Genomic DNA, 43865 nt, shown 5'->3' with positions numbered 1-43865 from the left:
GAGCTGACGAATACTAATCGGTCGAGGACTTATCCACAACACATCCTTTTAGCAAAATGCCTTGCGTATCCAGTTTTGAAGGGACAAACGACCAAACCATCCACAGGCGGATGGTTTTTTTGTTGATAAGTCAGTACGCATTAAGAGGATGAATGTGTGCTGACTTTTTTGTTGATGGCGAAAAAAACAATACTGAGTCAATAGATGACTGTTTTTGATCGAAAAATGAATGAATTTGAATGATTTTGGTTGTTTATGAAAGGTTAGTGTTGTATAATCAAAATCGAGAACGGGATAGATAGCAGTGGACATGGAAAGGAGGCACCATGTTAACTCCTGAACGTCATCAATTAATCTTGTCTTTGCTGAAGGAAAAAGAGGTTGTCAGGATTCAAGAACTCGTTGATACAACTGGTGCATCGGAATCGACTATCCGGCGTGATCTAAGTGAGTTGGAAGAGCAGCGCCTCTTAAAACGCATTCACGGTGGGGCAACAGCATTACAGAATAAAATAGAAGAACCGACCATACTTGAAAAAGCAGTCAAAAACGAGCAGCAAAAAATAGCCATTGCCAAATATGCTGCCAGCTTGGTGAAAGAACGTGACTCCATTTTCCTGGATGCCGGTACGACTACCAATCAAATGCTGCCTTATTTGCCCGGGAATATCATCGTTGTGACCAGCAGTCCTGACATCGGATTGCAGTTGATCAAAAGAAACATCAAGACCATCTTGCTTGGTGGTGAATTGAAAGCGGCTACATTGTCAGTGGTCGGCAGGGAAGCCATCAAATCGATCGGTCAATATCGTTTTGATAAATGCTTTTTGGGGATAAACGGGATTGATAAGCATCATGGTTTGACAACTCCCGATCCGGACGAGGCCTATGTAAAACAGCTGGCCCTGCAGTTCTCGGATGAACGCTATGTCTTGTGCGACTCCGAAAAGTTTTCTGGCGTGACATTTGCCAAAGTAGCTGATCTGCGAGGAATAACAGTGATCACCGATGACGGTTTGTACGAGGAAGACCAGCAAGAGTACAGCAAGCTAACAAATCTAAAAGTGGTGAAATTATGATTTACACAGTAACCCTGAATCCCTCGATCGATTACCATGTGAGTCTTTCTGCGCTGGATAAAGGAACGATCAATATCGCGCAAAAAGAGTGGAAAACGGCAGGGGGAAAAGGCATTAACGTATCCAAGGTCTTGCGCATTTTAGGAACGGATAGTACTGCACTCGGCTTTATCGGCGGGTTTACAGGCACCTTTATCCAGCAGGAATTAGAGCAGGAAGGGATCTTGCATCAATTGATTCGCGTGGAGCAGGACTCTCGCATCAATATCAAAATAAAAGCGGAGGACGAGACAGACATTACCGGACTATCTCCAGAGATTCCCGAATCTGCCTTGCAGCAATTACTCGATCAGCTTGATCAACTGCAAGGAGGAGATTACCTGGTCCTTGCGGGAAGTGTTCCGAAAAGTGTGCCGGCTGATATTTACCAGAACATCATGGAACGGCTTCGAAACAAGGGGATCCATTTGTTTTTGGACGCGAAGGGAGCGGCACTGGCAAGTGGTTTGCAGGAAAAACCTTTTCTGATCAAGCCGAATCACCATGAATTGGGTGAGCTGTTTGGTACCACGATTGAGACGATGAAGGACGCTGCGAAATATGGCCGACTTGCGTTGGAAAGCGGAGCGCAAAACGTCATTGTCTCCATGGCGGATCAAGGCGCAGTGTTTGTCAGTGAACAAGGAACTTTCGCCGCCCGTATTCCGAGCAGCAAAGCAGTCAACTCCATTGGGGCAGGTGACTCGATGGTAGCCGGCTTCTTATATGCGCATACAAAAGGCTGGAAGGCCGAGGAAGCTTTTCGTTTTGCGGTAGCGGCGGGAAGTACAACCGCATTGTCCGAAGGTTTTTGCACACAAGAAAAGATCGCTGCGTTTTTACCAAACGTTACGATAACTTCAATGGCTTAGAAGGGGGTCATTTTCATGGGAAATCAGATTCGAATCGTTGATTTGCTCAAGCTTGATACGATCCTTCTTCCTTTATCCGCTGCGACAAAGGAAGAAGCTCTGGATCGTTTGATCGAGAAATTGCATGAAGCAGGCCGTTTGCAGGATAAAGAGGAAATGAAAAAGGCGATCTGGGCACGGGAAAACCAAGGCTCCACAGGAATTGGCGAAGGGATTGCCATTCCACACGCGAAGACAGCTGCCGTCAAGATCCCCAGCATCGCATTTGGCCTATCGCATGAAGGGGTAGACTTCAACTCTCTGGATGAGCAAAAAGCACATCTGTTCTTCATGATCGCCGCGACGGAGGATGCCGACCAGGCACACTTGGAAACACTGGCGCAGCTGTCGCAAATGCTGATGGACGAGTCTTTTCGCCAAGAACTGCTGAAGGCCGAGACAAAAGAACAGGTGCTGGATATCGTTCAACGCAAAGAGCTGGAGATTCATGGTGGAAATGAAAGCGCTTCAAGTGAACCTGCACCAGCAGCCTCAACCGTCAAAGTAGTGGCGGTGACCGCATGCCCAACCGGTATTGCGCATACGTACATGGCAGCGGATGCGTTGAAGAAGAAAGCGGAAGAGCTCGGGATCACGATCAAGGTCGAGACCAATGGCTCCGGCGGTGTAAAAAACAAGCTGACGGCTGAGGACATTGCGGAAGCTACCGCTGTGATTGTAGCTGCAGACAAACAGGTGGAGATGGAGAGATTTGCAGGTAAAGTGGTGATCGAAGTGCCTGTCGCGCAAGGCATTCGCAACGCTCAAAGCTTGCTTGAACGTGCGGCGAAACAAGAAGGCAGCGTCTATGGCGCAGGAGGACAAAGCTACCAGGACAAAATTCAGGCTGCGAAAGCGGAGAACAAAAGCAAGCAAAATCCGATTTACAAGCATCTGATGAACGGCGTATCCAACATGCTACCGTTTGTTGTGGGTGGCGGGATCATTATCGCGCTCAGCTTTATGTTTGGCATCAAAGCATCCGATCCGAACGATCCGTCCTTCCACCCATTGGCAAAAGCGTTGATGGATATTGGTGGCGGAAATGCATTTGCACTCATGATTCCTGTATTGGCAGGCTTTATTGCGAAAAGTATTGCGGACCGTCCGGGTTTTGCGCCAGGGATGGTGGGCGGTATGCTGGCGGCATCGTCCGGGGCCGGATTTTTAGGCGGGCTGATTGCCGGATTCTTGGCTGGCTATATCGTGGTTGGCTTGAAAAAGCTTTTTGCAGGTTTGCCTGAGACGTTGGAAGGGATCAAACCGATGCTGCTCTACCCGCTGTTCGGGATCTTGTTTACCGGCTTTATCATGATTTATGTGGTATCCGATCCGGTCGCAGCAGCGAATGCAGCACTGAGTGACTGGCTAAAAAACATGGGCCAGGGCAATGCGATCATTCTGGGAATTGTGTTGGGAGCGATGATGGCGTTTGACATGGGCGGTCCTGTAAACAAAGCAGCCTTTACGTTTGGGATCGCGATGATTGCAGACGGTAACTACGGTCCACATGCGGCGATTATGGCGGCGGGTATGACGCCTCCATTAGGCTTGGCACTGGCCACGACTTTGTTTAAGAAGAAGTTTACCGAGGAAGAGCGTCAAGCCGGGAAGACGGCTTATGTGCTGGGCGCATCGTTTATTACCGAGGGTGCCATTCCTTTTGCAGCAGCCGATCCGACACGGGTGATTCCGTCCATTATGGTGGGTTCTGCGGTGGCTGGCGGTTTGTCGATGGCCTTCGGAGTTACCTTGCCCGCGCCTCACGGGGGACTGTTCGTATTGCCGGTGGTAGGGAATGTCGGCATGTATATTGTGTCCATTCTCATCGGTACCGCGGTGACGGCGTTGATGATTAAAGTGTTGAAAAAAGATATAGCGAATTAAAGGTTTATGTACGAAGCCGCCAGCGATGGAAGATCGTTGGCGGTTTTTTTGTCTTGCTAGGAAAAATGTTACAGGTAAAAATAAATTTGGCTTTTCTGTAATGGATCCTCTCAAACCAAGGTATAAGAAGTGAATGAAAAAAAGGGAGAAGGAGGAACAAGCATGGAAGAAGATCAGGAGTGGATCAGCCTCGTGTTGCAAGGGGATACGCAGGCATATACGCACATCATCAACAAATACAAAAACAAAGTATACGCCCTTCTGTTGCGGATGGTGAACCGGCCGGAGGATGCTAAGGATTTGACGCAAGAATGTTTTATCAGGGCCTACAACTATTTCAAAGCTACAGCCCGACACACGCCTTTTCCACCTGGCTTTGCCGGATCGCGATTAATCTGTGCATAGACGCGCAGCGGAAGCAAAAACGGATGATTGAAAACCTCCAAGAGAGTGTGGATGACGGTGTACGTTTTGAAGAACGGAGCCCGGAAACGATTTATTTGAGAAAGGAAAGTGAAAGGGAGCTGCACCATCTGATCGATGAGTTGCCCGAGTCGTATCGCCTGGTCTTGCTGCTGAGATACGTCCATGACCTCAGCTGTCAGGAGATTGGGGAAATGCTGAATTTGCCGACGAATACCGTGCAGGTGCGTCTGTATCGTGCACGGGTAAAGCTGCGGGAATGCTATCAGGCTACTATGGAAAGGGGGGCGGTCCGATGAGATGCCACGATTGTCAAAAACAACTGCTGGCGTATCTGGATGGCGAAGTCACATCTGCGCAAAAAATGGAACTGGAAACACATTTGTTAACATGTGCTCGTTGTGCGGAAGCGTTAGCGTTGCTCGAGGAGGAAACCGTGATGCTGAAGAAGGTGTTGAATGCCCCCGCACTCGCTGAGGATTTTGCTGACCAATTGGTGAAGCAACTAACCCCCTATCAACCTGCGGCACAATCACCATTGGCACAAGCTGAGGCCGGTATGCCGCCAGCTGCACACTCATTCCCTCAGACAGGACGAAGATTGCCCAAAAGCCGGCAGCGTATGCGCACGATCGCCCTATCGCTTGTGCTCGGATTGTGCTTTTCCATGGCACTGGGCATGTATCTGTCTCCAACATTTGCTGCCTATATTTCATCCTTCATTAGCCGCATCGGCGGAGAGGAAGGCTTGAAAAAGGCAGCCGAGCAGGGATATTCTACACCGATCAATAAGGCTGTCACGTCCAACGGGGTAACGTTTCGGATAAAGGACATCATTGCCGATACCAATCGTTTGGTGGTGTCCTATACACTGGAGGATTCGCATGGCAAGATCTTGCCTAATTTGTTCATCCCTTATTGGGAAGACAATAAGGTCAACATCATGGATAAAAACGGAAACATAATCGATGAAGGAGTCAGTTTTCAGCAAGGAGCTGGCTATGCAGACTTCATGTTCACGCTGCAAAATCCGCCGGATGATGTGATCGTCCACTTTGATATTCGCAAATACGGGTCCAAAGAAGGCAGTCCCGTCAACTGGAAGATGGATATTCCCGTGAACTTGACGAAGAGTCTGGCGGCAAGCAAGACAGAGCAAATGGAAAAGAGCTATAAATCCCCGGCAGGCTATGACTTTGTACTGAACAAAGTGACGTATTCACCGAGCGCGGTCCGCTTGGATATTACGTCAGAACGGACGAAAAAAGAAATGGAAAGAATCCGTTCGATGGCGTCCACACTGCAAATGAAAGAACAAGACATCGGACTTCTCGGGGAAATGCAATTCTCTTTCCGGATCGTGGATCAAAAAGGGCGTACCGTCGCCGATTCCCAGAGAGGGCCAATCGATCAAAATCGCTTGATCTATTTTAATCCGGTAAAGTCTACCGAAGAAGGGAAAGGGCTTTATTTAGCGGCGTATGTACCCGGGCCCGAATCAGAAAAATTGACCTTCATCCTGGATTCGGTGAAGGTAAGGGATCGAGCAAACTTTTTCATGGAATTGGATCCAAAGCAGCTTGAAAAAGGGCCGATTACCAAGGAGTATCCGGAGTTGGGCAGAAGTTATACGCTGAAAGGAATGAAAAAAGGGACGGATCCGGAAACCAATGAGCCCGCATGGGAGATTGAACTGGAAGGGATCACGCCAGAGGACGACGACGATTTTCCCCATTATTGGAACCTCTATGATGCAAAGGGGAACCATTACGAGGTGAAGTCTGATTATTCACGTTCGGAATTGGGGGGGAAAATAGGTGAAAAGCATCACCTAAAGCAGGTTCTCATCATCAAGGATCTGACTGAGGTGAATGGTCCACTGAAGCTTGATCTGCAAACGTATTGGAAAGAAATCGACAACCTCGGCTGGGAGGTACCGATTCCTCAGGCAAAAGAATAAAAGAGAATTGACACTCCACCCCGGATGCGAAATGATCGAAGGGAGGAGGGGAAAGCATGGGAACCTTGTATGCGATAGGAGAAGTATTGATCGATTTTATTCCGCTGCAAAAAGGGGCGGCGTTGAAAGATGTGTTCTCGTTTGAACGGGCGCCCGGGGGTGCTCCCGCCAATGTAGCGGCAACCGTCGCCAAGCTTGGGGGGCAGGCTTCGATGATCACGAAGCTGGGCCAGGACGCTTTCGGTGACTTTCTGCTAGAACAGCTGCAGCAGGCCGGGGTCGCGACGGATCAGATCAAAAGAACCGCAGAAGCGAAGACAGGCCTTGCCTTTGTATCCTTAAAGGAAGACGGGGAGAGAGATTTCTCCTTCTACCGGCAGCCTTCTGCTGATTTGCTGCTGACGGAAGAAGAGATTGAGGCGCATTGGTTTTCCCAGGGCGACATCCTCCACTTTTGCTCCGTCGATTTGGTGGAAAGCCCGATGAAGCATGCGCATCGCAAGGCGATCCAATTGGCAAAAGCCGGCGGTGCGATCATCAGCTTCGACCCGAATGTGCGCTTGCCGCTGTGGGAGCGTCCGCTCGATTGCAAGAAGGCGATTCTCGAATTTTTGCCGATGGCTCATCTCGTCAAGGTGTCGGACGAAGAACTGCCTTTTCTCACGGGTGTAACCGATGCTGAAGAAGCGATTCATACGTTGTTTACAGGCGATGTGAAAGCGGTGCTCTATACAAAGGGAGGAGCGGGAGCGGACCTTTTTGTGAAAGGTAAGGCCTTTTCCTCGCCGGGATACCAGGTAGGCGTGCAGGATACGACGGGGGCGGGGGATGCGTTTATCGGGGCGGTGCTTTACCAGCTGCTCGAGAGACAGGCCGATCAGCAAACGCTGGCAGAGACCCTGATTCAGGAGCATGCGCAAATTCTTTCGTTTGCGAATGCATGCGGCGCGATCACCACGACGGGTAAGGGAGCGATGAGCGCTTTGCCTGGCAAGGCTGAGGTGATCCGGTTGATGACAACGGAATAAAAGCATACAAGCCACTGTCTTCACGAAGTGGCTTGTTCTTGTTAACCGGTTTACCGTTGGAAGAATTCCACCCATTCTCCGTCCGGACCATAAATGAAGAAGTAGCGATACCCGTTTGGCAGGGTGACGATCTCTTTGTCCACGAACAGGGCACCGAGCTTGCTGACGCGTTCATATTCTTCCTCGAGGTTATCGACATGCACAGCGAAATGATGGACTTTCCCCTCGGAAGGCAGATTGTCGTTATACCCATGGATGATCTCCAGCTCGGTTTCATCGGAATTGCCAAATCCAAGAAAAGCTAACTGAAATACGCCATTGGTGTGGGTGATTTTCCCTTTCAGCTCGAAGCCCACCATTGTCTGGTAAAAGGCGATGCTCTTTTCAAAATCCTTCACAACCATTCCTACATGATCGATCCGCTTCTTTGCCATTTCCCTGCCAACCCCATTTCGTATTTGGATAATGATACTATAATAAAATCACTCCCTTCCAAGTTGTCAAGATTGCTGTATCAAGGGGAGGGCCTCGCGAAGCGTATGCTTTATGTTTCAGTAAAAAAGGTTGACAGCGGTGGCTGGAAGGTGTTTAATTCCTAGTAAACAGGTATGTTTTATGGAGAGTCGCACGAAAAAAAGTGCAAAAATTAACACGATTTTTTTCGTGCAAACTAGTAAGATATAGCTAAAGGTAAAGGCAGAAAGGCGGAATGAAGGAAAATGGCAGAAATTCGTATTCGCAAAACCGATGAACGTATTTCCGGACAGGAAAACGTAAAAGAATTTTTAGAGAAATATGGTGTATTGTATGAGCATTGGGATGCCAACAAGCTTCCGGAAGAGCTGAAAGATAAGTTTATCCTCTCCGATGAGGAAAAAAATACGATCCTGGCAACCTATGATGCCGAAATCCGTGATCTGGCAGAACGCCGCGGCTACCGTACCTGGGACATCGTAGCTCTGTCCGAAAGCACGCCAAATATCGAAGAACTGTTGAAAAAATTCGAGCAGGTGCACACACATACCGAAGATGAAGTGCGTGCGATCACCGCTGGTAACGGCATCTTCATCATTAAAGGCGATGATGAGGTGGGTTATTTCGACGTCGAGCTGGAAGCGGGAGATGTGATCTCGGTTCCCGAGAACAATCCACACTTCTTCACGCTGATGGAAAACAAGAAAGTGGTAGCGGTTCGTCTGTTCATTGAGACAGAAGGATGGATCGCGCATCCGTACGAAGATCCTGCCTTTCAAAAATAAGTAGGTTGAAAAGTGAAGGCTCCCTTGTAGGTCGCTACAAGGGAGCCTTTCTTATCCACGAAGAAAGCCCTAAGAGAGCACTTGCTCAATCCGTTCCAGGGCCCAATCCAGCTCTTCTTTTGTAATCACGAGCGGTGGCGCGAGGCGGATGGTGGTATCATGTGTCTCCTTGCACAGAAGCCCGAGCTCTTTCAGGCGCTCACAATAAGGGCGAGCTTGCTCGGTCAGCTCGATGCCGATAAACAAACCGCGGCCGCGAATCTCACGGATGCTCGGATGAGTTAGCTGCTGAAGACGCTCTTTCAAATAAGCCCCCAATTCAAACGAACGTTTGACCAAATCCTCTTCTTCGATGACATTGAGTGCTGCGGTCGCTACTGCGCATGCCAGCGGATTGCCGCCAAAGGTGGAACCATGGGACCCCGGCTCAAACACACCGAGAACTTCCTTATTTGCGGCTACTGCAGAGATCGGTAAGACGCCGCCGCCCAATGCTTTTCCCATGATGTACACATCAGGCGTGACATCCTCCCATTCGCAGGCGAACATTTTCCCGGTGCGCCCAAAGCCGGTCTGAATCTCATCGGCGATCAACAGCACATTGTGCTGGCTGCACAGCTCCCGCGCTTCACGCAGGAAGCCTTCGGAAGGGATGATGATGCCTGCTTCCCCCTGGATCGGTTCGACAAGGAAGGCAGCGGTATGAGGCGTGATGGCTTGGCGCAGCGCTTCGATGTCTCCGTACGGAATGGCGGTAAAACCTGGCGTGAACGGGCCAAAGCCGCGGCGGTACTCCTCGCTCGTCGAGAAGGAGGTAACGGTGATCGTGCGTCCGTGAAAATTGCCTTCACATACGATGATATCCGCCATGTTTTCCGGCACCTTTTTGACATCATAGGCCCAGCGGCGTGCAGCCTTGATGGCGGTCTCTACCGCCTCTGCGCCGGTGTTCATCGGCAAGATCATTTCTTTACCGGTCACCTGCGCGAGCTTCTCATAAAAACGGCCCAGCTGATCATTGTGAAAGGCGCGGGAGGTAAGGGTCACTTTGCCGGCCTGTTCGATTAACGCTCGGATGATCGCGGGATGGCGATGGCCTTGATTCAATGCCGAGTAGGCGCTGAGCATATCCATATAACGATTGCCTTCGGGGTCTTCCACCCATACGCCCTCCGCTTTGGAGATCACGATCGGGAGCGGAAGGTAATTGGTGGCACCGTATTTTTCGGTCTGTTCAATGATGGAATGCGTATGTGCAGTCATAGAAACCTCCTGGATGAGTATTCGAAAAAAGAAGATGCAAGGAGCGTGCCAGCAAGAGGGGAACGCATGGATCGGATGGTCGGCCGTGCTAGCAAAAAGTAAGCGCAAAAACTTTTGGCGATTGCGCAAAAGAATTATGCTATAATGCAAAAAAACTTGCCTGAGGGTGTTGAAAGCAAATGGACCGCGGAGCAGCACAGCCAGACGTACTGATGAATCATGTATTTTCGTTTTTAGTCGATCATGTATCCATAGGCATTCATGTCGTTGACCGGACCGGAAAAACGGTCATTTACAACCGGAAAATGTCCGAGATCGAATCGATGCCGATCGAAGAAGTGTTGCACAAAAATATGACCCAACTGTTTGCCTTTTCACAGGAGCAGGAAAGCACGCTGCTGCTGGCGCTCTCCGAAGGAAAAACGACGACGGATGTGAAGCAAAGCTATTTTAATAAGCATGGCAAGCAGATCACCACAGTGAACTCCACTTATCCACTGTATGACAATGGGGAGATCATCGGTGCGATTGAGATCGCCACGGACGTGACCCAGCTGGAAAAAGTAAAAAGCGAGAATGCCAAAACCAAAGAGCCGAAACGCCATACTTTTCAAGATATCGTAGGGGAAAGCCCAGCGATCAAAGAGACGATCGAGATTGCCCGGCGTGCGGCCCGTACGAGCTCATCCATTCTCATCATCGGAGAAACGGGTACGGGAAAAGAAATGTTTGCGCAAAGCATCCATTACGAAAGCGAGCGTGCCGCCAAGCCCTTTCTCTCGCAAAACTGTGCGGCGCTGCCCGAGCATTTGGTGGAAGGCATTTTATTCGGTACGAAGCGCGGGGCATTTACGGGAGCAGTCGATCGTCCGGGATTGTTTGAATTGGCCGATGGAGGAACGCTTTTTTTGGATGAGTTGGACTCGTTAAGCCTGACCCTGCAAGCCAAGCTCCTGCGTGTGATCCAGGAGAAGACGGTGCGTCGGATTGGGGACACCAAGGACCAGCGATTTGATGTACGCTTGCTGGCGACGATCAGCATGGACCCGATTGAAGCGATTGCCAGCTATCTGCTGCGCAAGGATTTGTACTACCGATTGGGCGTGGTGAATTTGTTTATCCCGCCGCTGCGTGAACGTGCAGAGGATATTCCGGTACTGCTCCAGCATTTCATCGGGGTGTACAACCAGCTGTTTGGCATGAAAGTGACTGGGATGGAGGAATCGCTTCTCCAGCAGCTGCTTGGCTACGAATGGCCGGGGAATGTAAGGGAGCTGCAGCATGTCGTCGAGGGAGCCATGAATTTGATCGTACATGAGACGTTGATATCAGCGAAGCACATCCCTGCGCATGTGAAGCGGCATGCCCAGCGGGTGGGCGGCAGGGAGCAGCGCGACATCCCGGACCGAGCAGCTCAGCCCACATCCGTGCTGGCGGAAATCAGGAGCTCGTATCAGCAGCATGAACGCGAACAGATGGAGGAGGTCCTGCGCAAGACGGGATACCATATCACCAGGGCTGCAGAGCTGCTTGGCATGAGCAGGCAGAGTCTGCAGTACCGGATGAAAAAGTACGGCATTGAAAAGAAAAAATGACCCCGCGATGAGGGCAGAGTCATTCAAGCTTGATAACCCATCCTGGAGTCGGCAAAAATAAGCAGAGCGCTTTGTTGCTCATCATAGGACACGTCTCCGTCTTTGGAGTAATACCACCATTTGTGGACAGGCAGATCGTCATGCGTCTCCACCACAAACAGATTGAGCTCCATGCGGTTTTCCAAAATGTCCGCAATGATTTGTTGATCGGTGAGGTGGATGGTGAACAGCCAGCCTCCGGAGCGTTCTTCTATCGTAAACGGCACGGGAGTTTTGGTGGTTTCCAAAAAGGGTCTGCTGCCGACCATATGCTTGATGAGCAGATCGAGGCGTGTAGGCATGGGAGTTCCTCCTTCGTATGTTCCTTGACAAAAGTAACTATAGCACAGTATGATACTTACGAAAAGTAAGTTTAAATAAGGCACCTACCTTACGCACCTAATGGAGGCGGAGTCATGATACAAGTATATCCAGCAGAATCGCGGTTTACAGCTGATCACGGTTGGCTGAAAAGCAATTTTAGTTTTTCGTTCGGCGAGTTTTATGATCCGCAAAATGTCAGCTTTGGTCCGCTCCGTGTGTTTAATGATGATGTTGTCCAACCGTTGAAAGGGTTTGGCGCTCATCCTCACCGCGACATGGAGATTGTTTCTGTCGTCTTGAAGGGCGAGATCAAGCATGAGGACAGCACCGGCAATTCGGAAATCTTGCGGCCCGGAGAAGTGCAGCGGATGACAGCAGGAACAGGCATCATACACTCGGAGTACAATTCCTCTGCCACGGAGGAGCTTAATTTTCTCCAGCTGTGGTTCATGCCGGCCGAGCGGGGGCTTGCACCATCGTATGAGCAAAAGAAGTACGATCAAGAGGCCATGAAGAATCAGCTGCTGACCGTGATTTCCGGTGCCCCGCAATCCGATCGCGAGGTGTTTATCCACCAGGATCTGACGCTGTATCTGTCTGACCTCGATGCGGGGAAATCGATTACCTTTACGCAAAAAGAGGATCGCAGAATCTACCTGTTTGTCATCGAGGGGGAGGTTGCCCTGAATCAGGAGACTTCTCTCAAGAAGCGGGATGCTGCGAGGATCACCGATGTGACAGAGCTGACGATTGCGACAACTGTTGGCGCTTCAATCATGTTAATCGATTTGCCGTAATAAGCTTTTGAGGTGGTTGGGTATGGACCTGATCGCCTCTTTCTTTTTTCAGAGGGAGGAGGAAAAACGGAAAAACGTACCGAAGTTCCAAGGGAGATAGAGAATCATTAGGTTTACCGGAGAGGAGCTAGCCGAGTTGAGCAAATATTGGAACCCTTTTGTAAATGAGCTTGATCCATATGTACCGGGAGAACAGCCCAAGGACAAACGCTATATCAAACTAAATACAAATGAAAATCCGTTTCCGCCATCGCCGCTGGTCCTGCAAGCGATCCAGCAGGCTGCCAACGGAGACCTGCGCTTATACCCGGATCCGAATGCCGACGAGCTGCGCGCGAAGATCGCAGAAGTCCATCAGGTCAAAGCGGGGCAGGTGTTCGTCGGGAATGGCTCGGATGAGATTCTCGGATTTGCCTTCCAAGCTTTTTTTGATCCGGCGAAGCCGATCCTCTTCCCGGATATCACCTATAGCTTTTATAAAGTGTACGCCAAAATGTTTCGCGTCCCGTATCAGTTGGTGCCGCTGCAGGACGATTTCCAGATGTCGATCGAGCCGTTTTCGCAAGACAATGGCGGGATCATCTTCCCGAATCCGAACGCGCCGACAGGAAAAGCGCTAGCGGCGGATGATATCAAACAATTGCTCGACATGCATCCGGACCGCATCGTCATCATTGATGAAGCCTATATCGATTTCGGCGGAGAGTCCATGATCCCGTATGTGCAGGAATACCCCAATCTGCTGGTGATCCAGACGCTGTCCAAATCCCGGTCGCTGGCTGGTCTGCGCGTCGGGTTTGCGATCGGCAGCGAGGAATTGATCGAGGGCTTGCAGCGGGTGAAAAATTGCTTCAATTCCTACACGCTTGATCGGTTAGCGCTTGTCGGGGCGGTTGCTGCGTTTACCGATGAAGCCTATTTCGAGCAGACGAGAAATGCGATCATACAGACCCGCACCCGTGTGACGGAAGCGCTGCAGACAATCGGCTTCGGAGTCGTCGAATCCAGCGCCAATTTCATCTTCATCACACATCCGGAGCATCCGGCGAGCAGCCTGTTCGCCCAGCTGAAGGAGGCCGGCGTACTGGTACGCTACTTTAACCAGCCGCGGATTGATAACTATCTGCGGGTCACCATCGGCCTGGATGAAGAGATGGACCAGTTTTTGCGGATTGTCCGCGACATATGTGAAAACGCCAGAAAGGGTGAAACTGATGATATCTGATTACCTGCAGCGTAAAGTGGAGCAAGGCTCCTGGATTCGCAAGCTGTTTGAAGAAGGGATCAAATTGAAGAAGCAGTATGGCGAAGACGAGGTGTTTGACTTCTCGCTCGGCAATCCGATTGTCGATCCGCCGCAGGAGCTGCATGATATTTTGATCGATATCTTGCAGAGTCCGGCACCAGGGCTGCACCGTTATATCGAGAATCAAGGGCTGCCGGAAACGCGCCAAAAAGTGGCGGAGTTTTTAACCGGGCGTTTTGGCAAAACGTTCTCTGCATCCACAGTGGTCATGACCGTCGGAGCAGGCGGCGGGATGAATGTAGTGATGAAAAGCATCCTGAATCCGGGAGACGAGGTCATTCTCTTGACGCCGTATTTCGTGGAGTACGATTACTATGTGGAGAATCACGGGGGCAAGGCTGTCCATTGCGAGCTGGACGAGGTCTTCCAGATCGATGCGGAAAAGGTGGAGGCTTGTCTTACTCCGAAGACGAAAGCGATCATCCTCAACTCGCCGCATAATCCGACGGGAACCGTGCTGACGCAAGCGAGCGTGGATGCATTGGGTGCGCTTCTGGCGAAAAAAGAAGCGGAATACGGGCATGCGATATATCTGTGCTACGATGATCCATACGGACAGCTCGTGTATGATGTCGTGCCGCCAAATCCGTGCAAATCCTACAGGCACACGATTGTCGTCAGCTCTTTCAGTAAAGACTTAGGGATCGCAGGCGAGCGGCTTGGCTATATCGGCGTGCCGGCAGACATGGAGCTGGCCGATACGCTGACCAAAGCGTTCGTGTTTTCCAATCGCATTTTGGGCTTTGTCAATGCGCCGTCGTTTATGCAGCGTGCCATCGCCCGCATGGAGTCACTGACGGTAGAGCCGACCGAGTACCGCAAGCGCCGGGATGCGATGGCAGAGATTTTGCGGGAAGCGGGCTTCTCCTTTGTCTCGCCGGATGGAGGTATCTTCATCTTCCCAAAAACACCGATCGAAGACGATGTGGAGTTTTGCCAGATCGCGGCAGAGAAACACCGCATCCTCATCGTGCCGGGCAGCGGATTTGGCAGAAAGGGTTACTTCCGCTTGTCCTACAGCGTGCCATTTGAACAAATTGAGCGTTCACGCGATCGATTCAAGGCATTGTACGAATCGTTCACCAAATAGATAAAAGGGAAAGCCCCTCGGGATGCACCCGGTCGTATCGACCAACGTGCACTGAGGGGCTTTTCGATTTAATAAGGGTCTGCCTCGTGACCCATCCGTTCTGCTTTATTGACGGCCTTGTCGGCAGCTGAAGCGGCGTTCGCCTGAGCGAGTCCTTCAGCGACTCTGCGGCCGTAGTCAGGATCGGCCTTGGTGAAATGATCGATCATGCGATCCTGAATATCTTTGCGGCATACCTTCAAGGCATTGACCAGATTGGAAATGAGTTCTTCCCGTTCCCACTCCTCGAAGCTGCGGTAAGTTTCGCCAGCTTGGGCAAAATCGTTGGTGCGGTCGATTTTTTGTCGCACCAGCTTTGCATTGTAGGCAGGTTGATGTTCTTTTCCGGATTCGGCAGCCTCCTTCAATCCGCCGAGGGAGGACGGCTCGTAGTTCACATGCGGATTTTGCCCGGGAGCCTGATCCACAAAGTAAGTCATTTGTCCATCTCGCTGGTTGGTCGCCACGTGCTTTTTCGGCGCATTGATCGGGAGTTGCAGATAGTTGGTCCCTACCCGATAGCGCTGTGTGTCGGAATAGGAGAACGTCCGGCCCTGCAACAGCTTGTCATCGGAGAAATCAAGGCCGTCGACCAGGACGCCGGTGCCAAAAGCAGCCTGCTCCACTTCCGCAAAGTAATTGTCCGGGTTTTTGTTCAGCACCATTTTTCCGACTGGGAGAAACGGAAACTTGTCCGTAGGCCACAGCTTGGTTGGATCAAGCGGGTCAAAGTCAAGCTCGGGATGCTCATCGTCGCTCATGATCTGCACACAGAATTCCCACTCCGGATAATCGCCGCGCTCGATCGCTTCGTAGAGGTCCTGGGTAGCATGACTATAGTTGACTTTCTGAATCTCATCCGCCTCAGATTGCTTCAGGTTTTTGATCCCTTGCTTGAGCGGTTCGAAATGGTATTTGACCAAAACCGCTTGTCCTTCCTGATTCACCCACTTGTATGTATTGACGCCGGAGCCTTGCATTTGCCGATAGTTGGCGGGAATCCCCCATGGGGAAAAGACAAAGGTGACCATATGGGTGGCCTCGGGAGAAAGGGACAGGAAGTCAAACATGCGCTCCGGATCATTCAGGTTGGTGACAGGGTCAGGGCGGAAGGAGTGCACCATGTCTGGAAATTTGAGCGGGTCGCGAATGAAAAAGATCTTCAGATTGTTGCCGACCAGATCCCAGTTGCCATCCTCCGTATAAAACTTCACGGCAAAACCTCGGGGGTCACGCAAGGTTTCCGGTGAGTGGCCGCCATGGACAACGGTGGAGAAGCGGACAAAGACAGGGGTTCGTTTTCCGGGCTCTTGAAACAGCTTGGCACGGGTATATTTCGCGATAGGCTCATCCCCTACCTTGCCGTAGGCTTCGAAATAGCCATGGGCGCCTGCACCCCGCGCATGGACGACACGCTCCGGGATGCGTTCACGGTCGAAGTGAGTGATCTTCTCCAGGAAGTGGTAATTCTCCAGCGTTGTCGGCCCCCGGTTGCCGACCGTCCGTACATTTTGGTTATCCGAGATGGGATGGCCCTGCCGGTTGGTCAGTGTGGTTTCCGTTTCCCCATCGCCCATGCGTCGATCATGGGAACTGCCGGCGCCAGTCACTGCCGTTCCGGTGGAATCTTGCCGATTGTTTTCCGTCATGAGTCAGGACACTCCTCGCTTTTAAGTATGAACAGTGGATATTATTAGCAAAATATGGTCGAGATATTTAATACTTGCATAAACAAGTATTTTGCAGTACGATCTTTTTACATAGGAGTGAGGAGAGGAGGAGTGTTATGGACTTTGATGTGAACGAGTATATAAAAAGGTCTCTTGGGCGGAAGTTGGGGGTTTCATCCCGGCTGTTTGGCAACCGCATGAATCGGCATTTCAAGGAAAATGGCTTAAATGTGACCCCGGAGCAATGGCGGATCTTTGTGAATCTACGCAAGGATGAGGGGAAAACCCAGAATATGATTGCCTGTGCCACCGATAAAGACGAACCCTCCGTTTCCAGGCTCATCGACAATATGATCAAGCGCAATCTGGTGAAGCGTGTGCCCCATCCGACTGACCGCCGTACGAATCTGATCTATTTGACCGAGGAAGGCGCGCAAATGCAGGAAGACCTGATCAACCTCGCGCTGAAAACGGCAGCGGAAGCAACCGAAGGTGTAAATGAGCAGGACTTGGAAACATGCCTGCGTGTCCTTGACAAAATTATAGAAAATTTGAAGTAACTTTTTTGCAAGAATACTTGTTTAGACAATAATTTTTTACAAAAATGAGTGAGAGAGAAAAGAGGGTGGAGCATTTGACACAACAAGCGGCTGTACAAGATACGGGAACAGGCGAGAAGCTGATTCGCGTACTGTTTTTTACGCTGATCTTATCGGTCATGAATGCCTCGATGTTTAACGTCGTGCTGCCGACGATCAGCAAAGAGTTTCAGATTACGTCCTCGCAGGTAAGCTGGATCGTGACCGGTTATATGATCGTCTATGCCATCGGTTCGGTGACGTATGGGAAGCTGGCGGATAAGTACCGGATCAAAGATTTGATTACCTTTGGTCTGATCGTATTTGCACTAGGTTCACTAGTGGGGGTATTTGCCACGCATTATTGGATGGTGATTCTGGGACGGGTCCTGCAGTCCGCGGGAGCCTCGGTGATTCCGGCCACTGCAATGATCATCCCGGTGCGATACTTTCCGCCTGAGAAGCGGGGGCGGGCACTTGGTACTACGGCTAGCGGTTTGGCGTTGGGCACGGCGATCGGGCCCATCGTATCCGGACTGGTGTCGAGCGTGACCAGCTGGCGGGTGCTCTTTTTGATGTCGATCCTGGCTTTGATTACCTTGCCTTTTTATCGCAAATATCTGGACGATGAAAGAGGGACCACGGCCAAGACAGATATATTTGGCGGCTTGCTGCTCGCGGGTATGGTTGCGTCTTTATTGCTCGCCATTACGTATGAGACTTGGCTGCTCTTCCTGCTAGGCATCGCATTTTTTGTCCTGTTGGTGATACGGCTTCGGAAGGCTGACTCTCCTTTTATTCAGCCTGCCTTATTTAAAAACAAGAAATATACGTTTGGCGTAGGAACCGCATTTTTGGCCACTGGGCTTGCTTTTGGCATCCCGTTTCTGACACCGCAGCTGCTGGCGAATGTGAATCATTTGTCTCCAGCGATGATCGGGCTGATCATGTTTCCGGGCGCGATTTCCTCAGCCTTGCTGGGGCGAAAGGGAGGAAGGCTCGCAGACGAAAAAGGGAACCTGTTTCTCTTCTATCTGGCCACAGCATTTCAGTTTATCGCCTACAGCCTATTATCGGTAACTGCCGGTCTGTCCCCATATCTGATCCTGTTTGTCCTGATTTCCGGCAATCTGGGGCAAACGTTCATGCAGATTGCGATGTCGAATACGATCTCCCGTACATTACCAAAGGACCAGGTCGGTGTCGGGATGGGGCTCTTCTCGATGCTGAACTTCATCTCGGGGGCAACCGCTACTACGCTGATCGGCAAAACACTCGATGTGGGTTCGTCCGCACCGTTTAACCCATTGTTGATCAATCAAGGAGCGATTGTTTACAGCAATATCTTTTTAACCTTGGCTGCGCTGGTCATTCTGGTAATCATTTTGTACCGTAGTCAACAAAGACCAGTAAAATAGTTGCAGGGAATTTGCTCTATGTAAAAAAACAACATTTAGGTAGCCCAGTTCGTTCATCGATGCTGGGTTATCTTTTTTTCTGGATAAAAAACATTTTTCTGGAAAACCATCCCTATTTCGGCTGTAATAATAACTGTTGATTGATACATAAAGAAAACAATTGGGGGGTAAAAACTTGGAGACATTTGTAAATTGGCTGAATGGAATCATTTGGAGTCAGGCACTTATCATTCTCTGTTTAGCAACAGGTCTTTTTTATTCGTTTGCAACCCGGTTCCTTCAGCTAAGACACATCAAGGACATGGTGAAGTTAATGTTTGAAGGCAAAAGCTCCGAGGCAGGGGTATCCTCTTTCCAAGCTTTGTCGCTGGCTTTGTCCGGAAGGGTAGGGACAGGAAACATTGCCGGTGTGGCAACGGCCATTGCTTATGGCGGTCCGGGTTCTGTCTTTTGGATGTGGCTGATTGCCTTTTTGGGAGCGGGTTCGGCGTTTGTGGAAGCGGCGCTGGGGCAGGTCTATAAACGCAAGCAAGATGGACAGTTCCGCGGTGGTCCTGCGTTTTACATCGAGAAGGGCCTGGGGCAAAAATGGTATGCGGTCCTGTTTGCGATTGTAACCGTTCTCGCAACCGGCGCGCTATTACCGGGCGTGCAGGCGAACAGCATTGCAGAGGGGATGAAAGGCGCATTCGGCATAAGTCCGGCCATTACGGGGATTGGACTGGTAATCATCCTGGCAGCGATCATCTTTGGCGGAGTGAAGCGGATCGCCAATGTTGCGCAGGTCGTGGTACCGTTTATGGCGCTGGGGTATATTCTGGTGGCTCTTTTGATCGTGATCATCAACATCGCTGATCTGCCAGCGATCCTTGCGCTCATCTTCCGCAGTGCGTTTGGCGCAGACGCTGCTTTTGGCGGGATTATCGGTGCGGCGATTTCCTGGGGGGTTAAACGCGGCATCTATTCCAACGAAGCGGGGCAAGGAACCGCTCCGCACGCAGCTGCGGCAGCAGAAGTATCCCATCCCGCGAAGCAAGGCTTGGTACAGGCCTTTTCGATCTATGTAGATACATTGTTTGTTTGTTCGGCGACTGCTTTCATGATCTTGATGACCGGCATGTACAACGTTCATCCGGAGGGGGCAGCACCGATTGTTACCAATATCGATGCCGACAAGCCGGGACCTGTATACACACAGATGGCAGTGGAATCCGTACTTCCTGGCTTTGGCGCGCCTTTTGTTGCAGTAGCGCTTCTTTTCTTCGCTTTTACGACGATCATGGCGTACTACTACATGGCAGAGACGAATCTGGCGTACCTGAATGGAAAGGTCAAGCGCGTCTGGTCGGAGTATGCGTTGAAAATTGTCATCATGGGCATGGTCTATTACGGCAGCGTGAAGACAGCTGAGCTGGCATGGACACTGGGCGATATCGGCGTCGGCAGCATGGCATGGTTAAATATTATCGCCATCCTGCTGTTAACCAAGCCGGCTTTGCGAGTATTGAAGGACTATGAAGCACAAAAGAAAGCAGGATTGGATCCCGTCTTCGATCCGGTCAAACTCGGCATCAAGGGTGCGGATTTCTGGGAGAAGGAATACGTCCATCCAGATGCGGCGGTAGCGGGGAAAAAGCAGAAGACAGTGTAAGCAGCTCGAGGAAACAAATCATCATACCCCGAGCAGGTATATGCGACCCTGAAGAGACAAATGAAAAAAGCAATATCTAATGTGATTAAAGCGTGATAGTAGAAGACTCCTGTTGATGAATGATGACAGGGGTCTTTTTTGCTATCGGAACCGGACAGCCCCCCTCCCCAGCAAGTGTGGCAAGTATGCAGCCCCGACTTCCCTTCCCCCACTACCAAGTATGCATAATCATTTTTTAGTCATCGCATACAGTTCAGCCAAAAAATTGATTTACAATGAAAAAATTGGAAGTTAGAATTACTTTTATGATTAAATGGCTAGATATGGCTATTGACATGTGATCCAGAAAAAAATCTTGGAATTTCGCTTGACTTATAGGGTAGGGGGGTATAGTATTAAGGCAAGGAGAAAAACGCAACTCACTTTTACATAGAGGAGATTGAACAAGATGAGCACGCAAGCGATGCCGGCAGTGCAACCGGTGCAAGGAATGTCACGAGGACTTATGATTTTTACCTTTTTGCTCGGAATCTTTATGGGGGCGTTGGATCACGGTATCGTCGGTCCGGCCTTGAGTTCCATCTTTTCCGCTTACCAGATCGATGCTTCCTGGGGAGTGTGGAGCTTCACGATCTACACATTGACGTTTGCCGTTAGCATTCCGATTCTCGGGAAGCTGTCTGACCGGATCGGCAGAAAGCAAACCTTCATGTTGGGCATCAGCTTGTTTGCGATCGGTTCCCTGCTCGCCGCTTTTGCCCCGAACTTCGCAGTGTTCCTTCTCGGGAGAGCGATTCAGGCGATAGGGTCTGGGGGTATCTTCCCGATCACGGCAGCACAGATCGCGGCGACGACGCCACCACAAGAGCGCGGCAAGGCGATGGGACTGATTGGCGTGGCTTTTGGGATCGGCACCATTGCAGGGCCGGCAGTCGGCGGGTTGATTCTCTCGGTGCTTGACTGGCAGTGGATCTTCCTGATTAACATCCCGATTTCCGTATTGATCCTGCTCATGGTCGCTGGTCTGAAGCAGCAGCAGCCTGTCGTGAAAAAACCGATCGATTATCCAGGGATTCTCGTTCTAAGCTTAATGATTTTGGCGCTGATGTACGGCATCTCCAGCAGCAATGTGGTCTTTATCGCGATTGGCCTGATCCTGCTTCCTGTTCTGCTTCTCATTGAACGCAAGCAAGCAGATCCAGTGATGAACACGCAATACTTTACGAAAAAAAGCGCGTTGACGTTCTTGCTGGCCTCTCTCATTTCCGGTTTTGTGATGGCGACTTCGATTAACTTCTTGCCTGTGTTTACTGAGTCGGTACTGCATATGGCGAAGGGCAGCTCAGGCTTGCTTGCCACTCCGTTTGCGGTCGCTTCGGTGATTGCGTCTTTGATCGGCGGGAATCTGGTCGATAAAATCGGCGCGAAAAAGGTACTGGTGCTTGGATTTATCATCTCGATTCTCGGCGCTGTATCTCTCGGTTTCGTAGTAGAATCACTTGTCAGCTTTATCGTAACCATCGTAGTGATGGGCTTTGGGGTAGGGATCATTATCGGCGCACCGCTGAACGTACTGATTCTGCAAGTGGTAGATCCGAAAGACACCGGAGCCGCGGTTGGCTATCTCAGCTTGTTCCGTTCCTTGGGTTCGACGCTAGGTGCAACGGTAGCGGGCAAACTAATCGGGCTCGCGGCAGGCTTCACCTATCTGTTCTCGGTAAGTGCGATTGTGGCTCTGATCAGCATCATCATGATCCTTGCTTTTGCAAGTAAAAAACAGATGGCGTAAACCATTTAGATAGAAGGGATGGATAGCATATGGAAAAGCAGACAACGCTTCAAATCAGCGGAATGACCTGTGCGGCCTGTGCACTTCGCATCGAAAAAGGCCTGAAAAAAGTAGAAGGCGTATCCGAAGCATCCGTAAACTTTGCCTTGGAGCAAGCTTCTGTAACGTTTGATGCAGAGAAAGTGGATGCAACCAATCTGGAAGAGAAGATTCGTTCCCTCGGGTACGACACCGTCAAAGAAACGGTCGACTTTCAAATCAGCGGGATGACCTGCGCGGCTTGTGCCAACAAGATTGAAAAAGGCTTGAATAAGCTGCCGGGCGTCACCAAGGCAACCGTGAACTTTGCACTGGAAACCGCCCATGTCGAATACTCACCGGCAAATGTGACGGTTGCAGACATGGTGCAAAAAGTAGAGAAACTGGGCTACCAAGCGATACCAAAGCAGGAGGAAGGCGAGCAAGTCGATCATCGCCAAAAAGAAATCGCCAAGCAAAAACGCAAATTGATCATTTCAGCCATTCTCTCGTTGCCGCTGCTCTGGGCGATGGTCAGCCACTTCTCGTTTACGTCCTTTATTTGGCTGCCGGAGATTTTCATGAATCCGTGGTTCCAGCTGGCCTTGGCAACACCCGTGCAATTTATCATCGGCAAGCAATTTTACGTAGGAGCTTATAAAGCACTTCGCAACAAGAGCGCAAACATGGACGTGTTGGTTGCGCTGGGAACATCGGCTGCCTATTTTTACAGCCTGTATCTCACCGTTCAATCGCTGGAGATGAGCAGTCATCACCAGGTTGAAATGTATTATGAAACCAGCGCGGTATTGATCACGCTGATCCTGCTTGGAAAACTGTTCGAAGCATTGGCCAAAGGCCGTTCCTCGGAAGCGATCAAATCGCTGATGGGGCTGCAGGCAAAAACGGCGCTCGTCATCCGTGACGGGCAAGAATTAAGTATTCCTGTAGAAGCAGTCGTCGTGGGCGATATCCTCATCGTCAAGCCAGGCGAAAAGGTGCCGGTGGATGGCGAAGTCGTGGAAGGAAACTCATCGGTCGATGAATCGATGCTGACAGGCGAAAGCATTCCGATGGAGAAGCGTGTCGGTGATCATGTGATTGGGGCGACCATCAATAAAAATGGTGTATTGAAAGTAAAAGCGACAAAAGTCGGAAAAGAAACAGCGCTCGCGCAAATTATTAAAGTAGTGGAAGAAGCGCAAGGCTCCAAAGCGCCGATTCAACGGATTGCTGATGTGATTTCCGGTATTTTTGTACCGATCGTGGTGGGGATCGCGGTTGTTACTTTCTTCGTCTGGTATTTGGCGGTAGAACCAGGTCAATTCGCCAGTGCGTTGGAAAAAGCGATTGCCGTACTGGTCATTGCGTGCCCTTGTGCCTTGGGGCTGGCTACGCCGACCTCGATCATGGCAGGCTCCGGACGTTCGGCGGAGTTGGGTATTTTGTTCAAGGGCGGCGAACATCTGGAGGCCACTCACCGGATCGACGCGATCATCCTCGATAAGACCGGGACGGTAACAAAAGGGAAGCCAGAACTAACCGATGTGATCGTGGAAGCAAAATTGGACGAATCTCAATTCCTGGCGATGGTTGGAGGAGCGGAGAAAAATTCGGAGCATCCATTGGCTGAAGCGATCGTCAACGGTATCAAAGAAAAAGGGATCGAGCTGCCGGCGACAGAGGAGTTTGAAGCGATTCCCGGATTCGGGATCCGGGCAGTTGTGGACGGCAAAGAGCTTTTGGTTGGCACAAGAAAGCTGATGGCCAAATACGAGGTAGATGCCAACGCGGCGTTCGGAGAGATGAGCTTGCTGGAGGAAGCAGGAAAAACAGCGATGCTCGTGGCCATTGAGCGCAAATATGCAGGTATGGTTGCTGTAGCGGATACGATCAAGGAAACATCGAAAGAAGCGGTGGCTCGTCTCAAGGCATTGGGCATTGAAGTCATCATGATCACCGGAGACAATGAACGTACGGCAAAAGCGATCGCAGCACAAGTGGGCATCGACCATGTGCTGGCGGAGGTGCTGCCGGAAGGAAAAGCAGCTGAAGTGAAAAAGCTGCAGGAAGCAGGCAAAAAAGTAGCGATGGTCGGGGACGGCATCAATGATGCCCCGGCACTGGCGACCGCCGATATCGGGATGGCGATCGGCACCGGTACCGACGTGGCGATGGAGGCGGCGGATGTCACCTTGATGCGCGGAGAGCTGACCAGCATTCCGGATGCCATCTTCATGAGCAAGAAAACGATGGCGAATATTAAGCAAAATCTGTTCTGGGCCTTGGCGTACAACGTCATCGGCATTCCAATCGCAGCTGCCGGGTTCCTGGCTCCTTGGCTGGCAGGGGCAGCGATGGCGTTAAGCTCGGTATCGGTCGTGTTGAACGCATTGCGGCTGCAAAAAGTGAAAACACCGCATTAAGATAGCCTCAAAAAAGCACGGGGGAAGCAGCCCTGTGCTTTTTTGATTTTCATGTTGTTACACATAAATCCATGTATTTACTATTTGCTATGAATGCGTTATCATTTAATTGTGGAACGATGTACCACAATGCGGAACAAAGGTAAAGGAAACCTCATATACTGATGAACGATGGGAGATGAAATGATGGAGATCAGATACTCGACGCATCCTGATCACGCAAAAACGTTTACGACGGAAGAAATTCGCAAGCACTATCTAATCGAAGAGTTATTCGTCCCAGGAGAAATCAAGCTGGTCTATTCCATGGAAGACCGGACCATCATGGGCGGGATCACGCCGGTGGGAGAGACTGTTTCTCTGCCGGGCTATGACGAAATCAAGGCGGATTATTTCCTGCAGCGCAGAGAAGTGGGCATTTTCAACGTAGGCGGCAGTGGCAAGATTACCGTTGATGGCGAGTCGTTTACGATGGAAAACAAGGACTGCCTGTATGTAGGACTCGGCAAAAAAGAGCTCCTTTTCACCAGCGACAATCCAGAAACTCCGGCCAAATTTTATCTGTTCTCCGCTCCTGCTCATAAGGAATACCCCACTCAGCACGTAGCTTTTAAAGAGATCGAAGGCAACCGCTTGGGTTCACTCGAAAGTGCAAATGACAGAGTAATCCGAAGAATGATTCATCAAGACGGCATTCAAAGCTGCCAAGTCGTGATGGGGATGACCCAATTGCAAACAGGCAGCGTATGGAACTCCATGCCGACCCATACGCATGACCGCCGGATGGAAGTGTACCTGTATATTGATCTGGACGAAAACGCGAGAATGTTCCACTTCATGGGCGAGCCGCATGAAACCAGGCACATTGTCATGAAAAATGAACAAGCTGTGATTTCCCCGCCATGGTCCATCCACTGCGGTTGCGCCACCAGCAACTATACGTTTATCTGGGCGATGGCCGGCGAAAACAAAACCTACACGGACATGGATCAGGTGACCATGGATCAATTGAGGTAACCTCTTGCAAAGGAATGAAAGCGCTATGATCAAATGGCGGACGCTGCTGCAGATCCAAGAGACGGGAATAGTCGCTGTGGTGCGGGCTGATTCTCCTGAGGAAGCCGTACTGATTTCGCGAGCGTGTATCAGCGGCGGGATCAAAATTATTGAAGTAACGTTTACGACGCCAGATGCGGATGCGGTGATCAAGCAGCTAGTGGCTGAATACAAGGGCCAAAGCGATGTCGTGATCGGGGCAGGGACCGTATTGGACGAGATCACAGCGAGAATCGCGATATTGGCAGGGGCTGCGTTCGTTGTGAGCCCGGCGTTCGATCAGCAAGTCGCCAAGCTGTGCAATCTCTACACGATTCCGTTTATGCCTGGATGCCTGACCATCGGCGAGATCAAAGAAGCGCTGATGTATGGTGTGGACGTAATCAAGTTGTTCCCGGGAAGCTCGGTCGGTCCCGATTTTGTCAAAGCCGTCAAGGCTCCGCTGCCACAGGTGAACATCATGCCTACGGGCGGGGTAAGTCTGGACAATATCCATGAATGGTTGAATAACGGTTGCATGGCGGTGGGGGTCGGCGGGAATTTGGTGACGGCGGCGAAAAAGGATCAAGACTACAGCAAGATTGTCAGTCTAGCCAGTGAGTATGTGGAAAAAGTCAAGGAAGCCAGAGGAATCCGCTAAAAGGCTTCATTCGCCTTTCAAAGCGGGAGACAGTTGACCGCTCCTATCCACGCAGATGACAGTCACAAAGCAGATATTGGCAAGCACTGCAAGATGGACAGATCCTGCAGCTGCATCGTTGCCAGATCCGTTTGGCATGGCAGGAGCGGAAAAACGTTCAGCGCCAGATCTTATATCTGACCTACTAAATTTTAAAGGAAAAAGTGTCGATTTTCAATGACAGGCCAGGTTTCCACGGGAAAGCAGCAAGGGATGAGAGAGGCCTTTGCCGTCTAGTATCAAAATAGAAAGCGCTTACGCAGCGCGTTGGATAGAGAGAAATATCGATTATTCTTTCCCGAGTTCACGTTCACACAGACCAATTGGAGAGGCAGGGTGTATAGACATGAAGATTATGAAGACGATGGAACGGATTCCAGGTGGACTGATGCTGGTGCCGCTGTTTCTGGGGGCGCTAATTCATACATTGTTTCCTGATGCCGGCAAATATTTCGGTTCCTTTACCAATGGATTGATGACGGGTACTGTGCCGATTTTGGCCGTATGGTTTTTCTGTATGGGAGCTGGCATCAATATCAAAGCGACGGGTACGATTTTGCGAAAATCGGGCACGCTGGTGGTCACCAAGATTGCAGTGGCATGGGGAGTTGCGATCGTGGCGGCTGCCTTCATCCCGGAGGGCGGCATCCAGACAGGCTTCTTCGCCGGATTATCGGTTCTTGCCCTGATCGCGGCGATGGATATGACGAATGGCGGTCTGTATGCCTCGATCATGCAGCAGTACGGCACGAAAGAAGAAGCGGGCGCATTTGTACTGATGTCCCTCGAATCGGGACCGCTGGTAACCATGGTGATCCTGGGCACGACCGGATTGGCCGCTTTTGAACCGCAAGCTTTTGTGGGCGCGGTCTTGCCCTTCCTGATCGGGTTTATTTTAGGCAACCTGGATAAGGATTTCCGTGACTTTTTCAGCAAAGCCACACATACGATGATTCCGTTCTTTGGCTTTGCTTTGGGGAATTCCATCGATCTGACCGTGATCGCGAAAACGGGTCTGCTGGGAATTTTGCTGGGCTTGGCCGTGATCGTCGTGACGGGCATTCCGTTAATGCTGGCTGACAAATACATTGGCGGCGGAAATGGCACTGCAGGACTTGCCGCGTCCAGTACAGCGGGTGCAGCTGTGGCCAATCCGATGATTATCGCGAATATGAAGCCTGAGTTTCTTCCGGCGGCAGAAGCGGCTACGGCGTTGGTAGCGGCATGCGTGATTGTCACTTCTATTTTAGTGCCAATCTTGACCGCTTATTATGCAAAGTACATGCAAAAGAAAGGCAATGGACATTTTGTCCAGGACGATAGAAAAGCGGCTGTGTAAGGAACGAAGAATAGGTTTTCATCACACAAAAGGAGGTTCCTATGAGTAAGATCATTACGGTAGGCGAACCGATGGCTCTTTTTGTGGCGGAACAAGAAGGAGCATTGGAAGATGCGGAGCGCTTTACCCGCTATGTGGCGGGAGCTGAAGTCAATTTTTCCATCGGCATGTCGCGCTTGGGGCATGACGTCCAATACATCACCCAGCTGGGCACGGATCCATTTGGGAAGTATATCGCCAGATTTTTCGAGCAAAATGCGATTGATACCACGTACGTCACCTATGAACCGCGATGTTTGACCGGAATGATGTGGAAGCAGAAAGTCACGAGCGGGGATCCTGTGGTGTTCTCCGCCCGCAAAAATTCCGCAGCTTCGCATATGGGTCTGCACACGATCGCCAATGTGAGTTGGGAAGGAATCGATCATATTCATCTGACCGGAATACCTCCGGCCTTGTCCGTCGGTTGTCGGGAGATGGTGTACGAATTGATGGCGCAGGCGCGGAGAAGAGGCGTGCAGATCTCGTATGATCCCAATTTGCGGCCGGGTTTGTGGCCAGACAAGCACGAGATGGTGCAGGTGATAAACGATTTGGCGCGTCGGGCTGATATCGTTCTCCCGGGCATTGAGGAAGGAAGGCTGCTCACCGGCAAAGAGGATGAACAGGATATTGCCGATTTCTATCATGCTGCCGGGGTCGATACGGTCGTCATCAAGCTAGGGGCAAAGGGAGCGTACACAAGCTCAGGCGAACAGTGTTTTTATACGGAAGGTTTCCGTGTGGAACGGGTCGTCGATACCGTAGGGGCTGGCGATGGCTTTGCTGTCGGAGTGGTAAGCGGGCTGTTGGAAGGATTGACTCTGCAGGAGGCAGTCAAGCGTGGGACAGCCATTGGGGCGCTCGCGGTAATGGCCCCGGGGGACAATGACGGCCTGCCCAAGCGGGAGGGATTGGAAGCGTTCATGGCGAGCAAAACAGCATAATAAGCGGCTTTTCAGTGCCCATATAGAAAAGGGGGATAACCTGCTGCAGGTTGTCTCCTTTTTCATGTTTATGGAAACTTAACAAAAGATAAAAATACTGTTATATAAATTTTAATGAACCTGTTTTATAATAAAAATCCCTTGATTATATGGGTATATTTACAGTTTTCGATATCTGTATTATATTTATTTGTAAATCTGTTCATAAAATGGCAAGGAGGGTATTGAGATGAATTCATCATTGACCTACTCCCCAACTTTAGACATACACCAAAACTATCGCAATGCGTATGAAGCAAGCCTCGCTCAGTGGCGGGTCCCTTATGAGTCCCGTTACATCCCTACAAGCTTTGGACAGACGCATGTACTGATAAGCGGTCCCGAGCAAGCGGAGCCTATACTGCTCATCCACGGCGCCATGTACAGTTCAGCGATGTGGTTTCCCAATATTGCGGCATTTTCCAGTCAATATCGGATCTACGCGATTGATATCATTGATGATAAAAATTTCAGCATGCTGGAGAAGCTGCCGCAAAATCGGGAAGAGTATGCGGTTTGGCTGCAAGAGGTGCTCGATGGGCTGGGGCTGAAGCAGGCAAAAATGGTCGGTCTTTCCTACGGGGGGCAGCTGATCGTCAACCTGGCGATCTATGCGCCCGCGTATGTGGAAAAGGCTGTGATCATGAGTCCTGCAGAGACGTTTGTCTCTTTTCGTCAATCCTTTTATAAATACGCCTTTGGCCTTGCTACCGATCCGAATGGTCCTGACTATTTCCAGCGCTGGTTGTTTGGGGACAGGTATGAAGTGCCGGCGTCTTTTGATCAACTGTTTCGGGCGGGCATTAAGCGGCAGGATGCTTTGGCTTCAATAAAAGAAAGAACGCGGGTCTGGCCATACGTATGCACGGATGAAGAATTGCAGCAGATTAAGCAGCCGCTTCTTGTGCTGTTTGGCGAGTATGAGGTCATGTATGATCCCGAGGAAGCAAAGATGCGTGCTCTTCGCCATTTGCCACACGCTGAGGTGGAGATTGTGGAGAAGGCGGGACATGTCTTGTCCATGGAGCAGCCGGCATATGTGAATGAACGTGTGTTGCACTTTTTCAAAACAAGATGATACAAAAAGAGGCTTCTGGCGATACATTCGCACAGGAGCCTCTTTTTATTGATCGCGGAGAGGTTAAAACTTTTTCGCAAGCTCCTTTGCTCGTCCAATCGCTTCTTCCTTGATGGCTTCGGCACGATCAGGGAACTGGTTATGTCCTTCGACAAACAGCCCTTCAAAGGAAGGCACCCCAAAAAACTGCATGATGATGCCTAGGTAGCGGTGCCCCATTTCCATTGCTGCCGCAGGGCCTTCGGAATAAATGCCGCCGCGGGCTTGGATGTGCAGCGCCTTTTTATTGGTCAACAGTCCGACCGGGCCTTCCGCGGTATATTTGAATGTTTTGCCGGCTGTACAGATCGAATCGATGTAGGCTTTCATCACCGGTGGGAAGGAGAAGTTCCACATCGGTGTGACAAAGACGTACTTGTCTGCCGCCACGAATTGATCGGTCAAGCCGGAGAGAATGCCCACTTTTTCCTTTTCTTTTTCGGACAGCTGATCAAAGGTACTGCCGGAACGGAGCTTGCCCCAGCCGCTGAACACATCGGCGTCAATATGCGGGATGTTCTCTTTGTACAGGTCGAGGGTAATCACTTCATCGCCGGGATTGGCCTCTCGATAAGCATCAATGAAGGCTTTCCCGACAGCCATGCTGTACGATTGGGTGTGGTCATGCGGATGTGCAGTAATATACAGAACAGTTGCCATCGAAATCGCCGCCTGCCTTTGTAATGGGATTGGTGTTTCCACTACATAGGGTGGGTTCTTTCAAATGATTTATCCGCGGAAAAAGGCGGGATCTATATCGCTGCTTGATCCGTAAAAGCCTGTAAACAGAATGAACAAAATGATGTCAATTCGCTTAGTCTCCTTTATTTCCGTTTTATTTTCTTCGATTTTCAACGTTGTTATAATGAAAACACTTTTGAAAGCGCATTCTTTCTGGAACTGGGGGAGACACAATGTTATCTGTACTCGGTTTTATCATGGTTGCCGTCTTTATGTTTTTGATTATGACGAAGCGTCTTTCTGCGCTGATTGCTTTAATTTTGGTGCCGGTTGTTTTTGCGTTGATTGGCGGATTTGGAGCTGATTTGGGCAAAATGATGCTGGAAGGCGTGAAAAATATTGCGCCGACGGGAATCATGCTGCTGTTTGCGATCCTGTACTTCGGCATCATGATTGATGCAGGCTTGTTTGATCCGGTGGTCTCCAAGATTTTGAAAGCGGTTAAAGGAGACCCGTTGAAAATCGTCATCGGGACAGCGATCCTTGTACTGGCGGTATCGCTGGACGGAGATGGAACGACTACGTACATGATTACGATTTCTGCCATGCTTCCTCTCTATGTACGCTTGGGGATGAGTCCGTTAGTGCTGACCTGTATCGCAATGATGGGGAGCGGAGCGATGAACATCATTCCTTGGGGTGGGCCAACTGCCCGCGCCATGACCGCCCTTCATCTGGATGTTTCCCACCTGTTCACCCCGTTGATCCCGGCTATCATTGGCGCGGCTGCGTGGGTTATCACGGTCGCTTACATTTTAGGCAAAAGAGAGCGAGCCAGAGTCGGCATTCTCCAGCTTGATTCCGAAGTGGTCGCGCAGATCGCGGCAGGGACGGAAACAGGCGCAGCCGATTCAAAACGTCCGAGATTATTGTGGGCGAATCTGCTGTTAACGATTGTATTGATGGTTGGTCTGGTGATGAGTTGGCTGCCGCTTCCGATCCTCTTTATGTTAGCGTTTGCAGTTGCTTTGATGCTGAACTACCCGAATCTGGCGGAGCAAAAAGAACGTGTTGCCGCTCATGCGGGAAATGCTCTGGCTGTCGTATCCATGGTGTTTGCCGCAGGTATTTTTACGGGTATCCTCTCAGGTACGGAAATGGTTGATGCGATGGCACACTCGCTGGTCGCGCTGATTCCGGAATCGTGGGGCCCGCATTTGCCGGTCATTACCGCCATTACGAGCATGCCGTTTACCTTCTTCATGTCCAATGACGCTTACTATTTTGGCATTTTGCCGATTATCGCGGAAACGGCCGCGGCCTACGGGATTGATCCTGTTGAGATTGGGCGCGCATCTTTGTTGGGGCAGACCGTCCATTTGTTAAGCCCGCTGGTTCCGTCCACGTATTTGCTCACCGGGATGGCTGGTGTCGATTTTGGTGAACATCAACGCTTTACGCTGAAATGGGCGGTTGGCAGCACGATTGTGATGACTGCGATTGCCATTGTAACGGGTGTCATCTCCCTCTAATATGGAATACAGGATTTCGAACGGGATAGGGGCCTTTCATTAGGCCTCTATTTTCTCAATTTATTGAAAAGGAGTGGGGCCATTGCGTTTCCAAACCAAGCTGATGCTGCTGATCGCTTCGCTGCTGCTGCTGGTCATGCTGATCTTTGGCCTATCCTTTGAACATATGCTGGCGGCTTCTTTGCGGCAGGACATCGGTTTGCGGGCTTTGAATGTGGCGAAGACAGTAGCGGCCATGCCGGAAATCGTGGATGCTTTTTCGGCAAAAGAGCCTTGGAAAATCATCGATCCGATTGCGGAGAAAGTCCGGCTGGAAACACAGGCGGAATTTGTGGTGGTGGGCAATCGCGAGCGAATCCGTTTTTCCCATCCCATCCCCGAACGAATCGGCGAGTACATGCAGGGGGGAGATGATCAGGCGGTCTTGGAAGGACACGCAATCATCTCCGAAGCGGTGGGTTCATTAGGCCCGTCCTTGCGTGGGAAGGCCCCGGTCTTCGATAAGCAGGGGCAGGTGATCGGAGTGGTCTCGGTCGGCTTTTTGATCGAGGACATCCAGCAGACGATCCAGTCTTACCGCAATCGCATTCTGCTCATCGCTCTTGCTACGCTGCTCCTGGGGATCGGAGGAACGGTCATGATCGCCCGAAACGGGAAGAAAGCCATCCTTGGTCTGGAGCCATCCGAGATTGGCCGATTGTATCGGGAAAAGAGAGCGATTCTCGAGTCCATCCGGGAAGGCATCCTTGCCATCAATGAAAAAGGCGTCATTACCATGGCGAACCAGACGGCGCTGCAAATGCTGGGGCTTTCCAATCGAAAAGATATAACCGGCAAAGAAGTCGATGAACTTCTTGGCAACTCTCGTCTGCTGGAAGTGTTGAAAACAACAAAGGCCGAATATGACCAGGACCTGCTGATCGGCGGAAAAGTGCTGGTCGCCAATCGGGTGCCGGTGACGGATGAGGACCATCGGCTGCTGGGGGCGGTTGCCAGCTTGCGGGACAAAACAGAGCTGCTGAGAGTGACGGAGGAGCTTTCCCAGGTCAAAGAATATGCAGATGCCTTGCGCGCGCAGACGCATGAGTATTCGAACAAGCTGCATCTGATTTCGGGCTTGATTCAGCTGGAATCCTATGAAGAAGCGATCCGATTCATCACACACGAATCCGATGGACATATTAACCATACCCGTTTGATCATGAAGGAAATCCCCGATACGCTGCTCGGGGGACTCTTGTTGGGCAAGCTCAATCGCGCCAACGAGCTGAAAGTTGAGCTGCAGATTGATCCACAGAGCAGCTTCCGGGATGTGCCCGCATCGATTGATCGTTACCATCTGATCACCATCATCGGGAACATGATTGACAATGCGATGGAAGCTGTGCTGTCGCCGGAGGCATCCGCCAAGCGCGTACATGTGTTTTTGACCGATATCGGGGAAGATCTGCTGATCGAGGTGGAGGATTTTGGACCGGGCATTCCCGAGGAGCATGCCGAACGCATTTTTGAAATCGGCTTCTCTACCAAAGCGCAAAAAAATCGCGGCTACGGTCTGTATCTGGTTCGTCAAGCGTTGGAGCAATTACACGGTTATGTGACCTATACACGCAATTCATTTGGTGGTACGATTTTTACCATTGCTATACCTAAGAACGCTTCAGCACGAAGGAGGGAAGCGGAGCATGAAGCTCACAGAGCAGGAGCAGACGTTCCACGTCCTGATCATTGAAGATGATTTGCGGATCGCCGAGGTGAATCGGCTGTTTGTAGAAAAAGTGAAGGGTTTCCATGTCGTCGGCATCGCGGCGAATGAGCTGGAAGCCAAGGAACAGCTGGATATCCTCCAGCCAGACTTGATTCTCCTCGATATTTATTTTCCTGATATGAACGGACTGTCGATATTGTCCTATGTGAAGGAACGCCACTATGACACGGACGTCATCATGATGACGGCTGCCAAGGAAGTGGATACGGTGGTGGAAGCCATCCGTTTGGGCGTATTCGATTTTTTAACCAAGCCATTGATTTTCGAGAGGCTTCAGCAGACGCTGCATCAATATCGTGAGTTCAGAAGCAAGCTGCGGTCGTTCAAGGAAGAGAACGAACACATCAGTCAGGACGAGATCGATATGCTGATGAAAGCAGGGGGCCTGAAGGGGCAAAAAGAGCTGCCCTACGTGAAGGGCATCGATAAAATCACGCTGGAAAAGGTATCCGCCTTGCTGAAGCAAACGGGGGAGCTGACGACCGAGCTGGTCAGCCAAGAGATCGGGACAAGCCGATCCACGTCGCGCCGATATTTGGAGTATCTAGTCCTTAAAGGAGAGGCCAGGGCCGATCTTGTTTATGGCGTCGTGGGACGTCCAGAACGGGTTTATCGGAGGGTGTAAGCATGAATCAGCTAGAGAAATGGCGATCCGATTTTCGTAATTTCCCCAAGGGAATCCGCTTGTTCCTCACTTTTTTGATTGCATCAGCAGGAGGAGCGGTCTTTTCGTGGATGCATACCCCCCTGCCGTGGCTGCTCGGGCCTTTGCTGGCGATGGTGGCCTGTATCCTGCTTGGGTTTGACAAGCTGTGGATCCCCGGTTATTTCCGCAAGGCGGGTCTGATCGTAGTGGGGATTGTGCTCGGATTGCGGATTACACCGGAAATATGGCAGATGATGACGCAGCATATCGGGGAGATGCTGGTGGCGACGATTTTCACGCTGCTGTTCGGCATGCTCAATGCGTGGATTGTCCATCGGGTGTATCGGGTCGATTTGACGACCTCGATTTTTAGCAACATTCCCGGCGGACTGTCGGAGATGGTGACGCTCGGCCAAAGCCAGGGAGGGAATCTCCAGATTATTTCCATGTTTCACTCCATTCGCATTGTCGTGATTGTGATGCTGACCCCTTTTCTGGTCACCTTTTTGTCGCATAAGGCGGCTCTCCCTGCTGTAAGCGGCGGGAATCAGGTGCTTGGATGGTGGACAACGGTTGGCTTGCTCGCGGTGTCTGCCATAGGTGCCTTTTTGGCGACAAAGCTTCGGGTGCCGGCGGCGTTTTTGCTGGGGCCGTTGTTTGTGGCAGCTCTCTTTTCTGTAAGTCCTGCTTTCTCGGACGGGATGCACGGCATGGCCAGCTGGCTGGTCAATGCAGCGCAGATCGCGATCGGCATCAGTATCGGGGTAGAATTCAAAAGGGATGAGGTCCTGCAATACCGAAAGCTGTTTGTGGCAGGCTTCTTTCACGCGCTGCTCTTATCCGGTCTGAGCATCACGTTAGGTATCGCGCTCGCTTATTCCTCAGGCATTCATCTGTTCACGAGCATGCTGGCCACCGCACCTGGCGGCATTGCCGAGATGAGTTTGACGGCATTGGCCATCGGATCGGATCCGTTGATGGTCACAGCGTTTCAACTGTTCCGGGTGCTGTTTATCGTGACGGTTTTCACCGCCTGTATTCGCTGGTATTTACGCCGAGTAAATAGGAGGAAGACAGATAACGGGGATACAGCCGCCTGATAACCATCTGCTGAAAAGTCGGGAGTGTGATGACGGTTGACGTTATCGTTAGGAAAAAGATTGCGGGAATTTCGGGATGCGAAAGGCTACACGCTGCTGGAGCTATCCGAGCGATCGGGGGTGAGCCGTTCCATGCTTTCGCAAATGGAGCGGGATGAGAAAAACCCGACCATCCAAGTTCTCTGGCAAATTGCGGCGGCTTTGGAAACGAAGGTCAGCCATCTCATTGGCGAGACAGAGGAAAAGGAAGCGATCGTGATCAGGAAGGAGCAGGCCCAGCAAGTTTTCGACCAAGCGACCGGCTGTCAGCGGACGCTGCTCTCGCCTGCCTTTCCCTCTAAAGGCATTGAGTTTTTGCGGTGCATCCTCCCGCCTGGAAAAAGCACGGGTACGCTCCCCGCTCACGAATAGGGAGGAAAGGAATATCTGCATCTGGTGGAAGGATCACTGCTAATTATTTTGGCTGAGCAAAAAAGCTATCGGCTGGAGGCAGGGGATTCCTTTGCCTTCGAGCTGGATCAGCTTCACCGCATGGAAAACGTGGGAGACGGAGACTGCGTTTATTTTGTGGTGATCGATGCGAATTCATAAAAATAAATTGTTTCGTTGAAAGCCTGATCAGGGGAAACGCCACTGATTCAGGCTTTTTTATTTTCCCACCACATTTCCAAAAGTTTTCCACACTTCTCAAAGGGAAAACAAAAATTCCAAAAGTACACTAAAGCTGTGACTAGGACAAACAAACTCAATCTGAAAGGATGATCCATATGTTTAGTACGAAAAAAGTAAAAATGCTCGTAGGCGCCATGGCGCTGGCTTTAAGCGTAGGAGGCTTGGGAGCAGCTTATGCGGCAGCGGAAGATCAAAGCGCCGCGGCAACCACTGTTCAGCAAAAAGCAGATCAAGGAAAACACCTGGGCCGAGGCAGCATGTTTGCCAACAATGAAGAACTTCTCTCCTTGTTGAATCTCTCTGCAGAAGAGCTGCAGGCCCAATTGAAAGAAGGCAAAACGCTGGCGCAAATCATCGAGGCACAGGGAGCTTCGGAAGACGAAGTGGTTGATCTGCTGGTGAAGCAGCAGCAAGAGCGTCTGGCCCAAAAAGTGAAAGCTGGCAAGCTGACACAGGAGCAAGCCGATAAGCAAGAAGAAAACCTCGAAGAGATGGCTAAGAAAATGCTCGAAGGCACCGGCTTCGGCCCAGGCGGAAAGGGCTTTGTGGGTGGCGGTCACTTTGCGAACAACGAAGACCTGCTGAAGCTGCTGAAGCTCACGGCTGAAGAGCTGCAAGAACAGCAAAAGGCAGGCAAATCGCTGAAAGAGATCGCGGAAGCTCAGGGAGTAGATGTGGATGACGTGATCGACCTGTTGACCAAGAAGCATGAAGAACGGTTGGCCGAGATGGTAAGCGCAGGCAAGCTGACCCAAGAGCAAGCGGACGCACAACGTGAAAAGCTGGATCAAATGATCGCCAGCTTGGTGGAAAATCCGTTTCAAGGAAGAGGCGGCATGGGCTTCGGCTTCAAGCTGAATGATAACGAAGACTTGCTGAAGCTGTTGAATCTCGACGCCGACAAGCTGAAGGAAGAGCTGCAAACCGGCAAATCTCTGGCGACCATCGCAGAAGCGCAGGGTGTTGAGGAAGACAAACTGATCGACTTGCTGACGAAGCAGCAGGAGGAAAAGCTGGCTGAAGCAGTCAAGGCAGGCAAGCTGACCCAAGAGCAAGCCGATAAAATGAGCGAAAATGCTGCTGAGAAAATCAAGAGCTTAATTGAAAATACGCACCAAGGAAAAGGATTTGGCGGCGGCTTTCATCTGAAAGAGAATGAAGACCTGCTGAAGCTGCTCAATCTGACCGCAGAACAACTGCGGGAAGCCATGAAAGCGGGCCAATCCCTCGCTGAGTTAGCGCAAGCCCAAGGCGTAGATGTGGATGACGTGATCGATTTGTTGACAACCCAGCGTGAGGAGCAATTGGCACAAGCAGTGAAGGATGGCAAGCTGACGCAAGAGCAAGCCGATCAAAAGAAAGCAAACCTGGAAGAATCGATCAAAAAAATGGTAGAAAGCAAGCATGAAAAAACGGAAGAAAAAACCGTAGCAGAGTAAAAGCAACGACGAAAGCAGGTGGCCTGTTCACCTGCTTTCTTTCACGGTACCCACTCTCAAATTTGTTTCAAAGAAAAAAATGGTTTAATGGATTCATAGTGTGTCTTTTGGACTAATAAGTGCTAGTGATAGAAGGAGAAGGAGGAAGCTAGATTGAGACTGAGCAATTTCAAGACGGTTGCTTTATCGGTTATGGTTCTTGGTTTGATTGCAGGCTGCTCCTCGCAGCAAACCGGTCAGGCCGGAAGAATGGGCATGTCCCAGCGTGCCGTTCCGGTTGAAGTGAAGAAAGCAGCCACAGAAGATTTTGGCATTAAGCTTTCTCTCAGCGGGCGTCTGGAAGCGACCCAGCAAGTAAGTGTCACTCCGAAAGCATCGGGACGGGTGAAACAGATCCACGTGAACATCGGGGATCAGGTCAAAGCGGGACAGCCGTTGGTGACGCTGGACGAGCAAGAAGCCGGCATCCAGCTGCAGCGCTCCCAGGCATCTCTGTTATCCGCACAGGCGAGATATGCCGAGGTCTTGGAGGGTACGCCTGAAGAGACGGTGCAGCAGACACAAAATACGCTCGCAGAAATGCAGAACAAGTATAACGCTGCGAAAAAAGAATTGGAACGGACCGAAGCGCTCTACAAGGAAGGCGCTATTTCTGTTGCAGAGTATGAGCAGGCAAAAGACGCGCTGGTGAGTGCAACCACGAGTCTGGAAAACCAAAAGCAAAAGCTGAAAACGGACCAAAAAGGTCCAACCAAGGCTGAGTTGGATTCCGCGACGGCTACTTTGAAACAGGCACAGGCTGATTATCAGCTGGCGCAGCTGGATGCGAGCAATCTGGTGGTCAAGGCACCGATCGATGGCATCGTCGGAACATTGCCGATCACGGTGGGCAGCAACATTTCCACCAGTACGGAAGTGACGACATTAATCAATCTGTCCACGATGAAAGTGAAAACGCAGGCGACCGAGTCCCAAGTCGGCATGTTCAAGAATGGGCAAACGGTCGAGGTCAACATTCCATCTGCCAATGTAAACACAAAAGGAACCATTACCTCGGTCAGTCCATTGGCCGACGATACGAAATCCTATCCGATCGAGATCCAGATCCCGAATCCCGATCTTACCTTAAAAGTAGGCATGATTGCTTCTGTAGAGATGACAGGAGAACTACATAAAGCGTTGGTCGTACCGCGTGAGGCGGTCATATCCAAAAACAAGGAAAACTACGTGTTTGTTGTTGAGCAGGAAAAAGCGAAGCAGGTGCAGGTGGAGCTTGGTGAATCTGATGGTGAAAAGGTAGAGGTGCTAAAAGGATTGGCGGGTTCGGAATCCGTTGTCGTAAAAGGCCAGAATACGCTCTCTGACGGCGCTACTGTCACCGTGATCGATCCGAATCAACCAGTAAATACCCAGGGCCAAAAAGGCAAGCGCCAGCAAAACGGTCAAGGAAATGGCCAGCAGCAAGGGCAAGGACAAGGACAAGGCAATCAGGGACAAGGCAACCAAGGGCAAGGCAATCCAGGGGCAGGCGGCCAACAGCAACAGCCTCAAGCCAGCACACAAGGGTAGGTGAACCCCATGCATATTTCTGATCGTGCCATTCGTCGCCCCGTAACCGTGATGATGGGTGTCCTCATTGTGATCATCTTGGGGGTCATCTCGCTTAACCGGATTCCGATCGACTTGTATCCGGATATAGAAATTCCGACGCTCGCAGTGTCCGCCAGCTACTCGGGTGTCGGTCCTGAGGAAATGGAGAATCTGGTGACCAAGCCGCTCGAACAGGCGGTTTCTACGGTCGCAGGCATCAAATATGTGCGATCCACCTCGCGGGAAGGCTCGTCACAAGTCATTGTCGAGTTTGATTATGGCGCCGATCTGGACAAAGCGCTGACGGATATTACGCAAAAGGTGGAGCGGGCCAAACGCTCTCTGCCTGATGATGTCGACTCTCCAACCGTCATGCAGTTTGACCCGAACAGTACGCCGGTACTCACGATGGCGATCTCCTCCAGCATGGGGGCGGATCAGCTGCGCACGCTGGTGGAAGACCAGATCGTTCCGTTTCTGGAACGGGTAAACGGCGTCGCTTCGGTGACCGTATCCGGCGGTTTAGAACGAGAAGTGAAAATTTTGATCGACAAAAGCAAGCTGGAGCAATATGGACTCACTCTTGCCAATATCAATCAGCAGCTGAATAACCAGAACAATGACGCTGCAGGAGGAACGATCTCCGAGGGCGGAACGTCGTACACAGTCCGCTCCATCGGGAAATTTAAATCCATCGATGACATTCGCAAAGTATCCATCCCCCTCCAGGATGGGCAGATCTTCCTGGAAGACATTGCGGTCATCACGGATGGCTATAAGGATGTTTCCATTGAAAGCACGATGGATGGGAATCCGACGGTCACCTTGACGATCATGAAGCAATCCGGAACCAATACAGTCGCGGTAGTCGATGGCATCAATGAAGAAATGGAAAATATCAAAAAGAACCTGACTTCCGATATTGCCGTCATGAACATTTCCGACCAATCGGAATATATCCGCCAATCGATCAACACCTTGGTGCATGATACCCTGATCGGGGGCGTGCTCGCCATCCTGATCATCTGGATCTTTTTGCGCAGCGTCAGCAATACCTTGATCATCGGGACGGCGATTCCGATTTCCGTCATCGCGACCTTTGCGTTGATGTTCTTTACGGATATGTCCATCAATACGATGAGTTTGGGCGGTTTGACGCTCGGGATCGGGATGATCGTGGATGACGCGATCGTTGTCCTGGAGAATATCCACCGCCACCGCGAGACCGGTCTGCCAATCAGAGAGGCAGCGGTCAAAGGGACAAAAGAAGTGGCGATGCCGGTTATTGCAGCTACCTTGACGACCGTAGCCGTATTCTTCCCGATTGTCTTTGTGGAAGGGGTAACGGCACAGCTCTTTAAAGACTTGGGAATTACCGTATCCTTTGCCCTGTTGGCATCCTTGGTCGTATCGCTGACCGTGACCCCGATGCTGACGGCAAAGTGGACACCGGCTCATGTGAAGCATACGGCTGAGCATCTGGAGAAAAAGGAGAGCAAGCTGCTGGCCTTTTATCGCAGCGTGCTGGCATGGTCACTCGGCCATCGTAAATCCGTCGTGGCGATCGGCTTGGCAACCCTCGTAGCAGGGGTAGGGCTTGTGCCGTTTATCGGTTCGGAGCTCATGCCATCGGGAGATCAGGGACAAGTGAATATCTCCATCTCCCTGCCAAATGGTACCGAACTGGAGAAGACGAGAGAAGTGCTTACCAAAGCCAACGAGATTGTCTCCCAGGTACCGGAAGTCGAAACGATTTTCGCAAGCTTGGGATCCGGGAATGCGACACGCGGCAATAACGCTTCGACGAACCAGGCATCGTTTTTGCTGATCTTGAAGGATGAGTCGCAGCGTGATCGAACAACGGCTGAAGTCGTAGAAGATTTGCGCACCCAGCTGAATCGTTTTCCGGGAGCGCGCTTGCGGGTAAGTGAAACAGGCGGCATGATGATGCCAGGTCTGGGCGGCGGCGGTCAAAACGCGCAGGGCGGTTCATCCCCGATTTCCTTTGCGATCCGTGGTAACGACGCGGATACGTTGAAGGATGTGGCTGAGCGGCTGACTGCGGCGATCAGTGAGGTTGAAGGCGTACGGGAAGCCGATAATACGCTGGAGGAATCCCGTCCGGAAATCCAGGTCGTGCTCGATCGGGTGAAAGCAGCCGCGCTTGGAGTTACCCAATCCTCTTTGTCTAGCGCCATTCAGACAGAGCTGAGAGATCAGGTAGCCACCAAGATCGAGCGTGATGGTACAGAGATCGATGTCACCGTGACGTATGAAAAAGAGCAAGAACCAAGCATGCAGGATATTGAGAATCTGACGATGACCACCTCCAAAGGGGAAGTCGTGCAGGTAAAAGACGTGGCCACAGTCGCGCTGGCCAGCGGTCCGCAAACCATCCAACGCTACAATCAAGCCCGGGTAGTCAACGTGACGGCAAGTACAGCGTCTAACGTCGATCTGGGAACCGTAACGGATAGGATTAATCAAGTCGTCGCCAATTTTGCCACTCCGCCCGGCTATGTGATTGAGCAGCAGGGGCAAAACCAGCAAATGGATGAAACGACCAGCAGCATGATCGTGGCGTTTGTCCTGGCGATTGTGCTGGTGTACATCATCCTGGCAGCGCAATTTGAATCGATGATTTATCCATTGTCGATCATGCTGTCCGTACCGCTGTCGTTCTTCGGGGCAAGCTTCAGCTTGTTCATCACGGGACGCACCTTGAGCATCCCGGCCTATATCGGGATTATCCTGCTGGCAGGGATCGTGGTGCGCAATGCGATCGTGCTGGTTGACTTCATCAACATCCTGCGCCGTGATGGTATGGACCGTACCGAGTCTATCCTGCTCGCAGGCCCGACTCGTCTTCGTCCGATTTTGATGACGACGTTATGTACGGTACTCGGTCTCTTGCCGCTTGGCTTGGGGCTGGGGGAAGGCGGAGAAAGCCAGGCGCCGATGGCCACTGTAGTGATTGGCGGCTTGCTGTTCTCGACCTTGCTGACGCTGGTTGTCATTCCAGTCGTATACACCATCTTGGATGATTTCGCGCTGCGCTTCCAGCGTCTGACGCGATTCTTCAAGCCAAATCGCAAGCTGAAAACAGCGAGTCTGGAAGAATAGACGTGTATAATAGAAGAAAATAGAACCAGGAAGCTCGGCAGCCGCTGAGCTTCCTTTCCACTATATGAAAGAGGGAAGAGCATGCGCATTCTGACGGTAGAAGATGAACGTTCACTGCTCCAAGCCATATCTGCAGTACTGACCGATGAAGGCTATCAGGTGGATTGTGCAGACCGGGGGGACGAGGGACTCCTCTTGGCGGAGCGGGGAATCTATGATTTGCTTGTGTTGGATATCATGATGCCGGGCTTGGACGGGCTTTCCTTGGTAAGGAAATTGCGGGCGAAAGGCGTCATGACGCCTGTCTTGTTTCTCACCGCGAAGGATAGCGTGGAAGCGAGAGTCGAAGGACTGGATGCCGGAGCCGATGATTATCTGGTGAAGCCTTTTGCTGTAGAGGAGCTGCTTGCCCGGACCAGAGCGATTTTGCGCCGCAATGGGAAGATTGGCATGGAGGGGGAGCTCTCCTACGGTCCGATCTCCGTAAAAACGAATGAGCATGACGGGTATGTGGACGCCCATCCGCTCAAGCTGACGACCAAGGAATACGATTTGCTCACGTACTTTTTGCATAATAAAGAGCAAATTCTGACGCGTGACCAGATTTTCGACCGCGTATGGGGGATCGATTCGGATGCCAACTACGGCATCGTGGACCTGTATGTCCATTATTTGCGCAAAAAATTGGCCGATCACGGCTACGACAATTTTATCCGGACGGTACGCAATGTCGGGTATATCCTGAAGGGGCAATAGGAACATGTTCAAGAAAACCCGCATTCGCCTGGTGACCCTGAATGTCTTGGTATTTGTGCTCCTGCTCAATGGGCTGGGGTGTGCACTATATTTCACGATTCAGTTTCGCCTGCTGAATCAAGTCGACCGCGAGCTGCTGAACGTCGCCACGCGGATGGCAAATAGTCCTTTTCCTTATTTGCGGCTGGAGAAACGAAGATGGTCCGATGAAGACTGGCGGATGGTCACCATATTGCGGGATCGGCGCGGGGAGATCGTCGGCAAGGAGATTGAAGAATACCTCGATCTGGAGGTCCTGCGGCTGCTGGACAAAGTGGATGGCATGAAGGAAGGCATCGAGACAGTCAATTTTCATGAGCAGACCTACCGGGTCGTGACGCTGCCGACCGATAAACGGGTAGAGCGCCCGGGAGGAGATATTGCGATCAGGCAGATCCAGCTGGTCTATAACTTTGAGCCGGAAACGAAGATGCTGGACACCCTGCTCTATGTGCTGGCGGCCGGGGGCGTGGTCAGTGTTCTGATCGCCGTCATAGCGGGTCTATTCCTGGCAAAGCGGGCGTTGATCCCGATCCAGCGTTCGTGGGAAAAGCAGCAGCAATTCATCGCCGATGCCTCCCATGAATTGCGGACGCCGCTCTCGGTCATTTTGTTGAATTTGGAGCGGTTGTTCCGCAATCCCGACCATACCATTGAACAGGAAAGCGAGCCGATCATGGTCAGTATGCAGGAAACCAAGCGGCTCAACAAGCT

The 43865-nt window shown here is 51.1% G+C and carries 38 protein-coding genes (1 of these 38 only partly in view); 33 read left to right on the top strand and 5 right to left on the bottom strand.

What is annotated here, in order from left to right; all coding sequences use genetic code 11:
* Positions 1-326 precede the first annotated feature (326 nt).
* The 7 genes from EIZ37_RS20215 (at position 327) to EIZ37_RS20190 (ending at position 7327) form a co-directional block, all read left to right on the top strand.
* Positions 327-1079, top strand: a complete 753-nt coding sequence (locus tag EIZ37_RS20215; RefSeq protein WP_134686574.1) for a DeoR/GlpR family DNA-binding transcription regulator — start codon at positions 327-329, stop codon at positions 1077-1079.
* Positions 1076-1990, top strand: a complete 915-nt coding sequence (pfkB, locus tag EIZ37_RS20210; RefSeq protein WP_134686573.1) for a 1-phosphofructokinase — start codon at positions 1076-1078, stop codon at positions 1988-1990. Before EIZ37_RS20215 ends, pfkB begins: the two co-directional genes overlap by 4 nt.
* A 15-nt stretch (positions 1991-2005) precedes the next feature.
* On the top strand, positions 2006-3916 hold the full coding sequence (locus tag EIZ37_RS20205; protein WP_134686572.1) for a PTS fructose transporter subunit IIABC: 1911 nt from the start codon (positions 2006-2008) through the stop codon (positions 3914-3916).
* 162 nt (positions 3917-4078) lie between these two features.
* The gene (locus tag EIZ37_RS26465; RefSeq protein WP_235828128.1) at positions 4079-4321 is read left to right on the top strand and encodes an RNA polymerase sigma factor; all 243 of its coding nucleotides are present in this window, start codon (positions 4079-4081) and stop codon (positions 4319-4321) included.
* Positions 4228-4638 carry an RNA polymerase sigma factor gene (locus EIZ37_RS20200; protein WP_235828124.1) on the top strand — a complete coding sequence of 137 codons (411 nt, stop codon included), beginning with the start codon at positions 4228-4230 and terminating at the stop codon, positions 4636-4638. Before EIZ37_RS26465 ends, EIZ37_RS20200 begins: the two co-directional genes overlap by 94 nt.
* The gene (locus tag EIZ37_RS20195) at positions 4635-6299 is read left to right on the top strand and encodes a DUF4179 domain-containing protein (RefSeq protein ID WP_167569050.1); all 1665 of its coding nucleotides are present in this window, start codon (positions 4635-4637) and stop codon (positions 6297-6299) included. The genes EIZ37_RS20200 and EIZ37_RS20195 overlap by 4 nt, the downstream gene beginning before the upstream one ends.
* Before the next feature lie 56 nt (positions 6300-6355).
* Positions 6356-7327, top strand: a complete 972-nt coding sequence (locus EIZ37_RS20190; protein WP_134686570.1) for a carbohydrate kinase family protein — start codon at positions 6356-6358, stop codon at positions 7325-7327.
* A 50-nt stretch (positions 7328-7377) separates the two neighbouring features.
* On the opposite strand, the gene EIZ37_RS20185 is transcribed toward EIZ37_RS20190, so the two are convergent.
* On the bottom strand, positions 7378-7761 hold the full coding sequence (locus tag EIZ37_RS20185) for a VOC family protein (protein ID WP_134686569.1): 384 nt from the start codon (positions 7759-7761) through the stop codon (positions 7378-7380).
* Positions 7762-8046: 285 nt separating this feature from the next.
* Here EIZ37_RS20185 and EIZ37_RS20180 point away from each other — a divergent pair, with 285 nt between their 5' ends.
* Positions 8047-8586 (top strand): 1,2-dihydroxy-3-keto-5-methylthiopentene dioxygenase, encoded by a 540-nt coding sequence (locus tag EIZ37_RS20180; RefSeq protein ID WP_134686568.1) that lies wholly within the window; start codon positions 8047-8049, stop codon positions 8584-8586.
* 69 nt (positions 8587-8655) lie between these two features.
* Here the strand turns inward: EIZ37_RS20180 and EIZ37_RS20175 are convergent, their stop codons facing one another.
* Positions 8656-9849, bottom strand: a complete 1194-nt coding sequence (locus tag EIZ37_RS20175; protein ID WP_134686567.1) for an ornithine--oxo-acid transaminase — start codon at positions 9847-9849, stop codon at positions 8656-8658.
* Between the two features lie 179 nt (positions 9850-10028).
* On the opposite strand from EIZ37_RS20175, the gene EIZ37_RS20170 reads away from it, so the two are divergent.
* Positions 10029-11444, top strand: coding sequence for a sigma-54 interaction domain-containing protein (locus EIZ37_RS20170; protein WP_235828122.1), 1416 nt, complete (start codon positions 10029-10031; stop codon positions 11442-11444).
* 23 nt (positions 11445-11467) lie between these two features.
* Here EIZ37_RS20170 and EIZ37_RS20165 read toward each other — a convergent pair whose 3' ends face one another.
* Positions 11468-11785 (bottom strand): hypothetical protein, encoded by a 318-nt coding sequence (locus EIZ37_RS20165; RefSeq protein WP_134686566.1) that lies wholly within the window; start codon positions 11783-11785, stop codon positions 11468-11470.
* 114 nt (positions 11786-11899) lie between these two features.
* On the opposite strand from EIZ37_RS20165, the gene EIZ37_RS20160 reads away from it, so the two are divergent.
* The 3 genes from EIZ37_RS20160 to EIZ37_RS20150 all read left to right on the top strand — a co-directional run bounded on the left by EIZ37_RS20160 (position 11900) and on the right by EIZ37_RS20150 (position 15000).
* Positions 11900-12604 (top strand): pirin family protein, encoded by a 705-nt coding sequence (locus EIZ37_RS20160; protein WP_134686565.1) that lies wholly within the window; start codon positions 11900-11902, stop codon positions 12602-12604.
* Positions 12605-12740: 136 nt separating this feature from the next.
* Positions 12741-13829 (top strand): histidinol-phosphate transaminase, encoded by a 1089-nt coding sequence (gene hisC / locus EIZ37_RS20155; protein WP_134686564.1) that lies wholly within the window; start codon positions 12741-12743, stop codon positions 13827-13829.
* Positions 13810-15000, top strand: a complete 1191-nt coding sequence (locus EIZ37_RS20150; RefSeq protein ID WP_134686563.1) for a pyridoxal phosphate-dependent aminotransferase — start codon at positions 13810-13812, stop codon at positions 14998-15000. The genes hisC and EIZ37_RS20150 overlap by 20 nt, the downstream gene beginning before the upstream one ends.
* A 68-nt stretch (positions 15001-15068) precedes the next feature.
* Here the strand turns inward: EIZ37_RS20150 and EIZ37_RS20145 are convergent, their stop codons facing one another.
* Positions 15069-16616 (bottom strand): catalase, encoded by a 1548-nt coding sequence (locus EIZ37_RS20145; RefSeq protein WP_235828126.1) that lies wholly within the window; start codon positions 16614-16616, stop codon positions 15069-15071.
* Positions 16617-16825: 209 nt separating this feature from the next.
* Here EIZ37_RS20145 and EIZ37_RS20140 point away from each other — a divergent pair, with 209 nt between their 5' ends.
* The 10 genes from EIZ37_RS20140 to EIZ37_RS20095 all read left to right on the top strand — a co-directional run bounded on the left by EIZ37_RS20140 (position 16826) and on the right by EIZ37_RS20095 (position 29766).
* Positions 16826-17269, top strand: a complete 444-nt coding sequence (locus EIZ37_RS20140) for a MarR family winged helix-turn-helix transcriptional regulator (protein WP_134686561.1) — start codon at positions 16826-16828, stop codon at positions 17267-17269.
* Between the two features lie 44 nt (positions 17270-17313).
* A complete protein-coding gene (locus tag EIZ37_RS20135; RefSeq protein ID WP_134686560.1) occupies positions 17314-18705 on the top strand; it encodes an MFS transporter in 1392 nt (463 codons plus the stop codon).
* Positions 18706-18880: 175 nt separating this feature from the next.
* Positions 18881-20356, top strand: coding sequence for an alanine/glycine:cation symporter family protein (locus EIZ37_RS20130; RefSeq protein WP_134686559.1), 1476 nt, complete (start codon positions 18881-18883; stop codon positions 20354-20356).
* A 448-nt stretch (positions 20357-20804) separates the two neighbouring features.
* Complete coding sequence (locus tag EIZ37_RS20125; protein WP_134686558.1) at positions 20805-22145, top strand: MFS transporter; 1341 nt, start codon at positions 20805-20807, stop codon at positions 22143-22145.
* A 29-nt stretch (positions 22146-22174) separates the two neighbouring features.
* On the top strand, positions 22175-24589 hold the full coding sequence (locus tag EIZ37_RS20120) for a heavy metal translocating P-type ATPase (RefSeq protein ID WP_134686557.1): 2415 nt from the start codon (positions 22175-22177) through the stop codon (positions 24587-24589).
* Positions 24590-24775: 186 nt separating this feature from the next.
* Positions 24776-25606, top strand: a complete 831-nt coding sequence (gene kduI / locus EIZ37_RS20115; RefSeq protein WP_134686582.1) for a 5-dehydro-4-deoxy-D-glucuronate isomerase — start codon at positions 24776-24778, stop codon at positions 25604-25606.
* 25 nt (positions 25607-25631) lie between these two features.
* Positions 25632-26285 carry a bifunctional 2-keto-4-hydroxyglutarate aldolase/2-keto-3-deoxy-6-phosphogluconate aldolase gene (locus EIZ37_RS20110; RefSeq protein WP_134686556.1) on the top strand — a complete coding sequence of 218 codons (654 nt, stop codon included), beginning with the start codon at positions 25632-25634 and terminating at the stop codon, positions 26283-26285.
* A 385-nt stretch (positions 26286-26670) separates the two neighbouring features.
* On the top strand, positions 26671-27663 hold the full coding sequence (gene kdgT, locus EIZ37_RS20105) for a 2-keto-3-deoxygluconate transporter (protein WP_134686555.1): 993 nt from the start codon (positions 26671-26673) through the stop codon (positions 27661-27663).
* Between the two features lie 41 nt (positions 27664-27704).
* On the top strand, positions 27705-28649 hold the full coding sequence (locus EIZ37_RS20100; RefSeq protein ID WP_134686554.1) for a sugar kinase: 945 nt from the start codon (positions 27705-27707) through the stop codon (positions 28647-28649).
* A gap of 229 nt (positions 28650-28878) precedes the next feature.
* Positions 28879-29766 (top strand): alpha/beta fold hydrolase, encoded by an 888-nt coding sequence (locus EIZ37_RS20095; RefSeq protein ID WP_134686553.1) that lies wholly within the window; start codon positions 28879-28881, stop codon positions 29764-29766.
* A 63-nt stretch (positions 29767-29829) separates the two neighbouring features.
* Here the strand turns inward: EIZ37_RS20095 and EIZ37_RS20090 are convergent, their stop codons facing one another.
* Positions 29830-30465: an FMN-dependent NADH-azoreductase gene (locus tag EIZ37_RS20090; protein WP_134686552.1), complete on the bottom strand. Its 636-nt coding sequence runs from the start codon at positions 30463-30465 to the stop codon at positions 29830-29832.
* Between the two features lie 254 nt (positions 30466-30719).
* Here EIZ37_RS20090 and EIZ37_RS20085 point away from each other — a divergent pair, with 254 nt between their 5' ends.
* The 11 genes from EIZ37_RS20085 to EIZ37_RS20035 form a co-directional block, all read left to right on the top strand.
* Complete coding sequence (locus tag EIZ37_RS20085; protein WP_134686551.1) at positions 30720-32018, top strand: CitMHS family transporter; 1299 nt, start codon at positions 30720-30722, stop codon at positions 32016-32018.
* Between the two features lie 82 nt (positions 32019-32100).
* The gene (locus EIZ37_RS20080; RefSeq protein WP_205683861.1) at positions 32101-33750 is read left to right on the top strand and encodes an ATP-binding protein; all 1650 of its coding nucleotides are present in this window, start codon (positions 32101-32103) and stop codon (positions 33748-33750) included.
* Positions 33704-34411 carry a response regulator gene (locus EIZ37_RS20075; protein WP_134686550.1) on the top strand — a complete coding sequence of 236 codons (708 nt, stop codon included), beginning with the start codon at positions 33704-33706 and terminating at the stop codon, positions 34409-34411. Before EIZ37_RS20080 ends, EIZ37_RS20075 begins: the two co-directional genes overlap by 47 nt.
* Before the next feature lie 2 nt (positions 34412-34413).
* The gene (locus EIZ37_RS20070; protein WP_134686549.1) at positions 34414-35532 is read left to right on the top strand and encodes an AbrB family transcriptional regulator; all 1119 of its coding nucleotides are present in this window, start codon (positions 34414-34416) and stop codon (positions 35530-35532) included.
* Between the two features lie 36 nt (positions 35533-35568).
* Positions 35569-35943, top strand: coding sequence for a helix-turn-helix transcriptional regulator (locus EIZ37_RS20065; RefSeq protein WP_134686548.1), 375 nt, complete (start codon positions 35569-35571; stop codon positions 35941-35943).
* A gap of 15 nt (positions 35944-35958) precedes the next feature.
* On the top strand, positions 35959-36123 hold the full coding sequence (locus EIZ37_RS20060; RefSeq protein ID WP_134686547.1) for a cupin domain-containing protein: 165 nt from the start codon (positions 35959-35961) through the stop codon (positions 36121-36123).
* 176 nt (positions 36124-36299) lie between these two features.
* On the top strand, positions 36300-37643 hold the full coding sequence (locus EIZ37_RS20055; protein WP_205683860.1) for a coiled-coil domain-containing protein: 1344 nt from the start codon (positions 36300-36302) through the stop codon (positions 37641-37643).
* 153 nt (positions 37644-37796) lie between these two features.
* Positions 37797-39212, top strand: coding sequence for an efflux RND transporter periplasmic adaptor subunit (locus EIZ37_RS20050; RefSeq protein WP_134686546.1), 1416 nt, complete (start codon positions 37797-37799; stop codon positions 39210-39212).
* Positions 39213-39221: 9 nt separating this feature from the next.
* Positions 39222-42356 carry an efflux RND transporter permease subunit gene (locus EIZ37_RS20045; protein ID WP_134686545.1) on the top strand — a complete coding sequence of 1045 codons (3135 nt, stop codon included), beginning with the start codon at positions 39222-39224 and terminating at the stop codon, positions 42354-42356.
* 81 nt (positions 42357-42437) lie between these two features.
* Positions 42438-43112, top strand: coding sequence for a response regulator transcription factor (locus EIZ37_RS20040; RefSeq protein WP_134686544.1), 675 nt, complete (start codon positions 42438-42440; stop codon positions 43110-43112).
* Between the two features lie 4 nt (positions 43113-43116).
* Positions 43117-43865 carry the 5' portion of a sensor histidine kinase gene (locus EIZ37_RS20035; RefSeq protein ID WP_134686543.1) on the top strand. It continues 526 nt past the right edge of the window, so only the first 749 of its 1275 coding nucleotides appear in the window; its start codon is at positions 43117-43119; its stop codon lies off the right edge, out of view.

Origin of the sequence: Brevibacillus migulae (assembly GCF_004521915.1) — a bacterium.
In the GTDB taxonomy this organism is placed as follows: domain Bacteria; phylum Bacillota; class Bacilli; order Brevibacillales; family Brevibacillaceae; genus Brevibacillus_F; species Brevibacillus_F migulae.
The sequence above is the reverse complement of the archived record's forward strand: the minus strand, read 5'-3'. Positions and strand labels throughout refer to the sequence as shown.

Coding starts and splice junctions, on each gene's coding strand:
- EIZ37_RS20125 (WP_134686558.1), top strand. CDS start 20,805: ATGAGCACGCAAGCGATGCCGGCAGTGCAACCGGTGCAAGGAATGTCA.
- EIZ37_RS20145 (WP_235828126.1), bottom strand. CDS start 16,616: ATGGGCGATGGGGAAACGGAAACCACACTGACCAACCGGCAGGGCCAT.
- EIZ37_RS20090 (WP_134686552.1), bottom strand. CDS start 30,465: ATGGCAACTGTTCTGTATATTACTGCACATCCGCATGACCACACCCAA.
- EIZ37_RS20120 (WP_134686557.1), top strand. CDS start 22,175: ATGGAAAAGCAGACAACGCTTCAAATCAGCGGAATGACCTGTGCGGCC.
- kduI (WP_134686582.1), top strand. CDS start 24,776: ATGGAGATCAGATACTCGACGCATCCTGATCACGCAAAAACGTTTACG.
- EIZ37_RS20195 (WP_167569050.1), top strand. CDS start 4,635: ATGAGATGCCACGATTGTCAAAAACAACTGCTGGCGTATCTGGATGGC.
- EIZ37_RS20170 (WP_235828122.1), top strand. CDS start 10,029: ATGGACCGCGGAGCAGCACAGCCAGACGTACTGATGAATCATGTATTT.
- EIZ37_RS20140 (WP_134686561.1), top strand. CDS start 16,826: ATGGACTTTGATGTGAACGAGTATATAAAAAGGTCTCTTGGGCGGAAG.
- EIZ37_RS20165 (WP_134686566.1), bottom strand. CDS start 11,785: ATGCCTACACGCCTCGATCTGCTCATCAAGCATATGGTCGGCAGCAGA.
- EIZ37_RS20075 (WP_134686550.1), top strand. CDS start 33,704: ATGAAGCTCACAGAGCAGGAGCAGACGTTCCACGTCCTGATCATTGAA.
- EIZ37_RS20070 (WP_134686549.1), top strand. CDS start 34,414: ATGAATCAGCTAGAGAAATGGCGATCCGATTTTCGTAATTTCCCCAAG.
- EIZ37_RS20045 (WP_134686545.1), top strand. CDS start 39,222: ATGCATATTTCTGATCGTGCCATTCGTCGCCCCGTAACCGTGATGATG.
- EIZ37_RS20205 (WP_134686572.1), top strand. CDS start 2,006: ATGGGAAATCAGATTCGAATCGTTGATTTGCTCAAGCTTGATACGATC.
- EIZ37_RS20100 (WP_134686554.1), top strand. CDS start 27,705: ATGAGTAAGATCATTACGGTAGGCGAACCGATGGCTCTTTTTGTGGCG.
- EIZ37_RS20190 (WP_134686570.1), top strand. CDS start 6,356: ATGGGAACCTTGTATGCGATAGGAGAAGTATTGATCGATTTTATTCCG.
- EIZ37_RS20040 (WP_134686544.1), top strand. CDS start 42,438: ATGCGCATTCTGACGGTAGAAGATGAACGTTCACTGCTCCAAGCCATA.
- EIZ37_RS20135 (WP_134686560.1), top strand. CDS start 17,314: ATGAGTGAGAGAGAAAAGAGGGTGGAGCATTTGACACAACAAGCGGCT.
- EIZ37_RS20110 (WP_134686556.1), top strand. CDS start 25,632: ATGATCAAATGGCGGACGCTGCTGCAGATCCAAGAGACGGGAATAGTC.
- EIZ37_RS20200 (WP_235828124.1), top strand. CDS start 4,228: ATGTTTTATCAGGGCCTACAACTATTTCAAAGCTACAGCCCGACACAC.
- EIZ37_RS20160 (WP_134686565.1), top strand. CDS start 11,900: ATGATACAAGTATATCCAGCAGAATCGCGGTTTACAGCTGATCACGGT.
- pfkB (WP_134686573.1), top strand. CDS start 1,076: ATGATTTACACAGTAACCCTGAATCCCTCGATCGATTACCATGTGAGT.
- EIZ37_RS20055 (WP_205683860.1), top strand. CDS start 36,300: ATGTTTAGTACGAAAAAAGTAAAAATGCTCGTAGGCGCCATGGCGCTG.
- EIZ37_RS20185 (WP_134686569.1), bottom strand. CDS start 7,761: ATGGCAAAGAAGCGGATCGATCATGTAGGAATGGTTGTGAAGGATTTT.
- EIZ37_RS20085 (WP_134686551.1), top strand. CDS start 30,720: ATGTTATCTGTACTCGGTTTTATCATGGTTGCCGTCTTTATGTTTTTG.
- EIZ37_RS20215 (WP_134686574.1), top strand. CDS start 327: ATGTTAACTCCTGAACGTCATCAATTAATCTTGTCTTTGCTGAAGGAA.
- kdgT (WP_134686555.1), top strand. CDS start 26,671: ATGAAGATTATGAAGACGATGGAACGGATTCCAGGTGGACTGATGCTG.
- EIZ37_RS20180 (WP_134686568.1), top strand. CDS start 8,047: ATGGCAGAAATTCGTATTCGCAAAACCGATGAACGTATTTCCGGACAG.
- EIZ37_RS20095 (WP_134686553.1), top strand. CDS start 28,879: ATGAATTCATCATTGACCTACTCCCCAACTTTAGACATACACCAAAAC.
- EIZ37_RS20175 (WP_134686567.1), bottom strand. CDS start 9,849: ATGACTGCACATACGCATTCCATCATTGAACAGACCGAAAAATACGGT.
- EIZ37_RS26465 (WP_235828128.1), top strand. CDS start 4,079: ATGGAAGAAGATCAGGAGTGGATCAGCCTCGTGTTGCAAGGGGATACG.